Here is a 57,671-nt window from a genome sequence, read left to right as displayed (position 1 = left end):
GGCCAGCGGGTCACCGACCAGGCTCGTGCTGCTCGGCGGGCTGATCTGGTCGGCATTCCACCTGCCGATCATCGTGGCGCTGGGCGGCGCACCGGACGGCGTTCCGATTCCGGTCGCCGCCCTGTTCTTCACCGTCGGGCTCACCGCTCTGGGAGCGACGCTGGCGTGGCAGCGGCTGAGGTACGGGCTCTGGCCTGCCGTGGTCACGCATGCCGCCGTGAACGCGACGCTCTACTCGGTGATCGAGCCCGCGACGACCGAGCGCACGTCCACCGGCTGGTTCGGGTCGGAGACCGGCCTACTGCTCGCCCTGGCCTCGGTAGTGGCCGCCGTGTGCTGGGCTCGGCGCGCGCCGCTGAGGGCATCCGGCCACGGAGTCGTGGCCGAGCTCGCCGACGAGGTCCAGCCGGGCGGCGGCTCGACGGCGGACGGCCAGCCGATCGACACCTCGGACATGGTCGTCGTCCACTCGATGTTCCGGGACCAGTTCGAGCTGCTGCCGGACCTGGTCCGTAACGTGCGGCCCGGCGACCGCCAGCAGGCGGGTGCCGTCGCCGACCATCTCGACCTGGTACTCGCGCTCCTTGCCGAGCACCACACCAGCGAGGACCGGGTGCTGTGGCCGTTGCTGTCGGGCCGGACGCCCGAGTCGGCCGCCTCGTGTATCCGCGTTGCCGAGCGTCAGCACGGCGCCGTCGGGCAGGTCGCGGACTCGGTTCGGCAGTCAGCGGACGCCTGGCGTCGAGACCCTCGCGCGGCCGAACGGGACGGCCTCGCCGGGCTGTTGGAGGATCTCGGTGTCACGGTGGAGGAACACCTCGACACCGAGGAACGGGAAATCCTGCCGATCGCGGCCAGTCTGCTGACGGAGCGCGAGTGGTCGCGACTCGGGCGGGACGGTTCACTGAAGCTCTCGCCGCGTCAGACATTGCTCGCCCTTGGCATGATCGAGCGGAGCGCGGGACCGGAGGGGCTGGCCCGGCTCACTGAGGACCTGCCGGTGTTCGTCCGTGGGCCCGTCGCGCGGCTGGCGCGAGCCGTGGCCCGGCGCACCTTCCGTAACCTGGCCGGCCACGACCTCGCGAACGGAGGCTGATCGGAAACGTCGGACACTCCCCGTGACGCGGCCGCGGGGAGTGTCCGACGCCCGGGAAACGTGGCGAGTCGCCGGGCGCCAGCGGCCTGAGCGGTCTCGGGAGGCAGCGGTGTCGGGAGACTCAGAGGCCGGTGGCCGACAGGGCAGCCCGCAGGGCTCATGACACGAGCAGGGCCAGCGCGGCGTCGTCTCGTCGTCTCGTCGTCCAAGCGGGCCCGGGCAGCCGATCCCTGGCAGGCGGTCAACGCCCGACACGCTTTGGTGCGGCTACCACGCGACCGGGCCGTTGGCGTCGATGAACATTCCCGATTCCGCGTCCGCGGGCAGCGTCGCCGCTGTGACCACGACCTGCGCGCCCTGGTCTGCGGTCAGCGGTGCCTGCCTGTTTAGTGGAGTCAGATCTGTCTGGACGAATCCCGGGCATACCGTTGTAACCTTGATCGGGGTATTGCTCAGGCTCTTCGCCAATTCAACGGTGATGCTGTTCAATGCGGCCTTGGAGCTTCGGTAAGCTGGCAGGARTGAGGAATAGTATGGGGAAATCGGATTGTTTTGATYCGTGAGCGAGCCCATTGTTGAGGACACGTTGACGATCCGGCCGGCGTCGCTCTCGAGGAGTAGTGGAAGAAAGGCCTCTATTACGGTCACCGGGCCGAACACATTCGTCTCGTATGTGCGCCGGAAGATGTCTGGACCGCCGAACTCGTGCATCCCGACGGCCACGACCTCGGGTGAGATTCCCGCGTTGTTCACCAGTACGTCGAGTCGGCCGTACCGCTCCCGGACCATGGCGGCGGCGGTTTTCGCAGTCGCCGCATCGGCGACCTCAAGTTCCACCCAGTCGGCTRCAAAACCCTCGTCGCACAGCGCGCTGACGGCCTCGAGGGCGGCCGACTCGCGGCGTGCGCCGACGATGACTGTGACACCTTTCCGGGCCAGGGACCTGGCCGCCGCAAAACCCAGGCCACGGTTTCCTCCGGTGATGAGGGCGATGCTCGACATCATTGTCTCCAAGTCTTGTTACGGTGGTCTTTGTCGAAGATAAAGCAGCTGCTCCGGCGAATGCTGGCGGAAATTCGACGTCGTGTTCTGGAGGTCCGTCCGGGTGGCTGCGGCTCACGGTCTGTCGCCCGCCAGGCAGGCCGAAGCGGAAGCGGAAGCGGAAGCGGATCAGCGCGCGCCGGTCCGGGCAGAGCGCGAGCAGTTCGTCCCTGCGAACCGACCAGCGACGCGACGGACGCTGCTCCGAGGTTGTCGACCCGGGCTTCCTGTCACCCGCGCTGCCGGCTGACCGCTCGCCGACGTCCCTTCAGCCTGCGGCGCAGCGCCAGGCCGGTCAGGAGCAGGACAAGGACGGCGGGGCCGACGTGATCAGGCCCGCGGGCGCAGGCTCGCCGGCCGGCCATTTCAGCATCGCGGCAGTTCCGCCGACCGGGCGGCGACCTCTGACAGGCCGGGCTCGGAGGGCCGACGAGCCGCTCGGGCCTGCCGGTCTTCGGCCTGCGCTGATCGGGATGGTGCTGTACCAGCAGGTTGCGGAAGGAACGACCATTTCCGTGCCGCCTCGGCCGCGGACTCTGGCTCCGTCATTTGGCGGCTGGTGCACAACGCGGAGGTGGGTCGACCGATGAGCCCATCCGCGTCAACCCGGCCGGACGCCGTCATGGGACGGGGTCCGGCCGGGTTGACGCGGATGGGTCTCCCTGGTGGGATCCACCGCTGCCGCGGGAGCCGGGGACGGTCAGGCCTCGTAGAACAGGGTGACGTTCAGGATGTCGACGGGGGCGGCGTCCGGGGTGTCCGACTCGAAGCTGATCACGTTGATCGTCCCGAGGTGCCCGACCTCGGTGTGCAGCGTCGCGAAGTTGTTGCCGTCCGGCAGGGCGATCTTGCACTGCTCGCTGCCGTTGACCAGAATTCGGTAGACGTGGTTTCCCTTCCGCGTGTCGACCATGTAGAAGAGCATGCCGCTTCCCCGCTTCGGGACGTACGGCAGCCCGACGTTGAATGTCACGGAATTACCGAGCTGCGCCGGAACCGCGCCACTGATCGCCCTGTAGTCCATCGTCGCTCACCTTTTCACTGTTGGTTGACCGAAAGGCCGTCGAACTCTCCGCCATTTATGYCCCGGCGAGAAGGTCTCGGCTTACAGCCAGTCTGCCTGTCGAGCGATACGCGGACCTAGTACAGATTCTGGACTCGGTCATGTCTCTTTCTCGACAGCGTGCTTACGCGCTTTCGGCTTTCCGRTCGGAGCGAATCTCCGTCGGGCGAGCCGAACGTCTCATACGCGATCCTGATGTCTTTCRTGACGGTTTGCGCTCGCTGCTTGGTATCGCGGCTCAGGATCTGCACGCGGTTCGGTGCGACGGGCACCTGTGTCGACCTTGACCCTGAGAAAGAGGCCGTATCGCTGTTCTGGCGCGTGCACGACGTCCGTTCCGCGCAGCGCACTCGGCTATGACCGCTGACCAGGCCCGTTGCCGGGTGACGCTCGGCGTCAGATGTGGCCTCGCGTCCGTCGGGWTGTGGCGGCGCAGACCGCGGCCCTGGCCGCCAGCATCTCGAACGTAGCCGCAGCCCAGATCGGGTCCTGTCAGCACGGCGACGGAGCGATGACCGACGCCCCGTCGGCGTTGCTGATCGGGATGATGCTGGACCAACGGGATTCGGAAAGAACGAACAGTGGTGCCGAGCGGCCTCGCTACCAGCGATCGCGATGGAGTATCTGATCGCGAGGAACCCGCGGCGCGGGCCGGAACTCCGTGCCCAGGGTGAAAGCGAGCGGTATGAACGCGGCCAACATCACCTCGTCGTACGGGACTCCCAGGACCTGCGCCATCTCCCGTTCCAACGGTCCCTGGGCGGTGGTCCACACGGTCCCCAGCCCTCGGGCCCGCGCGGCGAGCATGAAGCTCCACACAGCCGGAAGAATGGATCCCCACGTCATCGACTGAGCCAACGCGGAGGCGCCGTCCGTCCGTCCTTCGACGCACGGCACGACGATGGCGGGTACGCGATGGATATTGTCGTACAGGTGTTGGAAGCCGCTCACCATCTGGGTCATCGAGCGGCTGTGCATGGTCATCCGCTGTACGTCGCGGTGACTCAGTCGGCTCACGCCGGGATCCACGACGGCGACGGCGCGACGGAAAACATCCGCCAGGGCGGCTCGACGCCTGGCATCGGTGACCACGACGAAGTGCCACCGCTGTCGGTTGCGCCCGGTCGGGGCCTGCACCGCGAGGTCGACGCATTCCTCGATCAGCCGCCACGGGACCGGCCGGGAGAAGTCCAGCCGGTGGCGCACCGCTCTGGTGGTGGACAGCAGCTCGTCAGCGCTGAGATCGAGCACAGGACGGCTCCTTTCGGACGTGGGTCTGGACTGACGTGGGTCTGGACTGCTGAGCCAGCCTGCCGCCCGAGGTACGCGCCAGCGAAACATCCGGTTTCACGGGGTGAAAGTCCCCGCCGCCTGCAGTGGGGAGGCCCGTGGTGGCTGTTGTCGGCAGAGCCCTGTCCGTGCTGGACGTGTACTCGGATGGGGCGCCGTCCCTGCGCCTCACGACGATCGCCGATCGCGCCGGCCTGCCGCTGCCCACGGCGTTGCGGCTGGTACGTGAGCTTGTCGCCTGGGGTGGTCTGGAACGGCAGGCGGATGGGTCCTATCGGCTGGGAAGCCGCCTGTGGATTCTCGGCAGGCAGGCCCCCTGCCCGCGACGCCTGGTTGAGGCGGGACGGCCCTATCTTCAGAGGCTGCACGCCACGACGGGGCTGCCCGTGCTGCTCACCACGCTGGACGGTCCACGAGTCGTCGTCGCGGATGCCGTCGGCACCCGCCCGCGGCTGGAGGAGGAACTCCCCCTGCACGCCACCGCCGCCGGCAAGGTCTTTCTAGCTCACCTGCCCGAGGCCCGCCGCCGGGAGGTTCTCGGCGACCTCGAGCGCCATACGCCCTACACCCTTACCGCGCCGGGAATCCTGAACCGGCAACTCGCCGCGATCCGGGCCGGAACCCCGGCAAGCGCACGGGAGGAATGGCAGCTGGGCGAGGTCGAAACAGCGGCACCTGTGGGTCCGTTCGGCGCCAACGGTCCGACGGCGGCGCTCACGGTGACGGCCCGGACGGCAGCCCATGCACGCCGTGCGGCTCCGCAGGTCGTGATAATCGCGACGGCGCTCGGCAGCCATCTCGAGACGGCGKCAGGGACGGTCGTCTGAGACGTGAGGTCCACCCGCCGACACCCCGCCAGGCTCGGCTACCGGGCGATCTGGCCAGTGGCGGCGGCCGCCGCAATCTTCCGTGCCCATATAGTTACAATTCGTAACTTTCGGGATTCGGTAAGGTCGGCGGGACCTAATAAAGCGAGGCTGCACCTGGCGCGGCGGCTTCCACGATCTCGTCCGCCATCCTCAGCGCTTCCCGGGTCTCATCCACGCTCGGCTCATGGCCGCCGTGGATAGCCCTGTTTCGTGGCTCAGCCAGCCAGCCAGCCAGCCAGCCAGCCAGCCAGCCAGTCGGTTGATGATCTTCCTGTCGTCGGCGAGTTCAGCCTCCGCTCGGAGATCCTCGGACCTGGTCTGGAGCGGGGTGAGCACGGTGTCCGCGACGGCACCGGGGGCGACACGACACGCTGACCACGAGTGCCGACCGCCGACGCGCCGTTCTGACCGTCGACGTTTCGCCRTGCCGTGTTGGCGGACTCAACCAGGTCGGCCAGCGGTGGGCGGCAGGYCCGTCAACGCCGTCGGCTGGCCGGTGCCGGTGCCGGTGCTGGTGCCGGTGCTGGTGCCGGTGGCGATGGCCGGCAGGTCCCGCAGCGTGGTCGACAGGCCAGGCGCGACCAGTAGCGCTGTCAGCATTCCGGCGCCGCCGGCCAGCAAAAAGGTGGTCCGCGGGCTGGTCGCGTCAAGCAGGAGGCCGCCTGCCAGGTACGACGCCGCGGCGGCGACCCCGATGGCACCGTAAAAGGTGCCGAAGACCCGTCCGAGTAGGCCGGCTGGGACGATGCGTTGGAGCAGGGTGTTGGCGGCGACGTCCATCGCCGCGATGCCCAGACCGCGCACGGCCTGAACGGTGAATGCCGCGCCGACCGCCCAGGCGAGACCGGTGAGGAAGTTGCCGACGCTGCTGACGAAGAATCCGCCGACGAGCAGCAGCGGCATCGACGCCCGTGTGCTCGCCCGGGCTAGCAGGGCGTAGCCCACGACCAACCCGATCCCGACCGCTGCGAGCAACAGGCCCACTGCCCAGTCGCCAGTGCCCAGTGTCTCCTTGGCGAGCAGGACCAGCGCGACGTCGTCGATGCCGTTGAAAGCGACCGTCGCACAGAAGCCAGCGAAGATCACGAGAAGCGCCCGGTTGGCCAGCAGGTAGCCGATCCCCAGGCGGGCCTGGCCGAGCAGGCCGCTCGGTTCGTCGTCCGTCCTCGGCTGTGCCGGGAGGGGTCCAAGACACAGCAGAAACAGCGCGGACAGCAGGAAGGACGCGGCATCGACCAGGAGCACGACGTGCACGCTGACCAGCGGCAGCAGCGCTGCCGCGGCCAGCGGGCCGGCGACCTCCGCGGCGTTGGTGCCGAACCCGATCGCGGAGTTCGCGACCGGCAGGTCCCGGTCGCCCACCAACGCGGGAACCGCCGCTCGGGAAGCGGGCATGAACACCTGTCCGGTGATCGCGCGTACCGCGACCAGTGCCAGCAGGATCGGTAGCGCGGGCAGCCACAGTGCGATCGCGAGCATGGTGACCGCCTGGCCGGTCTCGCAGAAGATCATGATGCGTCTACGGTCAAGACGGTCGCTGATGGCACCCGTGAACGTGCCGAGCAGGGACGGTGCGAAGTCCCCTGCGAGCAGGAGCAACGCGATCGCCACTCCCTGCCCGGTCGTGTCCGCGACATGGAGCATCAGCGCAACCAGGCTCAGGGAATCGCCGGTACGGGAGACGCACCGCGCCGCGAACAGTCCGCGCAGCGGGCGGTTCGTACGGAGCAGCCGAAGTGCTCCGTTGTGTTCCCTGCCGGTSCCGAGGGCCACCTGGCCCGGCCGCGGTGGTTGTTGCGCGGCCACACCTGCGTCTGTCATTTCATGTCACGGAACCCTGRCACGGATGCAATGTAGCCGGCGCGTGCTATTCAGCGCGACTGGATATTTCGGATCGACGAGGCGGACGAGCTCCTGCCGCGAGGAGCCCTTCACCGAGCTGATGGGACAGGTGATGGCCACTGCTGAGTGGTTCGGGCACCGCCAGCATGTCCACCTGACCTGGCTGGCCGTCCGCCGCTACGGCACAGCTGCGGCAGTGGGCCTGATCGGCGAGGGCATCCAGCGCACCGCCCGCTACGCAGGCGCCCCCCAGAAGTGCAACCCTTGATGTCCAGGACAGACCTGCCTCAGGAGGTACTCGGCTTCCTCGGCGCGCTCGAGACCGTGGCTGCCGACGCCCTGACAGCGTCCCCGACTCACAGCTTCCGTGGCGCCACTACCCGGATTGGTCGGGGATCGGAAATGCCGGTCCGCTGGGCGCGGCGGGTGGCCGCGGCGAGGCTATCCAGCGCGGTGCGGCCTTCTCGGAACAACACCTCGCCGGCGGTTGTCAGCCGGACTGTCCGGCTGGTCCGCTCGACCAGGGTCACGCCCATGCGGCGTTCGAGCTGGCGGATCGCCCGGGACAACGGGGGCTGCGCGATGCCCCGGGTCAGCCGGGCTGCGTCGGGGCTGCGGGTGCGCGGCCGGTGGTGTTGGCGAGGGTGCGGGCCAGGGGTTCAAGGAAGCCGAGGGCGCGGGCCAGGCTGATGTGGTCGATGTGGTCGCGGGATTCGACGATCTGCCCGTCACGGACGCGGACCACGAACACGCATGGCACGGCGAACTCGCCGTGGTCGGCCGTTCCGGCGTAGGTGAACTCCGCGACGACGACCTCGGGATCCGCCGTCTGGTGCACGACTATCCCCATCGGCGTGAACCGRCTGACGCCGGGTGCCGGCCCGATGCCGGCGAAATGCTGGCGTAACTCGGCGCGTGTGTGCAGCGGCTGGTCACCCAGCGGTGCGAACGGATGCCGGACATCCGTCTGCTCCCCGTACAGGCCGGCGAGGGCGTCGAGCTGGCGCTCCCGCTCGTCCGGCGTCAGATCACCGGAGACCAGCCGGCTCACGCCGACGGGGACCAGGCGAACGATGTCGGCCGGGGCAGGCGTCGGTAGCATCGAACCTCCAAAACGAAGTCGTGACTCCGTCACGGTAGCGAAGTCCAGACTTCGTTTACAAGGGGACGGGCTCGATGGGAGGCAGCCGTGCGGAGGAACGCCGTGGCCAACCGCGAGCGCATCCTGGCCGCCGCCGAGGCGGTGTTCGGCGAATACGGCGCGGCCGGCTCCACCGAGGACGTCGCGCGCCGCGCCGAGGTCGGCATCGCGACCGTGTTCCGTCACTTCCCGACCAAAGCCGCCCTGGTGGAGGCAGCCCTGGTACGCCACTTCGACCTGCTCAACGAGCGGGCCCGCACCCTGGCTGCCGGCGCCGACCCGGGACAGGCGTTCCAGGACCTGCTGCGAACCATGGTCGAGGACGGGTCGACGAAGCTGACCCTCATTTCCCAGCTGCCGGACGGACAGTTTCCACCGAGTGTCCACCAGGCGGCGGACCGGCTGCGCGCGACCGTCGAGGAGCTTCTGGACCGGGCGGCGCGGTCAGGCGCGATCCGCCGGGACGTCGGGGCCGACGAGGTCTATCTCCTGGTCCGTGGGATCGCCCAGGCATGCGCCACCATGCCGACGACACCGCATACCGTCAGCCGGGCCCTCGACGTGGTGCTCGCCGGGCTGAGCGCGTAGGGTTGCCCATTGCCAATTCCGCGCCCGGAGGTTGTCGTGGCGGTCTCGGCCCGCCGCCAGGAAAATCCCGGATTCGAGAGGACCGGGACGGTTTGCGCCCGCCGGCCTGGCCGTCGACTTCCACCTGGCCTTCGGGCTGCTGGCGGCTTTGGCCGCGCTCATGCTGGTGCCCATCGGACAACTGCACGAACCGCGATCGGCGAACCTGCCATGACTGCCCGCCGGCACTGCGCTGCCCGAAGGCATGGCTGCCGGGCCGCACAGGAAAGGGCCTCGGCGCCGCTCTCGCCGTAGACCTGCGGTCACCGGTTGGGTTCAGCAAAGATGATCGCCAAGCGATCATCTGACGGTGGTGTGACGGTCCACGCTGGACCGTCGGCTACGGTGATGGCGTGGGACTGCACCTGAGCCAGATCGACGAGGCCGACGAGCTGCTGACCAACGACCCGTTGGCGCTGTTGATCGGAATGGTGCTGGACCAGCAGATCCCGTTGGAGCGGGCGTTCGCGGCCCCGTTGGAGCTGACGCGGCGGCTGGGTCGCTCGTTGGATCCGGCTGATCTGGCGGGGATGGATCCGGAGGAGCTGGCCGCGGTCTTCTCCATCCAGCCCGCGTTGCATCGCTTCCCGGCGGCGATGGCGCAGCGGACCCAGAAGCTCTGCCAGATTGTGATCGACAGCTACGACGGCGACGCCGCGCGGGTGTGGACGGCTGCCGCGGATGGCAAGGATCTGCTGAAGCGGGTCGCCGCACTGCCCGGCTTCGGGATCCAGAAGGCGAAGATCTTCGTGGCGCTGCTCGGTAAGCAGCTCGGCGTCGAGGCGCCGGGCTGGCAGGAGGCCACCGCTCCGTTCGGTGATGCCGGAAGCTACCTCTCGGTGGCCGACATCGTCGATCAGCAGAGCCGCGACAAGGTCCGCGACTACAAGAAGCAGATGAAGGCCGCGGCCAAGGCACAGGCCGGCTGACCTGCGGTTTCGCGTTTCAGAGGGCTTCGCGGTCCGCAAACAGTCCGCAGGAGTCCGCGGCGGGTGCGGTCGCGTCCGATGCTGGCGCGGTGGCGGGTCGTCGCAGAGCGGAGTCGATGACGGTGCGGGCGCGGTCGTCGTCGCCGGGCCACAGGTGGGCGTAGATGTTGAGGGTGATCGCCGCTGACGAGTGGCCGAGCATGCGCTGAACCTGCTTCACGCTCGCCCCGCCGGAGATCAGCGCCGAGGCGTAGAAGTGCCTCAGATCGTGCGTTCCCGCTTGGACGCCGGCCGCCCGGCACGCCCGCTCCCAGGCCGACCGCCACCGCCGGTACAGCAGCGGTTCGCCGTCGTCGTCCGTGAAGAGGATGTCGGACGAGGGGTAAGCCGCCAGGTGCGCGGCGAGGGCATCGGTGACGAGYCGGCCGACCGGGACGGTGCGTACGCTCGCCGCCGTCTTCGGCGGGCCGAAGCTGCCGGACTGGAGCCGCTGCCGGTCGACCCGGATCATGCCGCGCAGGAAGTCCACCCGGTGCGGGTCGAGCCCGAGCAGCTCCCCGATGCGCAGCCCGCTGCCCGCCAGGGCCACGACCGCCGCCGCGAACCGCGGTTCGATCGCGTCGGCCAGGGCGTAGACCTGCTCGACGGTCAGCGGGGCGACCTCCTCCCGCCCGAGCTTGGGCAGCGCCACGCCGTCACACGGGTTCTTCACGATCAACTGATCTTCGATGGCCGAGTCGAGGATCAGCGAGAGCGTGGTCATGATGCTCCGGACCGTCTGCGCCGCGTAGCGCCCGTTCAGCTCCGCGACGAACCGGCGGACATCCGCCTTGCGGATGCTGCCCACCTGGCGGTTGCCGAAAGCCGGGAGGATCTGGTGCTTCAGCGCGTTGTCGCGGATCTCCAGGGTGCGCGGCCGGGAGACCTGCAGCGCCCGCCAGCGTTCGGCGACCTCCGCGAAGGGYGCGCGGCCCGCGTTCGGCGACACGTGGTCGCCGCGCAGCACTGCCGATTCCTGGGCGGTCAGCCAGCGGTCCGCGTCGGCCTTGCGCGCGAAGTGCTGGGAGTGTTCCTTTCCGTCCGCGTCCCGGTAGCGGGCACGCCATTTCCCGGTCGGTCGTTTGGCGACGTTCCCCATCTCACGCAGCTTTCTGGGTGTCGAGCCACTGCCGGATGTCGGCCGGGTCGTAACGCAACCACCGGCCGATCCGATAGCAGGGCGGTCCGATGTGCCGATGCCGCCACTGATAGAGCGTGGCAACGGGAATGCCGAGATACTCGGCTGTCTCTTCAGTAGACCACAATTTCTCGCCGTGATTCGGGGAATTCCGTGAACTGCTGGTGCCTTTGGCGAGTCGAGGCAAAGGTGGTGTCCCTTTCGTGGTCAGRCCGCGCGGGATTCTCCGTGTCCTTTCTGTGATCTGGGATCGGGAGGTTGCCGACCGGGCGCGGCGGCCCCTGCCGTCACTGCCGCCGCAAGCTGAGCTGCTTGCAGTTGCGAGCGCCAGGTGTGGCGTTCGGCGACCGCGCGCAGGATGAGGTGATCGCGCCGGGGCGTAGGAGCTGCCAGGCGTGCCGGCTCTGGTCGATCTTCTGGCCGGCCGCTTCGAGGAGAGCGGCGACGAACGCCCGCCGGTCGGCCTTGTGATCGGCCAGGGATTTGCCGGACCACTGCCGGGAGACCAGGACGCGGCGTCCGCCGAACCCAAGCGTCTCGCGGCGGTGCGCCTTGCCCTTGCACCGGCCGGGGGCGAGGCCGGGTCGGGCGTTGCGTGGCTGGACGCCGTAGGTCAGCCAGTTGGAGCAGAAGGGGGAGCAGGGTTCGTRCCGCAGCGCGTCCGCGAACCGGTCGACATGGGCGCGTTGCGCGTCGGAGTCGGCCGCGTGGCAGGTGTCCAGGCCCTTGGTCAGGTACTTCGTCAGATAGCCAATCAGCCTGCCTGCCGTCCGCGAGTCCGCGGTGACCCCGTCCACGCGGATCTGCGGGCCGAACCGGACCACGTGTGCGGGTTCGTCGTCCTCGCCRATCGCGTCGACCGCCTCATCCCAGGACGGCAGCAGCGTCCCGGCATTGGGATCGACGTAGCCGCCCTGGCCGTCGTCCCAGATTGGCGGTCGATCCGGGTCGAATGTCGGGCTGTCGCAGTTCGGCCACCAGACGTTCTGGTACGTGGCCGCCGCGACCTGGCGGATCACCGCCCGGGGAATCGTCCCGCGGATCGCGGCGTGTAGGTGCGGGGCGAGGCGTCGTTGGGGTTCCAGGGTGGCGAAGTACTGGACGTTCCAGCCGACCGCGCGGCGCAGGTTCTGAAGGAACCGGTCGACCAGCTTCGGGAAGTGCAGCGCGTCCCGCGCGGCGCGCCGGTAGTCGTAGGAGTCCGGGTCGACGGGGGTGCCGTCGGAGTGCACCCGCCCGTAGCTGTCGCAGGTCAACGTGAGGAACAGCGAGGGCCGCCACACGGTGCCGTCCGGTGCGGTGAACGTCCGCCCGACCGTGCGCCGATCGACCGGCAGCCGGGGCAGATCCGGCACATCCTGCCGGCGCTTCGTGGACCGCACCCGCCGCGGACGTTCCCTCTCCTCCGATGCCGCCTTGCCGCGCACGCCGAGGGCGGACAGTTCCGCGTCCACCTGGCCGATCAGTTCGTCGATCTCAGCCACGCCGGCCGGGTCGTTCTCCGCTTCCGCCTGCTCTCGGACGACTTCCAGATCGGCGCGGAAGGTCGCCAGCGTCTTCATGTCGTCGGTGGGCGGGTCCGGGTCGGGAAGCGGTTCGGTGTCGAGGTGCCAGCCGGACTTGCACTGCGCCATCCGCAGCTTGCGCGCCTGCTCCGCGCAGGGCGGGCATTTGCTGGCCAGGGTGGCGCCGCAGGGCACGGCGTGTACCGAGGTCTCCCCGGTGGCGGTGTCGACGCGGCGCATGGCCAGCGGGCGGATGCACACCCCGTTCTCCACCGCCACGGCCTCCACGACCTGGCGGGCAAGCGGCATCCGGGCACGGTCGACCCGCGACGAACCGGTCGAGGGAACAGGAACAGACGAGGGGGCAGAAGCAGACGAAGGCGGGGCGGAGGTGAACGAGGGCACGGGCGACCACTCCCACAAGGCAGGGCAGACCGAACGGGGGAAGGGGGCGGGAACGTCGGCCGCGGGGCACCACACCCCCCGCCCCGCCGATGGGACGTCTATGAGGGCCGCCCAGCCATGGCCGCGCCAGCTCCACCCACACGGAGCCCGCTCCGTCTCGTGGGCATAACGGACACTACGTGCGTGACCGTCCGTGTGCCAACAGTTATACCTTCAATGTATTGCGACTTGGTATAGCCAAGCCGCCCGACCATCCCTACTTTGTATGGCTTTCATGCACCGGCCGGACCTCCACCATGCCCGCCGGGTGGGGCAGGGAGAGCCGTGGTGGCTCGTGGTCGAGCAGGGCCGGGCGCCATGCCATCCCCGATGGCGATCACGGCCGCGTCCAGGCCGGCACGCTGGCCCGCGATGAACGCCGCCGCCTCCACCGGCGTGACCGTTCCCTCGACGAGCAGCAGCGGGGATGGGTCGAGTGCGAGCACGGCGACCAGAGCCCGCCGGTAGTCGGCGAGGAGCAGCGGGGGATCGCCGGCCGCGTGGTCGTCGAAGGCCATGTCCTGGTCGAGCAGGCCGAGCACGTAGGAGCGGTACGTGGTCGCCACCGTCTCCACCCCGCGACAAGGCATCACGCCACCGCCGCACAGGAACCGAAGACCCGCATCATCGCGGGGAAGCAGACCGGCCCCACGCTGTACTCCGACCAGCCGATCTCACGGGCGAACCGGTCAGCTGCCGCCGCGCTCTCGAACGCTACGACGATCTCCCGCACACGTTGGCTGTCACCGTCGAACCGGACCAGGCCGAACACCGTTTGCTCCACGTCCACGTGGTCACCTCCGGAAGGGCAGGGACCGGTTCCGGGCGGCTCGTGTGTGGCCCGTGGGGGTGGGCACCGCCCGGAACCGGCGGGGTGCGGCGCCGCACCGGGGACCGCTGTCAGCCCGGCCAGAACCGCGATCACCAGTGCACCGTGGACACCCCATGGCCCGGGACGCCGAGCACACGGGATACCCGTGGGATACCTCTGGGAGGATCAGCAGCCCACAGGGCGGAGCCATCATCCGGGCTGTCGAGCCGTGTCGGCACTTGTACGATCACGCTGTGAGACGGGCCGCGACGTCACCCAACGACCAGGTGCGCGCCGCACGCCTGCGCCACCCGTCGACCCTCACCCCAGGCGACCCGTTGACCCGCCAGGAGCTTGCCGAACGCGTCAACCGGTGGATCTACGAGCAGGACCAGACGATCACCGAGATCGACGCCAACTACATCGGCAAGCTGGAACGCGGGATGATCCGCTGGCCGCAGCACCGCTACCGCGAGGCCCTGCGTGCCATCCTGCGGGCGGAAACTGACCACGAACTTGGCTTTCGCCGCCCGGCGCGCCACCAGGAAGCGCCGAAAGATCGGGAAGAGATCGGTCTCCGCACGGAGGGAGTCGAGGAGGACCCAGTGCACAGACGAGGCTTCCTCCAACTCGGACCAGCACTGATCGTGACGCCGCATCAGGGCCACACGAGGCCGGAACCCGCCGTCACCCCGGCCACGGTGACCTTTCTGCCGAACGGCAACAGTCGATCAGAACCGATCTCGGTCGACGTGCTGAGGGCTCAGGTCTCCAGCATGAGGCACGCCTACCAGTCCTGCCGCTATGCGGAACTGGACGCGGCTCTACCCGCCTTGCTCGCCGCTCTCGACAGCGCCGAGGCCCCGGCGGGCGGGATTACCTCGATCGAATCCCTGCGTGCTCACGCCTACCAGGTCGCCGCGAGCGTCGAGCTGAAGCGAGGCAACGAGGGCCCGGCCTGGCTTGCGGCCGACCGGAGTATGAGAGCGGCCATCCGCTCCGGAAACCCACTCGATATCGCCTCCAGCGCCCGGGTCGTGACCCACGCTTTGATGCGTGCCCGGCAGTTCACCGAGGCTGCCACCGTCGCCAGCACCGAGGCAGCCCGGTTCTCCCGAAGCTGGGAGCGGCCCACTCCGGCCGCCTTTTCCGTCTACGGAGCATTGCTCCTGCGGGGTGCCGTCGCCGCCGCTCAGGCAGACAACCGCGCCGAGGCAGCCACGCTGCTCGACGAAGCCGCCGAGGCCGCCCGATGGGTCGACCGCGACGGCAACGAACAGTGGACCGCGTTCGGCCCCACCAACATCGCCCTTCATCGCGTGCACGTCGCGGTGGTGCTCGGCGATGCCGGGATGGCCCTGGAACATGCTCGGACGGTTAACCCCCAGGCGGTCCCGGTGACCGAACGGCGCGCCGCCCTCCACATCGATATTGCCCGCGCGCACAGCCAGCGTGGCAGCTACGGACAGGCCACCCAGGCCATCGTTGACGCCGAACGAATCGCTCCGGAGGAACTGGCCCGGCGCCCAGCCTCCCACCGCCTGATCCGCCACATCCTGACCAACGCGACTGGGTCGGCGCAGCGCACCGTCCATGACGTGGCCGTCCGCTCAGGCATCGCCGCATGACGGCACGTCAGAGCAGGGTCCTCTATGTCATCACCTGCGCCGCAGGAGCCGCACCTCACGTCGACCGTCTCGTAAACCTTGCTCAGGTACGAGGGTGGGACGTCTGCCTGATCGCGACCCCGGCCGCCGTGGCGTTCCTCGACGTCCCAGTGCTGGAAGAACAGACCGGTCATCCCGTGAAGAGCGTCTATCGCCAACCAGGCGAACCGCGGTCGAACTCGTTCCCCCAGGCAGACGCGATCGTCGTCGCTCCAGCGACCTACAACACGATCAACAAGTGGGCCGCGGGCGCCAGCGACAACTACGCCCTGGGCGTGCTGGCCGAGGCGTTCGGGCTGGGTATCCCGGTCGTCGTCCTGCCGTTCGTCAACTCAGCCCTGGCCGCCCACTTCGCCTTCCAACGCAGCGTCACTGACCTGAGGAAGGCCGGAGCCCACATCCTCATGGGACCGGGCACCTGGCAGCCGCACGAGCCCCACACCGGCGGCCAGCAGCTCGACACATTCCCGTGGGAACTCGCACTCGACGAAGCAGACCGGATGAGCGCACGCGGCTGACTGTCTCGCCGCTGCCGCAGGTGCTGCCGGAGGACTGCCGAATCTGCCTGTTTAGGATCAAGCCGCGGTACAGGCCGTGCCGCGCGACCGGCTGCGCGCGGCCGTGAACGGCCGTGCTCCCCGGGCGCGTCGCGTCCAGCGAGCCGCGTCGCAGGCTAAGCAGAGATTCATTAGATCTTGGTCGCGCCCGGCCCATAGCCGGTGCAGCACCGAGGCGGATCCGCCGCGTACAGCCCAGCCTCCGACCTGCTAGAACGAGCCACCGTCCGCCGTCCTCACACCTCCATGAAGCCAGCGCAACGCTGGAGTTGGCGACCCGTGAGATCAAGATCAAGAAGTGCGCGCTAAGATCTCACAAGATCTTCCGGGGGGTGGATGTGAGTGTCCTAGAGTTCTGYGCATCATTGGTTTCTTCCCTTGCCTGGCCTATGGCTGTAGTTGGAATTTTCATTATCCTTCGGGTTCCGCTCACCCGGATACTTGGGCGACTTTCCGCTCTCCGATTTGGCGATTTTGAGTTCGATTTTCAACAGCAGATTTCGGATATTGAACAGGCTGCACGTGAGGCCGAGGAAGGCGGTGGTAAGGATTCGCCCTCGTCTTCCGGGCCCAGTACCGTAGGGAACCTTGCAACTGAGGTCGCCGCCGTAGCCGAGGTATCCCCAAGAGCCGCGATACCATTGGCCTGGAGTGCCGTTGAACAGGCACTATTCGAGGCTACTGAAAGAATCGGAATAGTGTTCGGTCGGTCGCGAGTAACTGCCTTGGATGCCATCAACGCGCTCAAGTTCAACGAGCATATCGGGGCATCGACCGCGGAGGCGCTAAATCGTCTCCGCGTCCTAAGGAATGAAGTTATTCATGCTTCGAAGAGCGCATCAGATCTAGGGCAATCGGACGCAGAGGAGTATGCAAATCTCGCGCAGCGGATGATAGCTATCTTGGCGCRCATCGATTCTGCAGCGAGGATGGATTAGTCTTGCGTGGTTACGCACCACATATCTCCGTACAGGCTGGAATATGACAGGGAATCAGACTGAACACGCACTCGAACTGRCCGAAGAACTCGTGGACGACATCGAGCTCTCTAGGCTAGACGCAGGGAAAATACTACTGAAGGCCACTCGTTTGGCGCGCTTCACCGGTGCGGAAGAAACGCGTGAATGGTTGTCTTTCGAGTTGCGAGGGTACGATACATCCACTCTCTCGCATACGTACATGGACAAGACCGGGAGATGGATCGATAAGGATAGCAGTAGAGGGTACTACAACAGTCTTGCATCGATCGATGCACTAATAAATCAGTACCAGGCGGAGTTGTCGTCGGCACAGTTCGGCGGAATCTCGGGACAATCTGCCCTACTGGTTACAAACAATATCATGAAGCGGCGAAATTCGCTGTTGGAGAGTATTTTATCTTGCACGCGAGTCAGGTCAAAAGTTCTCGCCATGATTCACGATTTTTCCTCGTCTGCGTACTACGGGATGCGCTTCGGGGAGCGGCAGGAGAACCTTTTCTCCGATGTTCGAGTTCGCGTTGATGGAAAACTCGGAACAGTATCCGGCCGGGCTGTCGAAAAGATTGAAGCTATCTACGAGCGTCTGGAATCGGGGGACCCCGAGGCCATAAGTCATGCGATGACCTCATGTCGGCGCCTCGTCGACGACTTTATTGATGCTTTGTTCCCCGCCCTTGATGAATCGCGGGATATCGACGGRCATTCACTTAAGCTCGGGCAGCAAAATCGCCTAAATCGCCTAACCRCATACGTGGCGCAAAAAATTGACAGTGACGGGCGAAAAAATCGTATCCGTCGCGAGATGTCGGATGTCTACGAGAGAATTAACAAGGGAATTCATGGCGACGTGACTGCACGCGAAGCCCAATATCTGTTTATTCACACCTATCTTCTTCTTGGAGAAGTTCTTGATTTGCAAATGGACGAGCCGGGAAATAAATCGGCTGCGAGTATGCGGGAGGCGGATTAGTGTGGGCGATGTAGACGAATCGAGACCTCCTCCGGTCGCCGGAGAAGAGAATCTCTGGCAGGCTTTTTCTGCATTTTAGGTGTAGCGATCGGGTACACAGGGACGCCTTAAAAATCGGACACAGGTACCAGTCCCCGATTTTGGATCACATCTAGAATGGCGKAAACGACTCGCGTCCTTCAGGGAAATCAAGCTCGATCGACACATTCATTGTCGAACAAAGGAAAGACAGGAAATCGAACAGTCTAGCGGTGGGCTTTTTCGAAATCTTGTACTCTACACCATAACCGTCACCCGGCACGCGCATGAAATTTCCTTTACCGAGCTCCACTCGCAGCATATGCTCAGCAATCAACATAAACTTATTTGTCCGATCGCCGGGCGGAATCACCTCGTGGACGCTCGTCGAAAGATGTGAAATTGTCGACGACTGCCGCCGAATCTCCATACGAATTTCGGCAAGCATCTCAAGTTCGGTAAGTGCATCGCCGCCCGAACTTCTTTCCATTTCCGTTCGAACCGCACGCAAGTTCTCGTCAAACTCGGGCCAAAACGCGTCGAATCTTTTTGTAGAACGCCATCGTCAACATGTCGCGGCGAAGTTTGCTGATTCATCTCACGCACCAGCTTTAGCACGGCACCAGAATGCCTGCTGTCGATGGCCTGGAATTGCGCAAGCGGATTCTTTAGATCCGAAACGCCGAGGTCGACAAGAACTGGAACCACACGACTTTTGGCAACATGCTTAGCGAGGGCCCCTGCTTCAAAGTTGATCCAGGGCGACGATTGTGTAGCTCTTGTAGTTAGAATAAGACCGTAGGAAGTCGCCTCCAATTCATCCGCCAGAACGTCGAGCGCACGAGTACCCCCACCGATATCTTGAGACGAGACAAACACGTCGACGTCATGGATCAAAACGGGTAGCCATTCCCGGAAGATCTCCGCTACGCTWTTTGACGTGTCACCTGACCAGCTGACGAACACTTTCATCTACATCCCCCGAGTCCAGATGCCTATACTGCGATCCAGTAAACCGAAACGCCGCTACCCCGAAGGTCCATCATCTCAGGTACCAAGGTGCGTTGGACATCCAGGGGGATCGACGGCCCCTCCGCACCTCCGTCGGGGCTTCCCTACGGAGCAGCCCCGACAGTTGCCACGGAGAGCCGGGGCCACTCGCTGTGCTGCTGTCCGTAACTCGTCGRGCCAGACAACACGTAGACGTGATGGAAGGCGGTCCATGGGCGACCACTTCACCATCCGGCGTCGACGGCCAGGCTGACAGCCAAGGCGATGGACGAGGATGGACGCTAGCGGACACCTATTGAGCAAGTACCCGAAGTCCACGGCCTCACCAAACGTCCACGGACGCCAGCGGAAGATCCAGATCTAACTACCGATCAGAGGCACTGCGGCAGGCGCCACACTCGCCCCAGCCAGGACCTACCGTTGGGCCGCACTCTGTCCGTCACGGCGCGCACTCGGACCGACGAACGTCAGTAGACGGAAGCAGACGCAAGATATTCATGGCAGGGCAAGCGCGGAAGGATCTGGTGGGTGTGCGCTGAATTGACCCGGGGTTTGGCTGACGCCGCGCTTACCGGCGCCAGCCAAAGCACTACTCCTTAGTGACCAGCGTCAGCGCAGCTACACTTCCCCTGACACTGACCGTGGAGCCCGTTGATACACGCATTGCATCGCCCGTACCCGTTCCCCATAAGTTCCCTCCTCCGTAAGATTATCTAGATCAAGATTTCTACCCTAGCGGATCAATCCTGTCAAAAGTCCGCAGCTTCGTAGGAAATCTGGTAAAGGAGTTAGCCTCGACAGGCTCTCAAGCGGCTGACACACCGACAGTCAGCAAAAAGCGCAAAATCGGGACAAAAATGGCAGAGACCGCCGGTCGCGATCGACGATCCCCTGACGCTCTGTGACTGCGGCAGGGGAGGCTTCCGTACTGCAGTTGTACTGCAACGGGGACAGACGCCGATGGACGTCGGTGGACATGGCCGAGCCCGTAACCTGCGCCGATGGACGTCGGTAGACGCTCGTGAACGGTGCGCCGAGGGCTACGGATCAAAAGGTTGACCCCCCTGTGATCCGCTGCTGGCAAGGCCACCAGCGATGCCAGGCCGGTCCCGCCGCTCACGTCGGGTGCCCATTCCCCGGCTGGGCGCCAGATGGTCTGACGGGACACCGGCCGCGTCAAGGGCGCCCTTCGGGCGGTCCTTCGGACTGGCTACGCCACCCCTGACCCGACCGGCGTCCCGCGCAGGCGGAGGCGCTGGCCGGGGAACGGGACAAAGAAATGGGAGGCACGAGGAGGCACCGTGGCCCCTCGGGTCGGTCCGCAGCCAGTCCGCAGGACCGCGAGAAACCGCCGAAGACGACGGTAGATGCCGTAAGGAATCCGCACAGGTCACGCAGCATCTGGAGAGGTCAGCGAGGTTTCTGGAAGTCCTCGCAATCCCTTTGTCACCTTGATCAGCTGTGGGTGGCGACGAAGTTCAGAACCTGCCACGAGGGGAACCAGCCCTGGATCACCCACGTATCGTCGCTGGTTCGTCCTGCCGGGTGCTCACCGTGACAGGCTCCAGCTGTCGAGGCGTCGCCGGAGCCTGAGTAGCCGGCCGGTAGGTTGCACACATGACGTACGATGACGATCGATCTTTGCCTGCTGCGCTACGGGTCGTGGCTGAAATAGAGTTCGACTATGCAGATGGCGATGGCATCGAATTCAAGCCTTACCCAGAGTTCATGTCAGCACAGGACACCACGGATTGGTTTCGGGCCTGGACGGATGACTGCGGGGTTTCAGGTGAATTTTTCCGGCCCTTCGGACAGGATTGGACGGGTGGTATAGCGGCCTTCTGGCTGGTGCGCCCTGGTGCGGCTCTCGTAGATCAACCCATCGTCTTCCTAGGTTCCGAAGGTGAGGGTGGGGTCGTGGCGCGCGACCTGGCCGGGTTTCTCTGGCTGCTGGCGGATGGATTCGGACCCAGGGAGGCCACCGATCCGCGTGAACGCGACCGACCGTCTCGCCCGAACGCCGAGCTGCTCGACATCGCCGAGCGATTTGCGGCCGGTGCGCGTCAGACAGCGGCGGCCGTCATCGAGCAGGCTTCGCGGGAGTTCCCGGATTTCGAGCACACGGTCATGGCGCCCTCTCAATGAGGGCTACCCGAAGGCAGGAGCACACGGTCCCGTAGCGCCTGGGCGCCCTTCGGGCGGTCCTGCGGACTGGCTGCGCCACCCTTGACTCGACCGGCGTCCCGCACAGGCGGAGGTGCTGACCGGGGAACGGGCGGAAGAAGCGGGAGGCTCCGGCGGTCTCCGTGATCCTCACTCGACGCTCCGAGCTGCCGACGGCGCTGTGGCGGGCGGCGGTCGATTCCGGAGACGGTTACGCTCCGCCATCCTGTGATCGGCGGAGCCGTGGGTCTCCTCGCCCTGCAGTGGTCCGCAAACGGTCCGCAGGAGGTTGGAAAACGGCCCACACCAGTGGCAACTACTGAAAGCGAGAACCGCAGGTCAGACGGCGTGTCGACCGGATAGGTGCAGGTCGGAAGACTGCGCCGTGGCACGAAGCAGCTGAAGGCTGCGGCGAAGACCGCAGCCTCTTGACCTGCAGGTTTGTGGGCGAACTTTCCGCCCTGTCCGCACGGAGTCCGCTGGGCGGCCAGGGCCGTCCGAGTGTGTCGGGCGCCGTGTTGACTCGCTGTGGTCGCCGTCCAGTGATCCTTCCCGCGTGTGAGTAGATGTGTGACACTGTAAGTTGTGGTGGACGGCCTTTGGTGGGACCAGGAGGACGCGGAGTACATCCGGCGTCGGTCTGATCGCTATCCCGGTGCGACCGATATCGAGCCTGAGTGGACCCTGGAGGCTGTGAAGGATCCGCGGAGGATCGTTCGTGACCCGGACCCGAGGAGCAGGATGGGCGCGGCTCGCCTGATCGGGTACTCGCGCAGTGCCGGGTTCGTGCTGACCGTGATCGTCGACCCGATCGACGAGGCTGGGATCACCGCGTGGAAGACCCGCGGAAGCGATCTTCGAGACTACCTGGAGGGAGAGGGCGACGGTGACTGATGCRTCCAGGCGTGCCCGGCGTGACGCGATCCGCGCCGAGTACGCGACCGAGGAGGCCGAGGCTGCCGAGGCGGAGGCCGTGGAAGCTGAGCAGGCCGTCGTGTCTGTACGGGTTCCCGCATCGTTGGCGGAGGCGCTCAAGGCCCGTGCCGCCGCCGAGCAGCTGCCGACCTCGGCGTTGGTCCGGCGCATCCTTGCTCGGGCGGTTCAGAGCCCCGAGGCTCCTGTCGTGAGCGTGGAGCAGGTCGAAGAGATTGTGCGCAGGGTTCTCCGTGAATCAGCGTGATCTGCGGTCCGCAAACAGTCCGCAGAACGCCCGAAAACGGTCCACATCAGTGGCAACTGCTGAAAGCGAGAACGCAGGTCAGACGGCACGCCGACCGCATAGGAGCAGGTCGGAGGACTGCGCCGTGGCACGAAGCAGATGAAGGCCGCCGCCAAGGCGCAGGCTGGCTGACCGACGGATGTGGTTGGTCCACGGCGACGCGGCGGTTACGCGGGCAGCGAAGCTGACCAGGGCATACATCCGCCCTGATGTCGACCAGGACGCCAAGGGGTAAAGCGGCTAACCACTCAACGCGATGAACCGCTTGAGCTTCCCTGTCGAGGCATGCCGGGGGATCTGCTCAACGACGCCTACGCTGATGTCGGGATTCGATAGTCCATACGGCCGTAGCGAGAAGGCCAGTGCTGCGGCTACCGCGGCGGCGTTGGGTGACCCGACCACGAGCACGTCCGCCCCGCGCGCGGTCTGACGCACCTGATACTCCGAGATCAGCGGGTCGGTACCCAGCACGTTCCGGAATGCGCTCGCTGGGACTGTTCGCCGTCCGTAGCGGAAGTCGTCGTCACGCCGACCGACGATGTCGGCGACGCGCAGCATCGAACTGCCGCATGCGCAGCGGTCGGGCAGCAGCGTGATCTCGTCACCGAGGTCATAGCGAACAAATGGGAACGTGCGCCCCGCGAGTCCGGTAGCGAGCGTGCGCGCCGCCGGCTCATCGGGGGCGACCGGCCGCCCGGCCGCATCGACCCGCTCGAGGATCACCTCGTCCTCGCAGATGTGGAGGCCGTCGCCGTGGCCGCAGCCGACCGCTTGGACGCCGATCTCGGTCGAGCCCCACAGGTTGTGGACAGGGGCGCCCCAGGCGGTGTCGATCRCGTGGCGGTCCTGTGCGCTGAGCGGCTCGGAGTTGGTGCTCACACGAACTGGCCGGATATCGAGCTCTCCCACGATCGCAGCTCGGGCGAGGCGGCCGATCACCGAGGCGTAGCCCACGAGATGGGTCGGCCGCGCGTCCGCCACCGCGTGCAGCACCTGATCGAACGGCGCCGCCGCCGGGATCACGACGGTCTGCATCGACGGCCCGGTCGCGACGTCGAACAACGGCGTGCTGGCGTGTGGCGGCTCGCCGGCCTCCACCACGGCCAGTCGCACTGGGCGGCCGGCCGAGCGGGAAGCGCGCTCGGCACGCGCCTGCCATCGCCAGGCGAGACAGGCGAGCGTGACGAACTGCTCCCAGTCCCATACGTAGACGCCGCGCACACCGCTTGAGCCGCCCGAGCTGAATACCTGGAGTCCCGTGGGCGTGTAGGAGAACCAGCCCTGCTGGGCCAGCACCCGCTCGGCGCCTGCACGGTCGATATCGGAGGTGGTGACAATCCTGTCCCATTCATCCTGGAGATCCTGCTTGACCATGGCTGGCAGCCGTGCGAGGTCGTCGACCGTCGCCGTGGCCGGGTCGATGTCGGCCATCCGGGCCGCGTGGAACGGCGAACGCTCGCGCGCGAACCCCAGCAACGACCGGAGTCGTTCGGTGCGGTAGTACTCGATTCGCTGGCGCGGCCACGCCAGCCGCGCCACATGGTCCTCGATCGCGGCCTGCACAGCGCTCAGGTGCGCTGCGCGCAGACGCTGGTAGGCCGCCTTGGGGTCCTCCCGGGGCACGCGCACAGTGTCGACCACGGCGCAGCGGCACGCCAGCCGCGAGGCGGCGGCAGTGAGCCAGTGGCCGACACCGTCAGGRCAATGGCGACGGATCGCACAGTCCGTCATCCACAGCCCCAGTGCACGGCGCACGGCGCAGAGCGGCCTTCGTAGTCCTACGGCTCCCTTTCACACCCGGCGCGGTCGCTCAGGCGAACGCGGCCGGAGGGTTCGCCGTGGTGTTCGGTCCGAGCCCGCTTGCGGTGCGCGAAGCCGGTGAACGAGTTCCGCGTTCGGGTAGGCAGCGCGCATCCGCCGGATCGAGGTCTCCCTGTTGTGGAAGGAGCCGGTCCGCGAGGCGTTCCCCGGCAACAAACAGGACCGACGGGACGCTGTGGTCAGGCCGCGCAAATCGGACAAACAAGGAATGATGCTGGACGCCATGAAGTCGCTGCACGAGACGATCAGAACGAGTGGAACGGATATCGCATTCCTGCGCTGAGCGGTAAATGCGATCAGCCACCGGACTCCGAGGGGCGGAGTGTCGGACCGGCGGGGGGTCGAAGCCCGTCAAAGATCACAGTGAGGGTGCGACGTTGCAGGTCGTCGTCCCAACCGGCCTGAAACGCTCCCTGACAGGTACTGACCAGCAGAGCCAACACCTCGCCAATCTGCGCGTCCTCGCGGATGGCTCCGGAATGCTGGCCCGATGTCAACAGGTCGTCGATCCCGCCGCGTAGCGCTTGCAACGGCTGTGYGGGCTCGATCTTGATACCGGACCGGGAGAGCAGCTCGAYGACGCTCTTCTTCGCCGCGGCCTGCGCGACGAGGCGGGTGAAGAAGGTGAACAGCGCGGTGCGCGGATCACTCTCCCTGGCCAGGGCAGCCACGTCGGCGGTGAGCTGTTCCAGGAGATCCTTCATGATCGCGGTGAGAAGGTCGTCCTTCGTCGGGAAGTGGCGGAAGACCGTGCCGATCGCCACTCCCGCGCGACGGGCGACCTCCTCGGTCGTCGCCGACGCCCCCTGGGTGGCGAACACCTCGCTCGCGGCGGCGAGAATGCGGTCCCGATTGCGCCGGGCATCGGCCCGCAGCGGCGGCGTGCCGTCGGCCCGGCCGGCCCCCGGTGGCGACTGGTCTGTCTCCATGGCGTGACCTTCCCTGTTGACAAGATGAGTCGCCGCTCATATTTTAGCTAAGTCGAGTAGATACTCATGTTAGCTGAGTCGGGAGGAGCCCGTCATGAGCGACCAGCATGGGGCTGCGCCAGACCCGCGGACGCCGCGCGAGGTCTTCGCCTACATGCGGCAGCAGTGGCTCGCGAACGGCGCGGACGCGGGGAACACGCTGCTTGCCGAGGACGCCGTCGTCGAGACACCGTTCGCCGCACCCGGTCATCCACGTCGCTTCGATGGGCGAGAGGAGTTCCTGGCCTTCGCCGCGGCCGGCCGGTCATCGCTGCCGGTGCGGTTCGAGGAATGCCGGGAGCTGGCGATCCACGAGACCACCGACCCACAGGTGATCATCGTCGAGTACGAACTGGCCGGAACCGTCACCACTACCGGCCGCCACGCCTCGGCCCCGTTCATCGGTGTGCTCCGCGTCCGGGGTGGACTGATCACCGTTTGGCGCGAGTACCAGCACACCCTCGCCATCGCCCATGCTCTGGGACAGGTCCCGGCACTACTCGCCACGATGCCCACGGAATGAACCTGGACGAGTGCTGCGGACCGGCGGGTGACGCGGTCGGCTACGGTGGCGATGTGGGGCTGCACCTGAGCCAGATCGACGAGGCGGACGAGCTGCTGACGAACGACCCGTTGGCGTTGTTGATCGGGATGGTGCTGGACCAGCGGGTTTCGGAAAGAACGAGTGGGACTGGACTGTCTGCGCGCGATTAGCTGCGTTCTGTGACGGCATATGCGACGATATCGGCGTGGCAACGGGGGCGCTGTCGTCCAAGCAAGCCGGTCCGCCAGAGGGAGCCCGCTGGGACTTCTTCATCTCTTACACACAGGCTGACCATGTGTGGGCCGAGTGGATAGCGTGGCAACTGCACGACGCCGGCTACCAGGTGCTCATTCAAGCCTGGTATACGGTTGCCGGGTCCAACTGGGTCGTGCAGATGCAGGAAGGGATTCTGCGGTCGGAGCGCACGGTGGCGGCGCTCTCCGAGGACTACCTAAAATCCTCTCACGTTCAGAGCGGGTGGGAGGCCGCATATGTGACTGACCCACACGGTTTTGCTCGGAAACTCGTCCCGGTCCGGGTCACCGCCTGCCCTCGCCTCGGTTTGTTCAGTCGAATAGTCTCCGTCGACCTGTTCGGTCTGACCAGTGAAGCGGCCCGAGCCGAACTGCTCAGCCGCGTCAGCGCCACGGTCGCCGGTCACGCCCGGCCGAATAGGGAGCCTGTCTTCCCTGTGGGCAGTTCCGAACCAGCGCAAACGGCTGACTCCGGCCACGTGAACGACTGCCGAATCTCTCTGAATCAGGCGGTGTGGGGGAGGGGGATCGTGGGGTACATGGGGCGTCTCGCGGTAACTACACGTCGAAATCGGCATACACCGGCGCGTGGTCGCTCCAGCGTTGATCATACGTCGGTGCCCGATCCACAGCGGCGGCCAGGATCCGCCCGGCCAGGTGGTCGCTTGATATCAGATAGTCGATTCGCCAGCCGGCGTCAGTATCAAAGGCCCGACCTCGCCATGACCACCATGTATATGGACCCGGCTGTTCTCCCGCGAAATTCCGTACGAGATCCATGAAACCATCCTCGGTGAACAGCCGGTCAAGCCAGGCTCGTTCCGGAGGAAGGAATCCAGCCTTCCTCAGATTGCCCTTCCAGTTCTTCAGGTCGATCTCGCGGTGGCATATGTTGAGGTCGCCGCACACAAGTACGTTCCGGCCGTCGGCTGCCAGCTTTGCCATGCGTTCTCGGACGGTGGCCAGGAAGCGGTACTTCTCCTCCTGCAGGGGTGTGTCCGCCTCGCCGGTGTGTACGTACACGGACACCACTGTCAGCAGTCCGGGATCGCCCYCCAGAGCGAAGTCCGCCTCCACCCATCGGCCGGCACCGGTGAAGTCGCCGAGCCCCGCGCGGACGCTCACGGGTGCGATCCGGGACAGGATCGCGACCCCTGCCCTACCCTTCGTGGCCGACGCCTCATGGACGATGTGCCAGCCGGACCCGACCGAGTCCGCCAGCACCGCGTCGTCGGCGCGCACCTCCTGCACACACAGGATGTCCGGGCACCGGGCCTCCAGCCACGCACCCATCCCTCGCCGTCTGGCCGCGCGAATGCCGTTCACATTGACCGTCGCCACCCTGAGCACAGTGCCCCGGCCTCCTCGTCCGTCGTCCTGTCCACCATGGAAGCAGGCTGGCAACCACCGCCCTCGGGCAGTGCCCCGGACAAGTGGACCGGGGTCGGACGGTCCGTGACCCGGACCAGAGAAGCAGGATGGGTGYGGCTCGTCGTTCTCGCGTCGTTGGCAGACGCTCTCAAGGGCCGCGCGGCCCCCGGGGAATAAAGTGATCGCCCATCCTCGAACCTGACGTCGGCGACGAGTCTCGGAGCCGGAACAACCCAGCACTGGGAGTGGAACGTGGCTCAGATGCATTCAGCCGATGGCACGGGCAGCTCCGGCGATGGCCACGGTGGCGGCCTGCTCGACGTCGCGCAGCTCAGCGTTCCCGCAGCCGGCGCTTACCTGGTCGTCCTGCGCACCGCGACCGCGTCCTTGGCCGCGCGGGCGGACTTCACCCTTGACGACATCGAGGACCTGCGGATCGCCGTGGACGAGGCCTCCGCCCTGCTGCTGGTCTCCGCCGTCCCGGGATCGGCCCTGGAGTGCGTCTTCGCGCTGTCCCCAGGCTTCATGCGGGTGACCGTCTCGGTCGACAGCCTCGACGGTGAGTCGCCGTCGAAGGACACGTTCGCCTGGACCGTCCTGAGCGCGCTGGCCGGCGAGGTCGGCAGCTCCACCGGGCCGGGCCAGCGAGTCGCGATCGAACTGACGAAACGGCGCGGCGACCGTGGCGAGTAGCCGATCCCCACGTCTGCCCTACGCGCGAGTCGGGGCACCCGACTTCTCCGAATCGGTCTACGGGCGTCCTGGCGCGATCGGACGTCGAGCGCTTCCCCGGAGCTCGGACGGGCCGGACTGAACTGCTGCGCGTCGCCGGATGCCGGGTCCAGCACCCGGAGGACGCAGTCGACGCCGGTCGCGAAGTCCGTGCAACGGGCTGTCCATCCACGCCTCACCTGGTTCCTGGGCGAACGCAGATCCGACTACGGAACAGATACTCCCTGGTCGCGTTGAATCGCGCGTCGGACGATGGGTACGTCGAGGGTCGGTACGCCAAGTTCGACGCGGCCTGAAACTCCATGGCAGACCACGATTCTGAACAGGTCGGCCTTGATTGTGAACCCCTCGGCACCCTGGACATCGCGTACCTGCTCCACGTCGAGCCGAGACGGCAGACGTGTGGTTCGGTTTCCATGCCAGAGGAAAGGGCGCCAGGTCAGGCTAAGACCGTCGAGAATCAGAATCCCGTTACGCCAACGACGCGGGAAGGTGCCTGTGGCGCCGCGGAGGAAACATGTGACGGCCACGGGCTGCCCGATGAGTCGACCCGCGTCCATCTCGGCCAGGACCTTGGCGACGGCATCCGGGTCGGTTGGTCTCAACCACCCGCGGAGAACGTCGAGTGCGGTGCGACTGCCAGGTGATCGGCGCGCACGGGACACAACCGTCATTATGGCCCAGCAGGCGCGGAGGGTAACCGGTCGCGATCGTGACCCGGTTCCGGGCGTGGCTGCGGGGAGGGGTGTTCCGGTCGAGGAGGTGGAGATGGCGTCTGAACGCCCGCTCGCGCTGGTGACCGGCGCGAGTCGGGGCATCGGCCGGGAGACCGTCCGGCAGCTGGCCGCACGCGGGTGTGACGTTGTCGCCGGCCTGCGCCGACCGGATGCCGGTGAGCCGGCCGCAGGCGGGCAGACATCGGCCGGTGATGGGCGGACGTCCGCCGGCGACGGGCGGGTCTTCGTCTRCGAGCTCGACGTCGCGGACCCGGCCAGTGTCGCCGCCGCCGCGGTGCACATCACCGAACGCCACGGCCGGCTGGACATCCTCGTGAACAATGCCGCGATCATGTACGACAGTGGCGCGCGGGCGGTGAGCGCCGATCTCGACAGTGTGCATGCCGCGATGGAGACGAACCTGTTCGGCGCGTGGCGGCTCACGCAGGCCGTGCTTCCGCTGCTGCGGCGCAGCGCCCACCCGCGGATCGTGAACGTCAGCAGCGAGGGCGGTTCGATCAGCCAGATGGCTGGCGGAACCCCGGCGTACTCGGTGTCCAAGGCGGCGCTGAACGCGCTCACCCGCCTGCTCGCCGGCGAGCTGGGCCAGCAGAATGTGCTGGTCAACGCGGTCTGCCCGGGCTGGACCGCCACGGACATGGGCGCCGGCGGYGGCCGTCCCGTCGCGGACGGCGCCGCCGGCGTCGTGTGGGCCGCGCTGCTTCCYGACGACGGCCCCACCGGTGGCTTCTTCCGCGACGGACAGCCGCTGCCCTGGTGACGTCCGGCCGAGGTACCAGGCCTGGGTGTCAGACCGAGGTGTCAGGCCTGGGCGTCAGGCAGGCGTGAGGTCCGGTTGCTCTTCGGCCATGAGGCGGCGGGCGATGCGGCCGATCGCCGCGCGGACCCGGGCGTCCATGACCGCGCGTTCGCTGTCGGATTCGATGAGCTGCTCCGACAGCCAGGACGTCCACGCGTCGCCCAGCGTGATGACGGCCGTGCGGCCACGGTCGGTGAGGAGCAGGAGCTCGCCGTCCCGGCTGAGGTAGCCCTCGGCCACGAGGCTGTCGTAGAACGAGGTGAGTACGCCGTGGGGGATGCGCAGGTGGCGCTCGATGTCTCGTTGCCGCGGCGGGTGGTCGCGCAGCCGGGTGCGTAGCTGCACGCCGAGCAGGCCCCAGGCGGTGGGCAGGTCGACGCCCGCGCCGGAACTGACCACGACGCCGCCGATCGCGGCCCGGTCGCGGCGGACCAGGTGGCTGATCAGTGTCTCCAGCTCGGCGTCGGAGCTCTGGCTCGCGGGCATCGCGAAGCCCTTGCCGGGGCTGCGGACGGCTTCGCGCGCCGTCCCGCGCAGGGCGACCTGGGGCAGGAACAGGGCGACGAGCAGGCCGGCCACGGCGATCGGGACAGCCCACAGGAAGATCGTGTGGACGGCCTCGGCGTAGGCGCCGATGACGGGTGCCCGCGCGCTCGCCGGGAGGCTGTGCACGGCCGCGGGGTTGGCGACGGCGTCAGGTGACACCCTCGCTTCGGCCAGTGCGGACGGGAGTACGTCGCCGAGGCGGTTGGCGTAGACGGCTCCCATGATGGACGCGCCGAACGACCCGCCGAGGGTGCGGAAGAAGGTGACGCCGGAGGTGGCCGCGCCCAGGTCCCGGTAGTCGACGGTGCTCTGCACGATGATCGTCAGGATCTGCATGGACAGGCCGATGCCTGCCCCGAGCATCAGCATGTAGAGCGACTGGAGCAGGACGGGGGTGTCCGCGTTCATCCGGGACAGCAGAAAGAGCGCGAGTGCGGTCACGGCGGTACCCGCGATAGGGAACGGTTTGTACCTTCCTGTGGCCCCGACGATCTGACCGGAGACGATGGCGGTGGTCAGCAGCCCGAGCACCATCGGCAGTGTCCGGACGCCGGACATGGTCGCCGACGCCCCGCTGACGTACTGCAGGTAGGACGGCAGGAACGTGAGCGCGCCGAACATCGCGAACCCGACGATGAAGCTGAGGACGGACGCGGTGGCGAACACCCGGCTCCGGAACAGCCGCATCGGCAGGATCGGTTCGGCGGCGCGCAGCTCCACCAGGACGAAGAGTCCCAGGGCGAGCACCGAACCGGCGAACAGGCCGATGATCGTGGCTGATCCCCAGGCGTACTCGGTGCCGCCCCAGGYCGTGGCAAGCGTCAGCCCGCTGGCTCCGAGGGCCACGAAGAGGACACCCAGATAGTCGACCTTGGGACGTCCGACGCTCGTGCGACCGGGGATTGTGCGCGCTGCCAGCGCTATCACGACCACCGCGATGGGGATGTTGATGTAGAACGCCCAGCGCCACGACAGGTGGTCGGTGAACAGACCGCCGAGCAGGGGGCCGACGACGGTCGTGAGGCCGAACACCGCGCCGAGCGCGCCCTGGTAACGCCCCCGCTCGCGCAGCGGGATGACGTCACCGATCAGGGCGGTGGCGGTGACGAGGATGCCGCCGGCACCGATGCCCTGCACGGCGCGGGCCGCGATCAGCACGGGCATGGTGCTCGCGAGCCCGCAGAAGAACGACCCGACGACGAAGATGATGATGCTGAGCTGGAAGATCCGCTTGCGGCCGAACAGGTCGCCGAACTTGCCGGCGAGGACGGTCGCGATCGTCTCGGCCAACAGATAGGACGTGATGATCCAGCTCATGTGGCCGGCTCCGCCGAGATCGCCGACGATCGTCGGCAGCGCCGTCGAGACGATCGTCTGATCCAGCGCCGAGAGCAGCATGCCCAGCAGGATCGTGCCGAAGATCAGGTTGACCTGGGCGCGCGGCAGGGCGGGTGCGGCATCCTCCTCTGTCGGGCCCGCTGGGCCCCCCGCGCCCGCCGGCCGTTCGTGGAGGTCCGTGGCGCTCACGCCGCGACCACGGAGGCTGCCGGCGCCGGGTCGGTGCAGGCCGGGCGGCTGGTGCGCCCGCCAGGTCCGGTCCGGGCCGGCTGCCTCGGTGGCCTCGATGTGCGCATTCGCGTCGCCTCCTGTGCGGGTGCCGCCTGGGAGTTGTCCGCTGTGTGCGGCTCCGGGCCTCCCCTTCCTCTCCACGGCGCAGGAACTTAAACCGAGTTCAGATGTGTACGGAGCGTGGTCAGTGCAGCTGGCCAGGCTGCCGGAAGGGGTCGTGCTCGGCGAGGAGCCGTTCCAGCCGGGCCTGGTCGACCCGGCTGACGACGGCGGACGCCTCCTGATGGTCACGGACGCACTTGGAGAGCGTGAACGTCGACGTCACGACGTAGAGCATGCCGACAGTGAGGAAGCCGCGGATCCATCCGTCCCCGGGGAGGTGCGCGATCGCGTAGGCGACCGCCGACACCGAGATGGCGAAGGAGAGAGCGGCCTGCACCATGAACGCGGACGTCGTCTTCGGGGCGGGAGGCTTGGTGGTGGTCACATCTCCAGCCTGGGCCGGCCGGCGCCGTCTGACCTGAGTCGCCGTACTCAACTTTCCGCGGCGCTACGCGTTGTCGTAGGAATCGGGACTTTCTGCAACACTTGCCGGGTGCGCATGCCGCTGCGGATGCTGCGGGGTTCCGATCGTCTTCGCGGGCCGGAGGGTGTGCGCGGCGCGCTGTGGCGGTCACTTGCCGTGTTCCGGCTGGCGACGGCGCTCTACGCGTTCGTCACGGTCGGGCGCGATGTCGGGCAGACCGCGCATCCGGCGAACGGCATCGTCTGGTTCGGTGTGCTGGTGGTCTGGTCGGTCGTCATGTCGCTGTTCGTACCGGCGACCGACGGTCGACGGCCGCGGGTCCGCACGGCGCTGGTCGTCGCCGACGTCGCTGTCTGCGCAGTGATCATGATGACGACCGATGTCGTGAGCCCGGATGGATCGGCGGACGTTCTGCCCGCGCTGTGGACCGGGAGCGGTGTGTTCAGCGCTGCGCTCGCAGGTGGAACAGCCGGGGGCATCATCGGCGGTGTGACGCTGGCCGCGGCGTCCGTCGCCGCGCGCGGATCGGTGGACGACGTGTCGATCCGGCCGGCTGTCCTGTTCGTCCTGTCGGGAGCCATCGTCGGCTACCTGAGCCGGACGGCCATCCGCGCCGAGGCGGCGCTGGCGCAGGTGCTGGCGGTGCAGGCCGGGAACGCGGAGCGGGAACGCCTGGCCCGTAACGTCCACGACAGCGTCCTGCAGGTCCTTTCGCTGATCGCGCGCGAGGCACCGCACGGCCTGGCCGCGGCCGAGGTGGCCAGGCTCGCCGCCGATCAGGAGTCGGCACTGCGCGACCTGCTGCGCACCCCGGGCCCGCCCCGGGCGTCCGTCGCGCACCCTCCGCCGGGCGGTGGGCCGGGCAGCCGTGCGCACGATGGCGCCTCCGGGCTGACCGTGGCCGAGGTGGATCTCGGGCCGCTGCTCGCCGAGGCGGCACGAACATCATCATCACCGTCGCTGGCGCTGGCGCTGCCACCACCGTGGCCGCCTCTGCGGGGGGCGGTGACGGTCTCCACCCCGGGAGTGCCCGTGGAGCTGCGGGCGGATCATGCCGTCGAGGTTGTCGCCGCCGTCCGCGCGGTGCTGGACAATGTGGTCGCCCACGCCGGCCCCGGAGCCTCGGCGTGGCTGCTGCTCGAGGATGACGGCGACTCGGTGGCCGTGACGGTCCGCGACGACGGGGTCGGTATCGCACCGGGGCGGGTCGAACGGGCCGTGGCGGAGGGCAGGCTCGGGCTCGCGGTGTCCGTGTGCGGACGGATCCGGGAGCTCGGTGGCGACGTCGTGGTCACCGGCCGTCCGGGTGAGGGGACGGAGGTCGAGCTGCGTGTCCCGCGCTGACGGCACGGACGAGGTGGACCACACGGATGACACCGGCGGCGCGGCCGGCGGGACGACGAGAGTGGTCGTCGTCGACGATCATCCGCTGTGGCGGGAGGCGCTGAGCCGGGACCTCGGCGAGGCGGGGTTCGCGGTCGTCGGCACCGCGGGCTCGGTCGCGCAGGCGCTGCGGGTCCTGGCCGCGACCCGCCCCGACCTGGTCGTTCTCGACCTGGGGTTGCCGGACGGCTCGGGCGTCGAGGTGATCCGCGCCCTGGTCGGGTCGGCCGGGTCGCCGCACCCGCTTACCGGCGCCCCGGTGTCGATACTGATCGTGTCCGCCTCCGGGGAGCAGACCGATGTCCTGGATGCTGTCCGCGCCGGGGCCTCCGGGTATCTGCTCAAGTCGGCCAGGCCGGAGGAGCTCGTTGACGCCGTCCGGCGCACGGCGCGCGGGACGGCTGTCTTCACCGCGGGGCTGGCCGCGCTCGTTCTCGGGGACATGGCCCGGGCGGCGCGGGATCAGGGCCCGCGGTCGGAGGCCGGGTCGCCGCCGACGCCGCGGCTGACCCCGCGTGAGATCGAGGTGCTCAGACTGGTCGCGAAGGGTCTGTCCTCCCGGGACGCCGCCCGCCGGTTGGGCGTGTCGCACCGGACCGTCCAGAACCACGTGCACAACGTGCTCGCGAAGCTGCAGCTGCGCAACCGCGTCGAACTGACCCGCTTCGCCGTCCGCGAAGGCTACGACGACGCCTCCTGAGCCGCCGAAGCGGGCATGGGCGCCTGCCGATCCGGCGCGCCCGCAGCTCACCGACTTCCGTGCCGTCAGCCGTGGGACAAACCGTGGAGGGCGGCCCATCGACCGACGTCCTCCCGGCGCAGGGCTGTGGCGAGCAGGTCGGGGAAGCGGTCGGGGGTGCAGGCGAAGGCGGGCGCGCCGAGTTCCGCGCAGATGGCGGCGAGCTCGTGGTCATAGGCGGGCVCACCGTCGTCCGACAGTGCCAGCAGCACGACCACGGTGACGCCGGCGTCGACCAGGTTCCGCAGCCGGGCGATCAGTGAGGACTGGTCGCCGCCCTCGATGAGGTCGCTGATCAGGAAGAGGACGGTGTCGGTGGGCCGGCGCACCAGGCTCGCGCCGTAGCTGACCGCCCGGTCGATGTCGGTGCCGCCGCCGAGCTGGACGCCGAAGAGCACGTCCACCGGATCGTCCAGCGCGTCGGTGAGGTCGACGACGGAGGTGTCGAAGACGACCAGCCGGGTGCTCACAGCTTTCAGGCTCGCCAGCGACGCGCCGAGCACGCTCGCGTGGACCACCGACGAGGCCATGGAGCCGCTCTGGTCGATGAGCAGGACGACGTCGCGCAGCGCCGCGGCCTTCCGCGCCCGCTCGTGCCCGATCAGCCGGTCGACGATGACGGTGCGCTGTTCGGGCTGGTAGTTGCGCAGATTCGCGAGGATCGTGCGGTTCCAGTCGACGTCGGGCAGCCGGGGGGTGCGGGTGCGCTCGGCCCGGTTGAGCGCGCCCAGCACCGCCGAGTGCAGGGAGTGTTCGAGGCGGCGTTCGATGTCCTCGACGACCTTGCGGACCACTGCCCGCGCGGTCTGCCGGGTGCGTTCGGGTAGCGCGGACCGCAGTGAGAGCAGAGTGCCGACCAGGTGGATGTCGGGCTCGGCCGCGGCCAGCAGCTCCGGTTCCATCAGCAGCCGGGCGAGGCCGAGCCGGGTGACCGCGTCACGCTGCAGCACCTGCACGACCGACGACGGGAAGTAGCCACGGATGTCACCGAGCCAGCGGGTCACTGCGGGGGCGGAGCCGCCCAGGCCGGCCGACCGCCGCCGCGGGCCGCCACGACCGCCCGCTCCGCCGTCTCCGGACCCGTCATCGCCACTGTCGTAGAGCGCGCCCAGGGCCGCGTCGATGTCCGCGTCCCGTTTCGACAGGCCGCCCGCGGCGCCGAACGCCGGCGCGGCGGGCGCGCCGAGGACCAGCCGCCACCGGCGCGTCCGCTCGTCCTCGGCCCCCGGCAGGGGTGCGGATGACGGCATCGCAGTGGTCTGGTCAGCGGGCATCGGAGCCGTCCTTTCCTACGGTGGCGAGACCCAGCAGCGCGGTGAGGGCCGGCAGCACGGCTGTGACCCGGTCGATGTCCCAGGCCGGGCCCGTCCCGCTGTCCACCGGTGGGTCGCCGGCCAGCGGAGATGCCGCGCCAGCCGCGCCGACGGATGTCTGCACGGCAGCTGTGCCGCCGCCGGGTTCCGTCACGCCCGGTCCCGCGGTGGCGGACTGGGGCAGGCCGGCGCGGACCCGTTCGCCGATCATGCGGCGTTCGTGGCCGCCGAAGGCGGCGAAGGCGCGGCGCAGCGGAGCGAGTGCCAACACGAAGTCCTCCGCGTCGAGGCGGCACAGCCAGGTGTCGACGAGCGCGAGCAGCGCCGGGTCGCGGGCGAGCACCGAGCCGGCCCGGCCGAGGAAGCCGGCGAGCCAGCGCGCCGCGTCGGCGGGTGCGCCGCCGACGGTGGACAGCGCCCGCGCCAGTCGTGTCGACACGTCCGCCGCGGCCAGCTGGCCGGCATCGGCGAGGACCCGGGTGCACCGCCCGGTCACCAGTGGGTTTCCGCCGATCTGGACGGCCGCGACGCCCACGGCCGTGTGCCACCGGGCGATGTGCTCGGGGTCGGCGATGAGCCGGAACGCGGCGTCGGCCCCGTCAATGGCTGCCGTCATCGCGTCGGCGGCGTCGTCGTCGAGGCTGACGCAGGCCGGTGGAAGCCCGGCGCAGATGCGCGTCATCAGGCTGTTCGTCAGCCCGACGACCAGGGCGGTGTCGCTGCCGCGCACGTCGCCGTACCGGTGTACGCGGGCCAGCGGTGCGAGTGCCCGCATCAGGTGGGCGACGTCGCCGGTGGCGGCGGCACGGCGTTCGAGGCCGGCGGACACCGCCTCGAGTGCGGTGGGCAGGTCCGCGAGCACCACCTGCTCGAACAGTTCCGTGATCGCGGCGAGGTCGGCGGCGACATCGGTGCGGGCGGCGACGACGGTCGTCGCGGCGTCCGCGACGGTGGCACCGTGCCGGGCCGCGGCGATGAGGTCGAGGGCGAACGACGGTCGCCAGGCGAGCTGCCAGGCCTCGGCGAAGGTGCCGGTGCTGGCGGTCTGCGCGGGGACGCCCCAGTCGATGCCGAGCAGCCGGAGCCGGTGCAGCAGCGCGCTGCGGTCCCGGTCGAGGTCGCGCCGCAGATCCAGGCGCAGGGCCCGTTCGGTCGGGCTCGGCGCCAGCCGCAGTCGCTTCTGCGCCCGGGTGAGGTCTGCGGCCAGGGGAACGGCCGGGACGTCCGGCCCGACCTCGCCGACGACGTCCCCGACGACGAGCTGCTCGCGGACGACCCGCAGCGGAACCTGGTCTCCGGCGCACAGCCCGGCGAGGACCGCGTCGGTGAGCTCGGTGAGGCCGGGGGCGGCGCGGTCGCGGACCGCGGCGAGTGTCTCGGCGAGACGCACGGTCTCCACCGCCGAGGCCGTCGAGGCGGGCAGGTCAGCGGCGCGGAGCAGGGCGGCGACCCGGGCCACCCAACGGGCGGTGGTCTGGTCGGGTGTGGTCCACAGATGGTGGTACCAGCCCGGCGAGGCGATGCCGGCACCATAGCCGGAGTCGGCGGCCAGCAGCGCGTGCGTCCATGGCACCCAGGTTGTGGCGGTGCGTACCGGACGGATGCCGCGCAGCAGCTCGCGGTCGGCGGTGACGGTGGTCCGGCCGGTTCGCCCGGCGAGCGCCGGGACGTGCCAGGCGCCGCAGATCACGGCGATCCGGCGGGCGGCGTCCGCGCCGGTGCTGGCGGCACGGATCTCCAGCCGCATGTGCGCCTCACGGAGCAGCTCGCGATGCCGGCGCTCGTCGCCACCGTGCCGGGCGGCGGGCCCGCCGTTGCCGCCGTTGCCGCCGTTGCCGTTCCGTCCGTCGCGGTCGCCTCCGCTTCCGCGGGGGCGGTCGCCGCGGTCGCCCTTCCCGTCGCCGTCGCCGGGGCTGGTGTCGCCCTCGCTGTCACGCAGCGCTGCCATCGACTCGGCGACGGCGGCGAACAGGGTCACAGCGCCTGCTCCGTCGAGCCGGCGGTGCTCGACGAGGTCCTCCCAGAAACGCTCCGGGTCGTCGTGACCGGCGGCGAACGCCAGCCAGCCGAGCGGGTCGGCGGCCACGTCAGGCACTCCGGCCATGYCCGGCACCCCGGCTGTGTCGGGCGCTCCGGGCGCGGCTGGTGCTTCGGTCGGGTCCGACGGCCGGCCGAGGTCGGAGGCATGCCTGGTCGCTTCGGCGGCCAGGTTCTGGGTGGCTGCCAGGGCGGGCCCGGTTTCCGGGGCCCCGGCCGCGGCGCGGCGGCGCAGCGCCAGGTCGTGGCCGAACGGAAGGTCGATGAAGCGGGTGCGGACTCCGTTCGCCCGGCCGTGCAGCAGGGCCTGCCATTCCGGTGAGAAGTCGGCGAACGGCCAGAACCCGGCGTCGCGCGGCTCGTCGACGGCGTAGGCGGTCAGTGCCACGGGCGGGGTGAGCGTGCCGAGGTGGGTGAGCGCGCCGTCGCCGTCGGGTGGTCCTTCGACGAGGATCAGGTCGGGGTCGAGCTCGGCGAGTGCCGCGCGCACCGCCCGTGCCGAACCGGGGCCGTGGTGGCGCACGCCGAGGTAGGTGACTGTCATCAGGCGCCCCCGGGGGAGGCCAGCGCGCCGTCCTCCTCCAGATCCCGGCAGGCCCGGTAGAGGTCCGCCCAGCTCGCCCGGTCGCGGACCACCCCTTCGAGATACTCCCGCCAGACGACGGGGTCGGTCGACGGATCCTTGATCACCGCTCCGAGGAGGCCGGCGGCGATGTCCTCGGCGCCCAGCCGGCCGTCCCCGAAGTGCGTCGCCAGGGTCATCCCACCGGTGATCACACTGATCGCCTCGGCGGTGGAGAGCGTCGCGGTCGGCGACTTCAGCGTGGTGCGGCCGTCGCCGGTGACACCGGCCCGCAGCTCCCGGAAGATCCGAACGACGCGGCGGACCTCGTCGACGGGCGGCGGCTCGTCCGGCAGCGCCAGCGACCGGCCGATCTCGGCGACCCGCCGGGTGACGATCTCCACCTCGGCGTCCTCGCTGGCGGGCAGTGGCAGCACCACGGTGTTGAACCGGCGTCGCAGCGCCGAGGACATCTCGTTGACGCCGCGGTCACGGTCGTTGGCGGTGGCGATGACGGTGAACCCGGCGACCGCCTGCACCTCGCTCGACAGTTCGGGAATCGGCAGGGTCTTCTCGGACAGAACGGTGATGAGCGCGTCCTGCACCTCCGCGCCCATGCGGGTGAGTTCCTCGACCCGGGCGACCGACCCCGTGGTCATCGCGCGCATCACCGGCGAGGGCACCAGCGCCGCCGGTGACGGCCCTTCGGCGATGAGCCGCGCGTAGTTCCAGCCGTAGCGGACGGCATCCTCGGAGGTTCCGGCAGTGCCCTGCACGACGAGCGTCGAGTCGCCGCTGATCGCGGCCGCCAGGTGCTCCGAAAGCCAGGTCTTGGCGGTGCCGGGGCTGCCGAGCAGCAGCAGCGCCCGGTCGGTGGCGAGGGTGGCGACCGCCACCTCGACGAGCCGGCGGGAGCCGATGTACTTCGCCGAGACGACCGTCCCGTCGTCGAGCTCGCCGCCCAGCAGGTAGGTGACGACCGCCCACGGGGAGAGCCGCCAGGACGGCGGCCGCTGCCTGGTGTCGGCGGCGGCCAGCGCGGCGAGCTCGTCGGCATAGGCCTGCTCGGCGTGCGGGCGCAGCAGGTGCGGGCTGCCGGTGGGGCTGCTGTCAGCCGGGGCGGCGCGCAGGGGCGTGGCGGGCGCGGTCATCGGGGGCCTTCCTGGACGAGCCGGACCGGGCGGGCCGGTCCGGCGGCGGTGCCGGTGGGGGGCGGGGTCGCGAGCGTGGCGTGCAGCCGCCGCCGCGCTTCGAGGGCGGAGCACAGCGTGGCGTGCCCGTCGACGTAGGCCTTCGCGATCAGGTGCGGGTTGAGATGGGCGAGGTCGAGGCCGACCTCGGGGTCGATCCGCCAGGCGGTGGCGGTAAGCAGGTGCAGGACCCGCGACGTCACCCGGGTGTCTGTGGATGGGCTGGTCAGCAGCGCGGCCAGGGGGACGAGCGCGGCCCGGGAGAAGTCCGTCGACCAGCGTCCGGGTACGGAGGCGAGCAGTAGCGCGGCCCGTTCCGCCGGCTGCCGCGGGCGGACCCGCACCGCGACCGGCGCGCGCGGGTCGCCGGGCGGCTGGGACGCCGCCAGCGGATGGCCGCGCAACGCCAGTGTGAGTCCCTCCGCTCGGGCCGGCTCGGGCAGGCAGGTGATGAGACGGCCCTGCTCCTCGGGTTCGGAGTAGGGCAGCAGCGCGAGCACCCATTCGGGGCGGTGATGGCGTACGACGGCGGGGAGCAGCGCGCGTCGCAGCCAGGACGCCGGCTCCTGAGCCACTCCCGCGACGGTGACATCGGCGGCCAGGAACTGTTCGGCGGTCAGCCCGGTGCGCTCCGCCCAGACGGCCGGGTCGACGCGGGTGAGCTCGGCGCTGAGAAGCATGGCGCGTGCCTCGGCGGTGCTGATGTTCGGCCGAGGATCGCGGATACCGTCCCGACACATCTCGTCGGTGATCCCGGCGGGTGTATCGAGCTTGAGGCGGTGGCTGCGGCGGCCGGGCAGGCCGTGTCGCGTCACGGTGATCAGCCCTTCGGTGCGGGCGGCCGCACGCCCTTCCAGGCCGGAGCCGGGCAGCCGCAGCGCGGACGTGACCGCGGCGTCCCTGACGTCGGTACGCCGGTCGTCGAGCGCGTGCTCGAGCAGGTCGATGTCCCACGGCCCGGCGCCGACCCGCAGCGCCTCGCAGAAGGCGACCCGCTCGGCCCCGCTCGCCTGGTCGAACGGCACGAACGGCGGCCCGTCGGCGGGGCCGCGGAGCAGCACGACCGCCGCGGCCGGGTCATCGTGGCGAAGTTCCTGCAGCAGCATCCGCCGCTCGGCGGCGTCAGCGGTCGGCCACGTGTCGACAGTCCCGCGGCGCGCCCACCGGCCGTCCGGATGCAGGCCGGCGAGCCACCTGCCGCGCTCGCCGAGGACCCGGCTGATCGCGACGCGGATCTCCGTCTCCCGCCGGCCCAGGGCCAGCAGGTCACACAGCAGGCCAGCCGGCGCCTGCCAGCCGTGTTCGGCCATCAGTTCCAGGCATCGCAGTCGGGCTTCGGGCTGGCCCGCCAGCGCGCCCTCGACGATGAGGGAGACATCCGGAGCGAGGACCGGCGTGTGGTCGGGCGGCGCCGGGGACGGCGCGGGCTCACCGCCGGCGTCGGCGGGGAGCAGCCCGGCCCGGCGTGCGACGGCGGCGAGCGCCACGGCCCGCAACAGCCTGTCCACAGCGGTCAGCGGCTCGTCGTCGTCGCGGGCGCCGTCCTGCTCGGCGGCGAGATGACCGAGACCCGGGAGGGGCGGTACAGCGGCCCGCGCCGCGCCGACGACAGCGGCGTCGACCAGCTCCGACCAGCCCGGCGCAGGCCGCACGGACCTCGGCCTGACGCCTGGCCCGCCGCCGCTGAGGCCGGTGCCGTCGCCGCGGCCAGCGCCACCGCTGCCACATGCGGGCTGATCGGGGCGGTCTGCCGGTGGGTTCGGGCCATCGTCGAGGTGAGCCCGCGACGAGGCCGCTGACAGCGGGGTGATGTCGAAGCCGTCCCACTCGACGACCAGGTCGAGCGGATGACCACCACCCACGGCGAGCAGCCACCAGCCCCACCGGGCCGCCGCGTCGCCGGCCAGCGGGAGCGCCTGCCCGGCACTGTCTCGCAGCAGCCACCCGACACTCTCCGCGCCGGGCGACCTGCGCCCGCCGCCGGCGCCCGCCCGGGCCGCCGGCGCTGCGAGCCGGGCACCTGCGGCAGCCGGCAGGACCGTGATGCCGCGGACGACGAACGCGACCGGATCGGCCCACGGATCCGCGGTGAGGGTGGCGGCGTGCGCGGACAGCACCTCCCGCCAGGTCGCCGCGGYGGAACCGGAGCCTTCAGGCCCAGACCCAGACCCAGACCCGAGGCTGGGCCCGGCCAGCTCAGTGAGCGGTTCGGGGGCGCCGGTCGCCCCGGCGAGCGCGAGCCTGGCGGGCCGGCGGCCGGGATAGGCCGCCACCTCCGCCTGGACGCGGGTGAGGACCGGCAGGCCGGGAGGCGGTGGATTCCTCCCCACGCCGAAGCTCACCAGCGGCGCCAGCGGCCCGGTCGGGGACGACCGCAGCCACTGCCGGCGCCCCTGCAGCTTCCCGGCCTGGAACAGCCGTTCGCCGAGGACGTCCATCGGCCCGGCCAGCCTGTCGCCGGCGAGCACGTCGGCAGTCGCCCGGGAGAAGCCGACCCGGTCGCGCACCACGTCGACGAGCTCGGGCGGTAGCTGGGCCCGCCTCGACCAGCCCTGGCAGAGCAGATGCAGGCAGCCGAGTCGGTCGGTGAGTCGATCCGGCCAGTCCGCGCCGCCGCGCGCGGCGAGGCGGGCCATCTCACGGACGACGTCGGCGAGCCCGGGCGCCTGCGCGTCGACCATCCGCGCGGCGAGACCCTCCCACCAGGCGGCGGGCTGCGCCTGGGCGGCGCCCAGCCCGTCGCGGGCGATGTCGGAGAGCCACCGGTTCAGCTCGGCCACACCGGCGTCGACCCGGGCCTCGCGCCGAGCCAGGGCGCGCACCGATGACGCTGATCTGGTAGTGCCGGACCCGCCCGGGCCGCCTGCGGTACCCCCGGCCGCGGCGCGCTGGGTGGCCCGGGCGTTGGCCGCGTCCACGCGGGCGGCACGCCGGCCGAGCCAGCCCGACACCCACTCCGGCGGGTCGCCGCCGACCGCCAGCGCGCCGGGATTGCCGCTGACCAGGAACAGCAGGCCCAGCGCGTGCTTGCACGGGAACTTCCGGCTCGGACAGCTACAGGTGGAGGCGGCCTCGGCGCCGCACAGCACCACCACCCGGTAGGGCGTCGCTCCGCTGCCACGGCACGCCCCCCATGCCGCATCGCCGGACGTGCCGAGCCCTGACCAGTTGCTCGCCCCGCTGAGGCGTTCACCAGCCCGGGCGGCGGCCGCGTCGGGCGCCAGGGCGAGCACGGTCTCGCGGGTCACGGTCGAGACGGTTGACGACGACATGGGGCAATCCTGGCGCCCACCTCCGACAGTTTTCGCGCCGCGGTCGGCCGCCGCCCCGGAGCGTCCGTGCGCGATCTGAATAGCAACCGATGGTTGCGCGATGGCGAGAGTGTGGCTACCTTGATGTGCAACCAAAGATTGCAGGAGGTTGGCATGGAGTTCGGAACCCTCGAGCGCGAGATCTACATCGAGGCCTCGCCGGAGATCGTCTTCGACGTGGTGAGCAGTCCCGAGCACCTGAAGGGATGGTGGCCCGACGACGCCCGTTACGAGCCGACTCCCGGCTCGGCAGGGGAGATCGTCTTCGGAGACCGCGACGCCGACGGCAAGGTCGTGCCGTTCACCGTCGTCGACGCGCGACCACCGCGGACGTTCTCGTTCCGCTGGACRCATCCGAGCGACCAGGCCGCGGCCGAGGGCAACTCGCTGCTGGTCACCTTCGACCTGACGCCCTCGGGCGGCGGGACGCTGCTGCGGATGACCGAGACCGGCTTCCGGGAGATGGGCTGGGAGGTCGCCGTCCTCGAGGAGCAGTACCGGGACCACGTCTCCGGCTGGGACTTCTACCTGCCGCGGATCGCCTCGTATGTGGCGACGCTGCGGGTGCGGCCCTGAGTACCGCCATCGCCGGGGGCGTCGACGACGACCTCTGGTCCGCCATCGGTGACCCGACCCGGCGCCGGCTCCTCGACCTGCTGCTCGTCGACGGGGACGCAACCGCGACCTCGCTGAGCCGACAGCTGCCGGTCACCCGTCAGGCGGTGGCCAAGCATCTCGGCGTCCTCGACCGGGTCGGCCTGGTCCGGGCGACACCCGCGGGCCRGGAGAAGCGGTACCGGGTGGACGACGCCCAGCTCGCCCGCGCGGTGGCCCAGCTCGCATCGGTCGGGTCCGCGTGGGACGCCCGACTGCAGCGCATCAGACGGATYGCCGAGGCGATCCAGCGTGCCCAACAGGACTGACGTTCAGACCGGCGTGAGATGGCCGGCGAATCCAGGGAGAACCGAGATGGTGGACATTCTGCACAGGGTCGGAGTCAGGACCCCGAGCCCCGAAAAGGTGTACGAGGCGCTGACGACCGTCGAGGGCCTCACCGGCTGGTGGACGGACGACACGAGGTGGGCGGACGATCCGAAGGGCCGCGGCGACACCGGAGTTGGCGGCGTCCTCGAGTTCCGTTTCCCGGTCGGCGGGTTCGACATGGAGGTCGTCGAGTTGCGGCCGTCCGAGCGGGTCTGCTGGCGTGTGGTTGACGGCCCCGAGGAATGGAAGGGCACGACGATCGACTGGGATCTCCACCAGAACGGCGAGTACACGATCGTCCTGTTCCGGCACCAGGGCTGGAAGGAGCCCGTCGAGTTCATGCACCACTGCAGCACGAAGTGGGGCTCCTTCCTGATGAGCCTGAAATCCCTGGTGGAGACCGGCGCGGGCGCGCCGGCCCCGCGGGACGTGCCGATCAGCGACTGGCACTGAGCAGCCCGGCCACCGATCAGCCGTGGGTCAGGCGGTGACCGTTCCGCCGGCCCCGGCGTGGTCTCCGCCTCCGCGGCGGTCGTCGGCGGCCGGATCGGAGACCACAAGGAGGTAGTCGACGCTGGTGGCGAAGTCGAGGGAGCTGCCGCGGACGGAGAGGGTGTGCTGGCCAGGCGCCAGCGGTGGCAGCTGCACCCACAGGCCGCAGCCGTAGCCCTGGAAGGTCCCGGCGTCACCGGTGACGGGGTTGCCCGCCACCCCCCGGTAGGTGATCGATGTCGGCGGAAAGGCCTCGGCCTGTAAGGGGGAGCCGTCCAGCTCGGCGCCTCCGRCCGCGTCTGCCATCAGCGCGGTGCAGTCGGCGGGGTCCTGCGCGACCAGGTTGACGAGTGGGACGACCACCGGTCGCTCGGTGGGYAGCACGCACTGGCGAGCGGTGTAACCGCCGAACGTGCCGGCGAGGAACCAGACGTCCGTCGGCTGGCCGACCGCGCACGCGTGGCCGTCCGGATCCTCGACCGGATTGTCGGCACCGACGGCGGAGGCCGCCCAGGTCCACCACCGCGACTGCAGATCCGCCGGCGCGAGCGCCCGTTCTTCCACCGGGGACTCGACCAGGCGCTCTGTCGGAGACGTCGCCGGGGCGAGGGCCTCCGGGGCCGTCCCGGTGCTGAGGCCGTCGCCGCCGGCGGGGGCGCAACTGCCGGCGAGCGGTACCGCCGCGAGGACGGCTACAACAGCCGGCGGGGCCCATCGGCGGGCACTGACGGAAACGGCGCCGCGCCCGCTGCTGCGTCGTCGTACTGCCTGGGGCACAGTCACTCCTCGGAACAGACCGCCCGCCGGTACAGACGAGCCCGCCAGTATCCAGGTCCCGATTCGGCCAGGCGATGGCGGGCCGGTCAACCTCCACCCTGTCGGCGGGAGCGGACCGAGAGCGGACCGGGCAGCGGCCCGGCCGGCGTCAGAGGTTCTGGCCGCCGGAGAGCTCGATGCGGGTGCCGTTGGCCCAGGCGAAGCCGTCGGCGAGGATCAGCGGGACGGCGGCGCCGATGTCGTCCGGCTCGCCCGCCCGGCCGAGCGGGATCGCGCCGGCGACGGCCTCGTTGACCTGCTTGTTGTCGCGGACGAGGCCGCCGCCGAAGTCGGTGGCGATCGCGCCCGGCACCAGGACGTTGACCCGGATCCGGCGGTCGCCGAGCTCCGCGGCCTGGTAGCGGGTCAGCACCTCGACAGCGCCCTTGGCCGCCGCGTACGCGGCGTTGCCCGGATAGGTGAAACGGGCCAGGCCGGAGGACACGTTGAGGATGCGGCCGCCGTCGGCGAGCAGCGGCAGCAGCGCCTGGGTGAGGAAGAACGGTGCCTTGACGTGGACGTCGAAGAGCCCGTCGAACTGCTCCGGAGTGGTCGCCGTGAACGGCGCGTGCAGGCCGAAACCGGCGTTGTTCACGAGGTAGTCGAAATGATCCGTACCAAAACCGTCGAGGACCGAGCGGACGTCGGACGCGAACTGCGGGAAGCTTCCGCTGTCGCTGACGTCGAGCTGCAGGGCGGCGGCCGGCACCCCGTGCCCACCGACCTGCGCGACGAGCGCGTCCGCCTCCGCTCTGTTCTGGTTGTAGGTGCCGATGACGCCGACACCCGCCCTGGCGAGGTGGCTGGCCATGCTCCGGCCGAGGCCGCGGCTCGCGCCCGTGACCAGGGCGATCCTGGTGTTCGACATGATTCCTCCAGGGAGTGTGACGTTGTGTGACGGTGGTGGTCCTGGTCCTACCGTGTCACCGTCGCCGCGGAAGGTGGCCGTCCAACGCACCCCCGGATTGCCAGTACGGGGATAAGCCGTGGCTGGGCCGTCAGAATCGGAGCAGTGGAACGTGAGGAGCTCGGAGCCTTTCTGCGCCACCGTCGGGAGCAGCTGCGGCCGGCAGACGTCGGCCTGGTAGGTGGTGCCCGGCGCCGGGCGGTCGGCCTGCGCCGCGACGAGGTCGCGCTGCTCGCCGACATGTCGACGGACTACTACGAACGGATCGAGCAGGGCCGCGGGCCGCGGCCGTCCCCGTCCATGCTCGGCGCGATCGCGCGGGCGCTGCGGCTGACCCTGGACGAGCGGGACCACATCTACCTGCTGGCCGGCCAGCAGCCGCCGTCCCGGCACGAGTCGTTCGGCTATGCCGACGCCGGCCTCATGTACGTGCTGGACGCGGTGGCGCCGTCGGTGCCGGCGCACATCTGCGACGACCTGTCGACCGTCGTGGCGCAGAACCCGCTGAACGTCGCCCTGCTGGGGCCGATCGACCAGGCGCCGGGCCGCCGGCGCAACTTCCTGTGGTGCTGGTTCACCGACCCGCAGCTGCGGGCGCGCTACCTGCCCGAACAGCACGAGACGCTCAGCCGCGACTACGTCGCCGACCTGCGCGCCACGCTCGGCCAGCGCCACCTGGACGACGAGGTGCGCGCCCTGGTCGCCGAGCTCTCCGCGGCCAGCGCCGAGTTCCGGGACGTCTGGGCCCGTCAGGAGGTGGCCGTCCGGCGGGCCACCCGCAAGGTCATCCTGCACCCCGAGGTGGGCCGGCTCGACCTGGAGTGCGACGTCGTGATCAGCCCGCCGTCCGGCCAGCGGCTGGTTCTCTTCCGTCCCCAGCCAGGCTCCGGGACGGGCGAACGGCTGGAGATGCTCGCCGTGCTGGGGACCCAGACCTTCTCCAAGCACTGATCCCGGCGCCGTCGCCCCCGCGCCTGTGGCAGGAGTGATCAATGGTGGCGACCCGAGATCAGGGGCCGCTCCGGTGATTTTGGTGCCGGTCCGCCGAAAGCGTGAAAGTGTGCGTACCGCCTGGAARGGTTCATGCCGCTCCTGTCCGTTATTAGCGAGATCTAAGTATTTTTTAGCCGGATGGGCGGCGGGTGCCGTGCGGGCAGTGAAGAATTTTCTGGACCCTGGGGGCCGGAATCCGTGACGCAGCCGGCACGGTCGTGGGCGGCTCGTGTCGGGGCGCTCCCGGGCAGGTGAGTGCCCTGTCACGGTCATCACTCGCTGTCCGGAAATATCGGGTGTAGGTGCGGGACGGCGGACGAAAGAACGTCGGTATGCAAGCTTTTCCCGTCGATTGTGATGGCCGTCACAATCGCTTGGAGAATGTTTGCCGGTGGCGTGTAACGTCGTTGCCGTGCTTCCGACCTGGGGAGTACACGCCGGGTGGCACGCCGAATCCCGCCCCGCCCGGCGCACATCAGATCTGAGGGTGGGAGCGGGGGACCCAAGTGTTCCCGGGCGTTGTTTCTGGACGTCCTTGGGGTGAAGCCGTCAGCGCTTTGCGGCGCGGATATGTGTGCGGCCGGGCGATTCCCAGCCCGAACCCGACAGCTAACTTCGTAGGCGTGGGGAGGGACATTCATTTTGTCCGTTATGACTTCGGGTGCCCGTAAGAACCGTCGTTCGATCCGCCGTGGCCGCGCTCTGCTGGTCGCCCCGGTGCTGGCCGCGACGATCGGTGGCGGAATCGCGATGTCCCAGCCGGCCAGCGCTGCCGCGCGGCCGGATGCCCACCGTTTCCTCAGCGCGGTGGTCCCCTGTGAGTCGGGGGGCAACCCGGGTGTGGTGAACGAGATCGGTGCGGGCGGGCTGTTCCAGTTCCTGCCGAGCACCTGGCGTGGGGTCGGTGGGCAGGGCCTGCCGCAGCACGCCAGCGCGGCGGAGCAGTGGAAGCGCGCGCACATCCTCTACGCCCAGCAGGGCACCAGCCCGTGGTACGCCTCCAAGAGCTGCTGGGGTCACAAGATCTGAGTCCTGGCGCGGGCTCACCTGAACGACGTGAGCAAGCAGTGCCCAACGTGCGCGGCCGTTGAACCAACGGCCGGTGTCGGGGCCGCGGCCTGAACCACGGATTCGGGCCGTCCCGCCGGTGTGCCCGGACGTCCACAGACGTCCGGGCACACCGGCATGTGCAGGTGGGGACCTGTACGAGCTCGTTGCTGACTGCCTGCCCGGGCGATCGCCCCGGCCCGTTGTGCAGCGCCTCGCCTGGTTGACCGGCAGAACCTTTCACGGCATACGTCTGCTAGGTTCCGGTGAATCCTTCCGCCCCGGTATGGACTAACTTTTCGGGCCCCTGCATGCGGAGGATTCGACTTCGAATTGTCCGGTCGGCATGGCGAGGGGAACGATGGGCGTGGGTGTTCGGAACGCGGGGGGCCACGGCGGAGGAATGACTAGGCCGATCCGCGGATCCGTGGTTGCGGCGGGTGGGTTCCGGCGGCGGCGCGGTTCGGTTGCGCCCTGGCGAGGCGGGCTGGTCGCGGTTGCGACCGCCTTCGCGGTGTCCGCGTGTGGAGGCGACGAGGTCGCCGGCTCCGCGGCAGCGGGTACGGCGGGTCCCTCCGGCTCCGCGTCGCCCGCCGGGGAGACCGGCCTGTGGCCGGAGGACTTCGTGCTGACCGAGGGTCCCGCGACGGCCGGGTACACGGGCGCGCCGGAAGAGCCGTCCGGCGACGGCGAGAACGGCGAGGGCGGCGAGAACGCGGCGGCCGAATCGGTGTTGGGGGCGGATCTCGCCGAATGCCTGGGCATGTCGAACGACGATCTTGAGATCGAACCTGAGGCCTCGGCCGTCGGGCTCACCTTCACCGGTGCCGACGGGTTCTCGATGATCGACTCTTCCGCGGACATTCTGACCGAGAAGCAGGTGGTGCGGGACCGCGAGATGCTGGCGAATCCGCGGACGCCGAAGTGCCTGGAAGAGGCGTTTGCGGGCTTGCCCGACGAGCCTGCGGAGGATGACGACGTCACGACCATTTCGTTCGAGGCGTTCCCGCCGCCCGGCAGTGCCGCTGCCTACTATCGAATGACAATCAGGGGGTCCGACCCCGAGGACACGTTCGTGGGGGACATGCTCTTCTTCATCGAAGGTCGGGTGGAGGTGACGACCAGCTACGTGACCCTCGAGGCGGAGCACGAGCCGGAGCGGCTCCAGCAGATCGCCGACCAGATCTCGGACAAGCTGCGGAACCAGAAGCCGCGATCCATCGCCGGCCGGCCGACGGAGGCCGGGCCCGTGGTCCGGGCCCTTGCACCCCTGGCTTCCTGACCGGCCTGCTGGGCCCAGGTCAAAGAAATGGACAATAAGATCCCAACGTGTCTGATGGTTGTGTCAATGCCGGGCGTTGGATGTTGGGTCTGATCCACCGCTTCAGGCCGCACTGCCGGTGCGCCCGGACCGTCTACGGACGTCCGGGCGCACCGGCATGTCTGCAGGTGGGGGCCTGTATCTGACGGTTCCCGGATCCCCGTTCCCGAAGCCCCAGCTCCGGGAACGGGGACGCGAATGCGACGTGGCGTCACTCCTGGATTGCTATCCCTATTCAGGGCACTTGAATTCCTCCGCTCCCGTGGTGGGCGCGCTTTGAGACGAGTGTCTGATAGTTTCCGTTTAATCCTTCCGCCCTGGTATCGCATGAAAACGTCCGATACCTTGCCGTGCGGAAGATTCGTTTACGGAACAGTTCAGTCGGCATGGAGTGGTGGCCTGATGGGCGTGGGTGTTCGGACTGTGCATGGCCGGGGCAGGCAGGCAACTGGCCCGACGCGCGGGCGGGTGACACCGCCGCGGGCGTGGGGTCGGTGGCGCTGCTGGTCGGCGGCGTCGTGGCGCGGCGGGCTGGTCGCGGTGGCGACGGCCCTCGCCGTGTCCGCCTGCGGAGGTGACGACGCGACGTCGTCGGCCGACCCCGCCCCGAGGACGGCGGCGCCATCGTCGGCGCCGGCGTCGTCCTCGCCCGCGGAGAGCACCGACCGGTCGCCCGAGGACTTCGTGCTGACCGAGGGCCCCGCCACTGCCGGGTTCGCGGCCTCGGCCGAGGAGCCCGATCCCGAGGAGCAGACGGACCTGTACTCCCTCGTCGCCGAGTGCCTGGGCCTGCCGGCCCCGGCGCCCGACGACAGGCCGCAGGCCAGCGCCGTCGGACCCACCTTCAACAGCCCCGACGAGGTTTCGTCGATCGACTCCCTGGTGGAGATCGTCTCCGACGAACAGGTCGTGCGGGACCGGGAGCTCCTGAAGAACCCACGGCTCCTGGAGTGCCTCGGCAGCTTCTACGAGGAACCGGCCGAAGGTGAGTCCGCGGACAGCGGCATCGAGATCGTCTCGGTCGAGCAGCCGCCCGCACCTGCCGGGGCGCTCRCCTACATCCGGGCGGTCATGAAGCTCGGTGACACGGCGGATGCGCTCGTTCTCTCCATGGACAGCCTCTTCTTCATGGAGGGAAACATCGAGGTGACCGTCAACTACGTGAACACCGAGCAGGCGGCGCCGCAGGAACGCCTTGAGCAGATCGCGGCCCAGATCTCGGAGAAGCTGCGTAACCGGTAGCCGCGACCGCTCCCGCCGGGCGGCGGAAGGCGGTCCCGATCACCCGTGCCGCGGGCAGACTGGACGGGTGAACGATCCTGCCTCCTCGATCCGGTTCCAACGGCTGGCGGAATCCGATTTCCCACTGCTGCGCGGATGGCTGGCCCAGCCGCACGTCGCGCGGTGGTGGAACCACGAGACCACGATCGAAGCGGTACACCGTGACTTCGGGCCGGCGACGCGGGGCGAGGAGCCGTCGCAGGATTTCCTCGCCCTGCTCGACGAGACGCCGATCGGCCTGATCCAGCGATGCGCGTACGCCGACTACCCGGAATACGAGGCCGAGCTGYGGCCCGTTGTCGACGTCCCGTCCGGTGCCATGAGCGTCGACTACCTGATCGGCGATCCGGCCCGGACGAACCGCGGCATCGGGCCGCGGGTGATCGCTGCGATGGTCGCTCGAACGTGGTCGGATCATCCGGCGGCCACGTGCGTGCTGGTGCCTGTCGCGGCGGCGAACCGGGCGTCGTGGCGGGCCCTGGAGAAGGCGGGTTTCCGTCGGGTCGCCGAGGGCCCGCTCACACCGGACAACCCGATCGACGACCCTTTGCACTTCGTCTACCGGCTGGACCGGGCCCACGCCCCGGACTGAATTCGTACGCTCCGGCCTGGAGCCGCGCCCGGGCGTGGAACAGACCCCCGGGCGTCGCCTCGTCGTCCCGCTCCGTTCACGGCGGCCTGTGAGCATGGTTGATGGCCGTTGCCCGCCGCCACTGCCCGTCGCCGCCACTGCCCGTCGCCGGCACTGCCCGTCGCCGGCACTGCTCGTCAGCCGGGCCGTTCCGTGGGCATGGCCCGCCGGCAGTCGGCCGCCGGTGGCAGACGGGCTCATGGGCTCGTGACCCGGCATCGGGATCCTGCGGGAGGGCGTGTGGTGAGCTCGGCTGTGATCATCACCGGAGCGGCGTCCGGCATCGGACGGGCCTGCGCGGAGCTGTTCGCCGCGCGGGGGTTCGGGGTCGTCGCGGTCGATGCGGACGAGTCCGGCCTGGACGACCTGGCGGGCTCGGCCACTGCGCCCGGCGCTGCCGGGCCCGGTGCGGCTGGAGGTGAGGTGGTCCCGCTGGTGGCGGACGTCTCGCTCGAGGAGACCGGGACCCGGATGACGGAGCTGGCGCTGTCCCGCTTCAGGCGTCTGGACGTCGCGGTGCTCAACGCGGGCATCGGCGGGACACTGCCCTGGGAGGCCAGCGGCGCCATCGAACGCCTGGACGAGATCCTCGCCGTGAACGTGCGCGGGGTCGCGATCGGCATCCGCTCGGTCGCCCCCGCACTGCGGGACGGTGGCGGCGGCTCGATCGTCGTGACGGCGTCCAGCGGCGGGCTGCAGGCGGAGCCGGGGAACTGGGCCTACAACGCATCCAAGGGTGCGGTGGTCAACATGGTGCGGGCAGCCGCCCTCGACTACGCGGCGCAGAACATCCGCGTGAACGCGGTGGCACCCGGCCTCACGGAAACGCCGATGCTGGGCCAGCAGCGTGCCCGGCCGGCGGTCGTCGAGGCCACCAGCCGGCGCATTCCGCTGCAGCGCTGGAGCCGGGCCGAGGAGCAGGCCGCAGTGGTCTGGTTCCTGGCCTCGGCCGAGGCGTCCTACATCACCGGTACGACACTGGTCGCGGGCGGCGGGATGACCGCGCATCACGGTGCGGTACCGCTGCCGCCGCTCACGCCCTGACGGCCGACAGTCCCTGAAGGGCCGAACGGGTGGGCGTTGGGGGTGGGCTGGGGTTTCCGCTCCAGGCCACACTGCCGCGAAGCCCGCCATGCCGGCTGCCGGAACGCCTTAAGTCGGACGTCTGATATCTTTCGGCGAATCTCTCCGCCCGGTAATGCGTGAAGTCGGCGTCTTTGCCGTGCGGAAGATTCGGTCACGGATTGTTTCGGTCGGCCTGGGGTGGAGACTGATGGGCGTAGGCGTACGGAGCGCGCGCGGTCGCGGCGGGATGGCGACCGGCCCGGATCGCGGATCCGTCGCGTTGCCGGGTATGAGTGGGCGGCACTGCCGGTCGGTCGCGCCCTGGCGAGGCGGCCTGGTCGCCCTGGTGGCCGCATTCGCGATGGCCGCCTGCGGAGGTGACGAGGCATCGTCAACCGGTCCCGCGGGGGTGAACACGGCGAAGCCCTCCGGGTCGGCGTCGCCCGCCGCCGAGGAGACCGGCCTGTGGCCGGAGGATTTCGTGCTGACCGAGGGCACCGCGACGGCTGGCTTCACGGGCGCGCCGGAAGAACCGTCCGATGACAGCGAGGACACCGAGGAAGACGCGGTGTTGGATGCAGACTTCGCCGAATGCCTGGGTCTGTCGACTGAGGAGTTCGACGCCGAATCTGAGGCCTCGGCTGACGGACTCACCTTCACCGGTGCTGACGGGTTCTCGACGATCGAATCCTCCGCGGAAATCGTCACCGGGGAGCAGGCCGAGCGGGACCGGGGGCTGCTGACRCACCCACGGACGCGGGACTGTATGACCGAGCTGTTCGAGGCCCAGGCCGACAGGTCTGAGGAGGAAGGCGTGGTGGTCGAGGCCGCTCCGGTCGAGGCGCTCCCGCCGCCGGCCGGTGCCTCCGCGCATTACCGGCTGACCATGAGGGCCTCCGGTCCAGGGGGCACGGTAGAGGTAACAACGGACATGCTCTTCTTCATCGAAGGGCAGGTCGAGGTGCTCGTCAGTTACATGAACCTCGGTGAGGCGCCCCAGCAGGATCGTCTCCAGCAGATCGCCGACCAGATCGCGGAGAAGCTGCGGGACCAGCAGCCGCGGTCCATTGCCGGCCGGCCCAGGGAGGGTGGGCCCGTGATCCGGGCCCTCGGACCCCTGAATCTCTGAGTGGCCGGCATCGTCCGGCCGGCATTGTCTGACCAGCATTTTCTGGCCCGCATTGTCTGGTCAGCTTCGCCGATCATGAAAGGTGGACAACGTGGCGATGTCGGGGGTGGGACGGGTCATGGTGGGTGTCGATGGCCGCAGGCCAGCAGGAGCCGCTGTGAGCCAGCGGCCGGGAACGGTGTGGCGGCGCGGCGGGCTACTCGCCGTGGCAGCTGTCGTCACGTTGTCTGCCTGCGGGGGTGACACCTCGTCTGGGGTGCGCACCGCACCGACGGCCGCGGCATCGACGTCGGGAGCGACGCGGTCCGGAACCCCGTCGCCCGCCACGGAGGAGCTCGGCCTGTGGCCCGATGACTATGTGCTGACCGCAGGCCCCGCCACCGCTGGTTTCACGGGCGTGCCGGCCGAGGCGCCCGACATCGATCAGAGTGTCGCTGCCACGGCACTGGCGGAATGCCTCGGGGTACCACCCGGGGACGTCCGCAACGAATTCGACTCCGCAAGCCAGGGCATCACTTTCGTCAACGGCTCGGACCGGCTTGTGACGATCGGCTCGGGCGCGGCGGTCGTGTCCGAGGAACAAGTGTCGCGGGATCGGGCGCTGCTGGACAACCCGCGGTTCGCCGAATGCTCGGGCAAAGTGGAGACGCAGGTCGCCGACGATTATTTCGAAGGCCAGCTCGACTACGAGCTGGCCTCCGTCGAGGCACTCCCGCCCCCGGGCGGTGCGGACAGCCACCTGCGGATGACCTGGCGGATCAGCTCCGGGGGACGCATGGTCGAGATGTCGGCTGACGTGCTCCGCTTCCTGGTCGGACGGGTCGAAGTGGCCGTCACCTTCACCTACGCGCGGGAAGCCCCGTCCCAGGAGCGCCTCCAGCAGATCGCCGATCAGATCGCCGGGAAACTGCGGAACCAGCGGCCGCGGAGCCTCGAGGGCCGCCCTCGGGAAGGCGGTCCCGCGGTTCATGCCCTGGGACCACTGGACGGGTGAACGCCACCGCTCCATCGCCTCCACCACTCGCCTCCGGACGCATCTGAAGGCGGAATGTCTGGGATGGGCGTTCGATGCTCGCCGAGTCGGCTGCACGTTCTCGGGCCCGGCCAGACTGCTCGGGCGCCCGTTTTCTCTCCGTTTGATGATATCTCGGCGGATGGCACTCTATTGACGATTCCCATCCCTTGGCCCCGATTTCTGCCGGGAGTGCAGCCGCGTTCCCGAGCATCATCCGGAGTCCGCGCGGAAGAAAAGTCGCCGCGGAGCCGGAGCGGTTGTGCGCGTTGCGCAGTRCATCAGTCGTCCCACGGTGGCCGGGGAGTGACGCCAGCCGAATGGCCACGGCGCATACCGGACGTATCAGATTCGGCAACACCGTACACGGATTATTTCAACCCTCATCGATGGGATGTGGTGCCCGTCACAATCGCTTGGAGAATGTTTGCCGGTGGCGTGTAACGTCGTTGCCGTGCTTCCGACCTGGGATGCACACGCCGGGTGGCACGCCGAATCCCGCCCCGCCCGGCGCACATCAGATCTGAGGGCGGGAGCGGGGGACCCAGAGTTCCCGGGCGTTCTTTCTGGACGTCCTTGGGGTGAAGCCGCCAGCGCTTTGCGGCGCGGATATGTGTGCGGCCGGGCGATTCCCAGCCCGAACCCGACAGCTAACTTCGTAGGCGTGGGGAGGGACATTCATTTTGTCCGTTATGACTTCGGGTGCCCGTAAGAACCGTCGTTCGATCCGCCGTGGCCGCGCTCTGCTGGTCGCTCCGGTGCTCGCCGCGACGATCGGTGGCGGAATCGCGATGTCCCAGCCGGCCAGCGCTGCCGCCCGGCCGAACGCGCATCACTTCCTGAGCGCTGTAGTTCCCTGTGAGTCCGGGGGCAACCCCCGTGTGGTCAACTCGATCGGTGCGGGCGGGCTGTTCCAGTTCCTCCCGAGCACCTGGCACTCCGTCGGCGGGAAGGGCCTGCCGCAGAACGCGAGCGTCGCCGAGCAGTGGAAGCGCGCGCACATCCTCTACGCCCAGCAGGGCACCAGCCCCTGGTACAGCTCGCAGGGCTGCTGGGGCCACAAGGTCTGAGCCCACAGGTCCACGTAACACGCCGGTGTGCCCGGACGTCCTCGGACGTCCGGGCACACCGGCGTTTCGGCGGTTCTGACAGGCCCGGCGTCGCGGGGATGGGCGTGCCACACGTGTGCTGCGTGCCGGGCGCGGCTCCGGATGGGGCCCGCTCCCGCGCCGGGCCCAGCCCTCGCGGCCTGTGCGCACAATGATGCATATAGTCAGGGTTGGTCACGGCTTGGGCTGAATGACCGATGTCGGGGGCTGTCGCGCGAGCTGCCCGGGCATCTGCGCTGATCCCGACCCTGAGGGAGACGATGAGCGGGACGCCGGCTGGCACCCCTGGCACCCCTGGAGGCTCGAACCCGGCCCTGGAGGCCGTGTTCACCCCCCTTACTCCAGAGGATCCGCGCGAGATCAGCGGTTACCGGCTCCGGGCCCGGATCGGTGCGGGCGGTATGGGCGCGGTGTACCTGTCCTACACCCCGGGTGGGCGGCCGGTCGCGTTCAAGGTCGCCCGGCCGGAGTACGCCTCCGATCCCGAGTTCCGGCGTCGTTTCGAGAAGGAAGTGGCGATCGCGCAACGCGTCCAGGGCCTGTACACGGCCCCGGTCGTCGACTGTGACGCGCACGCCCCGCGCCCCTGGATGGCGACTGCCTACGTCGCCGCGCCCTCGCTGGCCGTGGCTGTCGCCCGGCAGGGCGCGCTACCGGCGGAGAGCGTCCTGGTGCTCGTGGCCGGAGTCGCGGAGGCGCTGGCGTCCATTCATGTCGTCGGCGTGATCCACCGGGACCTGAAGCCGGGGAACGTCATCCTGGCCGCCGACGGCCCCCGCGTCATCGACTTCGGCATCTCACGCGCTGTCGAGGCCTCCTCGGTGCCGCTCACCAGAACTGGTGAACCGGTCGGCACGCCCGCCTTCATGGCACCCGAGCAGATCCGCGGGAAGGCTGTGGACAGTGCAGGGGACGTCTTCTCGCTCGGTGCCACCGCCTACTACGCGGCCACCGGAGAGCTGCCGTTCGGCGCGGACGTCGCCGTCTTCCATCGCATCGTGCACGAGCAACCCGACTGGGATCGCTGCCCGGGGCAGATCCGCGGCATTCTGGAAGTCTGCCTGGAGAAGGATCCGGCGGCCCGGCCCACCCCCGCCGAGCTGATCAGACTGTGCCAGGAAGTCTCCACCGACGAAAGGCTCCGCATCGGCGAGGGCTGGCTACCCCCGACCATCCTCGCGGACCTGACCCGCTATGTCATTGCTTCGTCAGAGCCATCCGGAGCAGCTGAACCCGCCGACCAGGCCGCCTCAGCCGCCTCAGCCGCCTCAGCGTCGTCGGCCGGGTCGGCGGGGATGGCAGCGTCGGCCGGGCCGGTAGAGCGGGCTCAGGGCACGGATTCACCGACACCGACACCGACACCGACGCCGACGCCGACGCGGCCCGACCGTCGGGGCCGGCGCGGTGCGTCCCGTCTTCTCGGCCCCCTGGTGGCGGCGGGGTTTGCGGCTCTTGCCGCCGTTGCGGTCGCACTGGTCCTGGCTCTGAAGAACGGATCTGTCGATCGCCCGGCCGGAGGCGACGAAGAGCCCGGGGTGGTCCCGGCTGCCGTGGCGGAGGCGGCCCCGGGCGCCTCGCAGCCAGGCCCACCCGTGACCGGTTCTTTGCCCGGCGCCGTGCCGCCGGGCGCCGTGCCTCCCGGCGCCTCGGGGCTCCCCGGCCTCGAGCTGTCCACCGCGCTGCCGTCCGTCCAGGCGGCGGCGTCCGGCCCGCCGGCGCGGCAGCAGGCACGCACCACGGCCTCGCGCGGCAACGTGTACCGGCTGGCGTCCAACCAGACCGGCATCGAGATGTACTCGGGATCGGGTGCGGACTGGATTCCGATCGGTGGGCCTACCGGAAAGCTCTACGGCGGGGGCTACGGCCTGTTCGCGACCAGCCGGGAAAGCGGTGACATCTCGCGCTATCTCGGCGCGGCCGGAAGATGGGAGGTCATCGGCGGTCCGGGTGCGCAGTTCGTGGTGACGGCGGACCGTTTGTACTCCCTTACGCCGGACAGGCAGGGTGTGTACATGTATTCCGGGTCCGGGACGAACTGGGTTCAGATCGGTGGGCCTGGGGG

52 protein-coding genes, 4 pseudogenes and 2 riboswitches (1 of these 58 running past the window's edge) are annotated in these 57,671 nt (G+C 69.2%); of the genes and pseudogenes, 32 read left to right on the top strand and 24 right to left on the bottom strand.

Annotated elements, in window-relative coordinates; translation table 11 throughout:
• Nucleotides 1–1,096: the 3' portion of a hemerythrin domain-containing protein gene (locus tag CC117_RS03910; protein ID WP_241829815.1), read on the top strand. It extends 494 nt beyond the left edge of the window; 1,096 of the gene's 1,590 nt are visible here — the last part of the coding sequence; the start codon falls outside the window, past its left edge; the stop codon is at nt 1,094–1,096.
• Between the two features lie 267 nt (nt 1,097–1,363).
• Here the strand turns inward: CC117_RS03910 and CC117_RS03905 are convergent, their stop codons facing one another.
• The 3 genes from CC117_RS03905 to CC117_RS03895 form a co-directional block, all read right to left on the bottom strand.
• Nucleotides 1,364–2,098 carry an SDR family NAD(P)-dependent oxidoreductase gene (locus CC117_RS03905; RefSeq protein WP_071082410.1) on the bottom strand — a complete coding sequence of 245 codons (735 nt, stop codon included), beginning with the start codon at nt 2,096–2,098 and terminating at the stop codon, nt 1,364–1,366.
• A 739-nt stretch (nt 2,099–2,837) separates the two neighbouring features.
• On the bottom strand, nt 2,838–3,161 hold the full coding sequence (locus tag CC117_RS03900) for a hypothetical protein (RefSeq protein ID WP_018637589.1): 324 nt from the start codon (nt 3,159–3,161) through the stop codon (nt 2,838–2,840).
• Nucleotides 3,162–3,800: 639 nt separating this feature from the next.
• Nucleotides 3,801–4,451: a nitroreductase family protein gene (locus tag CC117_RS03895; protein WP_071082391.1), complete on the bottom strand. Its 651-nt coding sequence runs from the start codon at nt 4,449–4,451 to the stop codon at nt 3,801–3,803.
• Between the two features lie 140 nt (nt 4,452–4,591).
• Between CC117_RS03895 and CC117_RS03890 the strand changes: the two genes are divergently transcribed.
• A complete protein-coding gene (locus tag CC117_RS03890; protein ID WP_071082409.1) occupies nt 4,592–5,317 on the top strand; it encodes an IclR family transcriptional regulator in 726 nt (241 codons plus the stop codon).
• Between the two features lie 483 nt (nt 5,318–5,800).
• On the opposite strand, the gene CC117_RS03885 is transcribed toward CC117_RS03890, so the two are convergent.
• Nucleotides 5,801–7,180: an MFS transporter gene (locus tag CC117_RS03885; RefSeq protein ID WP_116287691.1), complete on the bottom strand. Its 1,380-nt coding sequence runs from the start codon at nt 7,178–7,180 to the stop codon at nt 5,801–5,803.
• 133 nt (nt 7,181–7,313) lie between these two features.
• Here CC117_RS03885 and CC117_RS37230 point away from each other — a divergent pair, with 133 nt between their 5' ends.
• Complete coding sequence (locus CC117_RS37230; protein ID WP_157905339.1) at nt 7,314–7,469, top strand: hypothetical protein; 156 nt, start codon at nt 7,314–7,316, stop codon at nt 7,467–7,469.
• 136 nt (nt 7,470–7,605) lie between these two features.
• On the opposite strand, the pseudogene CC117_RS34100 reads toward CC117_RS37230, so the two are convergent.
• Together CC117_RS34100 and CC117_RS03875 are read right to left on the bottom strand one after the other, a co-directional pair.
• Nucleotides 7,606–7,788 (bottom strand): annotated as a pseudogene (locus tag CC117_RS34100) (LysR family transcriptional regulator); the annotation flags it as partial.
• Nucleotides 7,789–7,793: 5 nt separating this feature from the next.
• Nucleotides 7,794–8,303, bottom strand: coding sequence for a nuclear transport factor 2 family protein (locus CC117_RS03875; protein WP_084131478.1), 510 nt, complete (start codon nt 8,301–8,303; stop codon nt 7,794–7,796).
• An 87-nt stretch (nt 8,304–8,390) separates the two neighbouring features.
• On the opposite strand from CC117_RS03875, the gene CC117_RS03870 reads away from it, so the two are divergent.
• Nucleotides 8,391–8,930, top strand: coding sequence for a TetR/AcrR family transcriptional regulator (locus tag CC117_RS03870; protein WP_071082389.1), 540 nt, complete (start codon nt 8,391–8,393; stop codon nt 8,928–8,930).
• A 392-nt stretch (nt 8,931–9,322) separates the two neighbouring features.
• Entirely contained in the window at nt 9,323–9,898 is a 576-nt protein-coding gene (locus CC117_RS03865) for an HhH-GPD-type base excision DNA repair protein (RefSeq protein WP_071082388.1), read from the top strand.
• 16 nt (nt 9,899–9,914) lie between these two features.
• On the opposite strand, the gene CC117_RS03860 is transcribed toward CC117_RS03865, so the two are convergent.
• The 5 genes and pseudogenes from CC117_RS03860 to CC117_RS03845 all read right to left on the bottom strand — a co-directional run bounded on the left by CC117_RS03860 (nt 9,915) and on the right by CC117_RS03845 (nt 13,814).
• Nucleotides 9,915–11,036 (bottom strand): tyrosine-type recombinase/integrase, encoded by a 1,122-nt coding sequence (locus tag CC117_RS03860; RefSeq protein ID WP_116287690.1) that lies wholly within the window; start codon nt 11,034–11,036, stop codon nt 9,915–9,917.
• Nucleotide 11,037: 1 nt separating this feature from the next.
• Entirely contained in the window at nt 11,038–11,202 is a 165-nt protein-coding gene (locus tag CC117_RS40270) for a helix-turn-helix domain-containing protein (protein WP_407673466.1), read from the bottom strand.
• A gap of 80 nt (nt 11,203–11,282) precedes the next feature.
• Nucleotides 11,283–12,985 (bottom strand): annotated as a pseudogene (locus CC117_RS03855) (replication initiator).
• A gap of 272 nt (nt 12,986–13,257) precedes the next feature.
• The gene (locus tag CC117_RS03850; protein ID WP_131803011.1) at nt 13,258–13,590 is read right to left on the bottom strand and encodes a hypothetical protein; all 333 of its coding nucleotides are present in this window, start codon (nt 13,588–13,590) and stop codon (nt 13,258–13,260) included.
• A 23-nt stretch (nt 13,591–13,613) separates the two neighbouring features.
• Complete coding sequence (locus CC117_RS03845; RefSeq protein WP_071082386.1) at nt 13,614–13,814, bottom strand: hypothetical protein; 201 nt, start codon at nt 13,812–13,814, stop codon at nt 13,614–13,616.
• 275 nt (nt 13,815–14,089) lie between these two features.
• On the opposite strand from CC117_RS03845, the gene CC117_RS03840 reads away from it, so the two are divergent.
• From CC117_RS03840 to CC117_RS36985, 4 genes are all read left to right on the top strand, one after another.
• Complete coding sequence (locus CC117_RS03840) at nt 14,090–15,463, top strand: XRE family transcriptional regulator (RefSeq protein WP_131803010.1); 1,374 nt, start codon at nt 14,090–14,092, stop codon at nt 15,461–15,463.
• On the top strand, nt 15,460–16,020 hold the full coding sequence (locus CC117_RS03835; RefSeq protein WP_071082384.1) for a flavoprotein: 561 nt from the start codon (nt 15,460–15,462) through the stop codon (nt 16,018–16,020). Before CC117_RS03840 ends, CC117_RS03835 begins: the two co-directional genes overlap by 4 nt.
• 428 nt (nt 16,021–16,448) lie before the next feature.
• The gene (locus CC117_RS40265) at nt 16,449–16,997 is read left to right on the top strand and encodes a DUF4145 domain-containing protein (protein WP_407673465.1); all 549 of its coding nucleotides are present in this window, start codon (nt 16,449–16,451) and stop codon (nt 16,995–16,997) included.
• Nucleotides 16,998–17,040: 43 nt separating this feature from the next.
• Nucleotides 17,041–18,009, top strand: a complete 969-nt coding sequence (locus CC117_RS36985; RefSeq protein WP_256385347.1) for an AbiTii domain-containing protein — start codon at nt 17,041–17,043, stop codon at nt 18,007–18,009.
• 151 nt (nt 18,010–18,160) lie between these two features.
• Here CC117_RS36985 and CC117_RS38615 read toward each other — a convergent pair whose 3' ends face one another.
• Together CC117_RS38615 and CC117_RS40260 are read right to left on the bottom strand one after the other, a co-directional pair.
• Complete coding sequence (locus CC117_RS38615) at nt 18,161–18,517, bottom strand: hypothetical protein (protein ID WP_241829814.1); 357 nt, start codon at nt 18,515–18,517, stop codon at nt 18,161–18,163.
• A gap of 149 nt (nt 18,518–18,666) precedes the next feature.
• Nucleotides 18,667–18,999: pseudogene (locus CC117_RS40260) on the bottom strand (TIR domain-containing protein); the annotation flags it as partial.
• A 1,656-nt stretch (nt 19,000–20,655) separates the two neighbouring features.
• On the opposite strand from CC117_RS40260, the gene CC117_RS34080 reads away from it, so the two are divergent.
• From CC117_RS34080 to CC117_RS03820, 3 genes are all read left to right on the top strand, one after another.
• The gene (locus CC117_RS34080) at nt 20,656–21,183 is read left to right on the top strand and encodes an SMI1/KNR4 family protein (RefSeq protein WP_084131469.1); all 528 of its coding nucleotides are present in this window, start codon (nt 20,656–20,658) and stop codon (nt 21,181–21,183) included.
• Nucleotides 21,184–21,942: 759 nt separating this feature from the next.
• Nucleotides 21,943–22,095, top strand: coding sequence for a hypothetical protein (locus tag CC117_RS38610; RefSeq protein ID WP_241829813.1), 153 nt, complete (start codon nt 21,943–21,945; stop codon nt 22,093–22,095).
• On the top strand, nt 22,088–22,381 hold the full coding sequence (locus CC117_RS03820) for a ribbon-helix-helix protein, CopG family (protein ID WP_071082381.1): 294 nt from the start codon (nt 22,088–22,090) through the stop codon (nt 22,379–22,381). The genes CC117_RS38610 and CC117_RS03820 overlap by 8 nt, the downstream gene beginning before the upstream one ends.
• A gap of 279 nt (nt 22,382–22,660) precedes the next feature.
• Here the strand turns inward: CC117_RS03820 and CC117_RS03815 are convergent, their stop codons facing one another.
• Nucleotides 22,661–24,061 (bottom strand): phenylacetate--CoA ligase family protein, encoded by a 1,401-nt coding sequence (locus tag CC117_RS03815; protein WP_071082407.1) that lies wholly within the window; start codon nt 24,059–24,061, stop codon nt 22,661–22,663.
• A 476-nt stretch (nt 24,062–24,537) separates the two neighbouring features.
• The gene (locus CC117_RS03810; protein WP_071082380.1) at nt 24,538–25,170 is read right to left on the bottom strand and encodes a TetR/AcrR family transcriptional regulator; all 633 of its coding nucleotides are present in this window, start codon (nt 25,168–25,170) and stop codon (nt 24,538–24,540) included.
• 94 nt (nt 25,171–25,264) lie between these two features.
• Between CC117_RS03810 and CC117_RS03805 the strand changes: the two genes are divergently transcribed.
• The 3 genes and pseudogenes from CC117_RS03805 to CC117_RS38605 form a co-directional block, all read left to right on the top strand.
• Nucleotides 25,265–25,732, top strand: a complete 468-nt coding sequence (locus CC117_RS03805) for a nuclear transport factor 2 family protein (protein WP_071082379.1) — start codon at nt 25,265–25,267, stop codon at nt 25,730–25,732.
• Nucleotides 25,729–25,923, top strand: coding sequence for a hypothetical protein (locus CC117_RS03800; RefSeq protein WP_071082378.1), 195 nt, complete (start codon nt 25,729–25,731; stop codon nt 25,921–25,923). The genes CC117_RS03805 and CC117_RS03800 overlap by 4 nt, the downstream gene beginning before the upstream one ends.
• A gap of 35 nt (nt 25,924–25,958) precedes the next feature.
• Nucleotides 25,959–26,369 (top strand): annotated as a pseudogene (locus CC117_RS38605) (toll/interleukin-1 receptor domain-containing protein); the annotation flags it as partial.
• Between the two features lie 196 nt (nt 26,370–26,565).
• On the opposite strand, the gene CC117_RS03795 reads toward CC117_RS38605, so the two are convergent.
• Nucleotides 26,566–27,357 (bottom strand): exodeoxyribonuclease III, encoded by a 792-nt coding sequence (locus CC117_RS03795; protein ID WP_071082377.1) that lies wholly within the window; start codon nt 27,355–27,357, stop codon nt 26,566–26,568.
• 282 nt (nt 27,358–27,639) lie between these two features.
• Here CC117_RS03795 and CC117_RS03790 point away from each other — a divergent pair, with 282 nt between their 5' ends.
• Complete coding sequence (locus CC117_RS03790; RefSeq protein ID WP_071082376.1) at nt 27,640–28,071, top strand: ATP-binding protein; 432 nt, start codon at nt 27,640–27,642, stop codon at nt 28,069–28,071.
• A gap of 807 nt (nt 28,072–28,878) precedes the next feature.
• On the top strand, nt 28,879–29,607 hold the full coding sequence (locus tag CC117_RS03785; RefSeq protein WP_071082375.1) for an SDR family NAD(P)-dependent oxidoreductase: 729 nt from the start codon (nt 28,879–28,881) through the stop codon (nt 29,605–29,607).
• Nucleotides 29,608–29,661: 54 nt separating this feature from the next.
• Here CC117_RS03785 and CC117_RS03780 read toward each other — a convergent pair whose 3' ends face one another.
• A complete protein-coding gene (locus CC117_RS03780; RefSeq protein WP_071082406.1) occupies nt 29,662–31,638 on the bottom strand; it encodes an MDR family MFS transporter in 1,977 nt (658 codons plus the stop codon).
• A gap of 307 nt (nt 31,639–31,945) precedes the next feature.
• Nucleotides 31,946–32,248: a YiaA/YiaB family inner membrane protein gene (locus tag CC117_RS03775; RefSeq protein ID WP_071082374.1), complete on the bottom strand. Its 303-nt coding sequence runs from the start codon at nt 32,246–32,248 to the stop codon at nt 31,946–31,948.
• 114 nt (nt 32,249–32,362) lie between these two features.
• Between CC117_RS03775 and macS the strand changes: the two genes are divergently transcribed.
• Together macS and CC117_RS03765 are read left to right on the top strand one after the other, a co-directional pair.
• Nucleotides 32,363–33,631, top strand: coding sequence for a MacS family sensor histidine kinase (gene macS, locus CC117_RS03770; protein ID WP_241829811.1), 1,269 nt, complete (start codon nt 32,363–32,365; stop codon nt 33,629–33,631).
• A complete protein-coding gene (locus tag CC117_RS03765) occupies nt 33,618–34,370 on the top strand; it encodes a response regulator (protein WP_084131464.1) in 753 nt (250 codons plus the stop codon). The genes macS and CC117_RS03765 overlap by 14 nt, the downstream gene beginning before the upstream one ends.
• 65 nt (nt 34,371–34,435) lie before the next feature.
• On the opposite strand, the gene CC117_RS03760 is transcribed toward CC117_RS03765, so the two are convergent.
• Genes CC117_RS03760 through CC117_RS03745 form a run of 4 tightly spaced genes read right to left on the bottom strand, consistent with a single transcriptional unit; the run spans nt 34,436 to nt 42,783 of the window.
• Entirely contained in the window at nt 34,436–35,683 is a 1,248-nt protein-coding gene (locus CC117_RS03760) for a VWA domain-containing protein (protein ID WP_071082373.1), read from the bottom strand.
• A complete protein-coding gene (locus CC117_RS03755; protein WP_071082372.1) occupies nt 35,673–38,303 on the bottom strand; it encodes a DUF5682 family protein in 2,631 nt (876 codons plus the stop codon). Before CC117_RS03755 ends, CC117_RS03760 begins: the two co-directional genes overlap by 11 nt.
• A complete protein-coding gene (locus CC117_RS03750; protein ID WP_241829810.1) occupies nt 38,303–39,472 on the bottom strand; it encodes an ATP-binding protein in 1,170 nt (389 codons plus the stop codon). The genes CC117_RS03755 and CC117_RS03750 overlap by 1 nt, the downstream gene beginning before the upstream one ends.
• On the bottom strand, nt 39,469–42,783 hold the full coding sequence (locus CC117_RS03745) for an SWIM zinc finger family protein (protein ID WP_071082371.1): 3,315 nt from the start codon (nt 42,781–42,783) through the stop codon (nt 39,469–39,471). Before CC117_RS03745 ends, CC117_RS03750 begins: the two co-directional genes overlap by 4 nt.
• Before the next feature lie 153 nt (nt 42,784–42,936).
• On the opposite strand from CC117_RS03745, the gene CC117_RS03740 reads away from it, so the two are divergent.
• The 3 genes from CC117_RS03740 to CC117_RS03730 are packed head-to-tail and all read left to right on the top strand — an operon-like array spanning nt 42,937 to nt 44,259.
• Nucleotides 42,937–43,398, top strand: coding sequence for an SRPBCC family protein (locus CC117_RS03740; RefSeq protein WP_071082370.1), 462 nt, complete (start codon nt 42,937–42,939; stop codon nt 43,396–43,398).
• 8 nt (nt 43,399–43,406) lie between these two features.
• A complete protein-coding gene (locus CC117_RS03735; protein ID WP_198541717.1) occupies nt 43,407–43,745 on the top strand; it encodes an ArsR/SmtB family transcription factor in 339 nt (112 codons plus the stop codon).
• A 46-nt stretch (nt 43,746–43,791) separates the two neighbouring features.
• Nucleotides 43,792–44,259 carry an SRPBCC family protein gene (locus CC117_RS03730; protein ID WP_071082369.1) on the top strand — a complete coding sequence of 156 codons (468 nt, stop codon included), beginning with the start codon at nt 43,792–43,794 and terminating at the stop codon, nt 44,257–44,259.
• 27 nt (nt 44,260–44,286) lie between these two features.
• On the opposite strand, the gene CC117_RS03725 is transcribed toward CC117_RS03730, so the two are convergent.
• Nucleotides 44,287–45,075 (bottom strand): signal protein, encoded by a 789-nt coding sequence (locus CC117_RS03725; RefSeq protein ID WP_198541715.1) that lies wholly within the window; start codon nt 45,073–45,075, stop codon nt 44,287–44,289.
• A gap of 148 nt (nt 45,076–45,223) precedes the next feature.
• Nucleotides 45,224–45,982 (bottom strand): SDR family NAD(P)-dependent oxidoreductase, encoded by a 759-nt coding sequence (locus CC117_RS03720; RefSeq protein ID WP_071082367.1) that lies wholly within the window; start codon nt 45,980–45,982, stop codon nt 45,224–45,226.
• A gap of 144 nt (nt 45,983–46,126) precedes the next feature.
• Between CC117_RS03720 and CC117_RS03715 the strand changes: the two genes are divergently transcribed.
• From CC117_RS03715 to CC117_RS03665, 10 genes are all read left to right on the top strand, one after another.
• Nucleotides 46,127–46,972 carry a helix-turn-helix transcriptional regulator gene (locus tag CC117_RS03715; protein ID WP_071082366.1) on the top strand — a complete coding sequence of 282 codons (846 nt, stop codon included), beginning with the start codon at nt 46,127–46,129 and terminating at the stop codon, nt 46,970–46,972.
• 479 nt (nt 46,973–47,451) lie between these two features.
• Nucleotides 47,452–47,652: riboswitch (cyclic di-AMP (ydaO/yuaA leader) on the top strand.
• A gap of 13 nt (nt 47,653–47,665) precedes the next feature.
• Nucleotides 47,666–48,043: a transglycosylase family protein gene (locus CC117_RS03710; protein WP_071082365.1), complete on the top strand. Its 378-nt coding sequence runs from the start codon at nt 47,666–47,668 to the stop codon at nt 48,041–48,043.
• A 421-nt stretch (nt 48,044–48,464) separates the two neighbouring features.
• Nucleotides 48,465–49,343: a hypothetical protein gene (locus CC117_RS03705; protein ID WP_131803008.1), complete on the top strand. Its 879-nt coding sequence runs from the start codon at nt 48,465–48,467 to the stop codon at nt 49,341–49,343.
• Nucleotides 49,344–49,850: 507 nt separating this feature from the next.
• Entirely contained in the window at nt 49,851–50,624 is a 774-nt protein-coding gene (locus CC117_RS03695) for a hypothetical protein (RefSeq protein WP_084131462.1), read from the top strand.
• 67 nt (nt 50,625–50,691) lie between these two features.
• Nucleotides 50,692–51,255, top strand: coding sequence for a GNAT family N-acetyltransferase (locus CC117_RS03690; protein ID WP_071082361.1), 564 nt, complete (start codon nt 50,692–50,694; stop codon nt 51,253–51,255).
• A gap of 279 nt (nt 51,256–51,534) precedes the next feature.
• Entirely contained in the window at nt 51,535–52,338 is an 804-nt protein-coding gene (locus CC117_RS03685) for an SDR family NAD(P)-dependent oxidoreductase (protein WP_071082360.1), read from the top strand.
• A gap of 310 nt (nt 52,339–52,648) precedes the next feature.
• Nucleotides 52,649–53,488 (top strand): hypothetical protein, encoded by an 840-nt coding sequence (locus CC117_RS03680; protein ID WP_131803007.1) that lies wholly within the window; start codon nt 52,649–52,651, stop codon nt 53,486–53,488.
• Between the two features lie 157 nt (nt 53,489–53,645).
• Complete coding sequence (locus tag CC117_RS03675; RefSeq protein ID WP_131803006.1) at nt 53,646–54,482, top strand: hypothetical protein; 837 nt, start codon at nt 53,646–53,648, stop codon at nt 54,480–54,482.
• A gap of 497 nt (nt 54,483–54,979) precedes the next feature.
• Nucleotides 54,980–55,179: riboswitch (cyclic di-AMP (ydaO/yuaA leader) on the top strand.
• 13 nt (nt 55,180–55,192) lie between these two features.
• Entirely contained in the window at nt 55,193–55,570 is a 378-nt protein-coding gene (locus CC117_RS03670) for a transglycosylase family protein (RefSeq protein ID WP_018639014.1), read from the top strand.
• A gap of 299 nt (nt 55,571–55,869) precedes the next feature.
• Nucleotides 55,870–57,671: serine/threonine-protein kinase (locus CC117_RS03665; protein ID WP_131803005.1), on the top strand; the 1,802-nt coding region annotated here is incomplete at its 3' end.

Origin of the sequence: Parafrankia colletiae, from assembly GCF_001854655.1 — a bacterium.
GTDB classification, from domain to species: domain Bacteria; phylum Actinomycetota; class Actinomycetes; order Frankiales; family Frankiaceae; genus Parafrankia; species Parafrankia colletiae.
This window is presented reverse-complemented; position numbering and strand designations above follow the sequence as displayed.

Bases quoted from the DNA above. Each gene is read 5' to 3' on its own strand.
- CC117_RS03900 (WP_018637589.1), bottom strand. From the start codon at position 3,161: ATGGACTACAGGGCGATCAGTGGCGCGGTTCCGGCGCAGCTCGGTAAT.
- CC117_RS37230 (WP_157905339.1), top strand. From the start codon at position 7,314: ATGGCCACTGCTGAGTGGTTCGGGCACCGCCAGCATGTCCACCTGACC.
- CC117_RS03835 (WP_071082384.1), top strand. From the start codon at position 15,460: ATGACGGCACGTCAGAGCAGGGTCCTCTATGTCATCACCTGCGCCGCA.
- CC117_RS34080 (WP_084131469.1), top strand. From the start codon at position 20,656: ATGACGTACGATGACGATCGATCTTTGCCTGCTGCGCTACGGGTCGTG.
- CC117_RS38610 (WP_241829813.1), top strand. From the start codon at position 21,943: ATGGGCGCGGCTCGCCTGATCGGGTACTCGCGCAGTGCCGGGTTCGTG.
- CC117_RS03805 (WP_071082379.1), top strand. From the start codon at position 25,265: ATGAGCGACCAGCATGGGGCTGCGCCAGACCCGCGGACGCCGCGCGAG.
- CC117_RS03800 (WP_071082378.1), top strand. From the start codon at position 25,729: ATGAACCTGGACGAGTGCTGCGGACCGGCGGGTGACGCGGTCGGCTAC.
- CC117_RS03790 (WP_071082376.1), top strand. From the start codon at position 27,640: ATGCATTCAGCCGATGGCACGGGCAGCTCCGGCGATGGCCACGGTGGC.
- macS (WP_241829811.1), top strand. From the start codon at position 32,363: ATGCCGCTGCGGATGCTGCGGGGTTCCGATCGTCTTCGCGGGCCGGAG.
- CC117_RS03750 (WP_241829810.1), bottom strand. From the start codon at position 39,472: ATGACCGCGCCCGCCACGCCCCTGCGCGCCGCCCCGGCTGACAGCAGC.
- CC117_RS03730 (WP_071082369.1), top strand. From the start codon at position 43,792: ATGGTGGACATTCTGCACAGGGTCGGAGTCAGGACCCCGAGCCCCGAA.
- CC117_RS03720 (WP_071082367.1), bottom strand. From the start codon at position 45,982: ATGTCGAACACCAGGATCGCCCTGGTCACGGGCGCGAGCCGCGGCCTC.
- CC117_RS03710 (WP_071082365.1), top strand. From the start codon at position 47,666: ATGACTTCGGGTGCCCGTAAGAACCGTCGTTCGATCCGCCGTGGCCGC.
- CC117_RS03705 (WP_131803008.1), top strand. From the start codon at position 48,465: ATGACTAGGCCGATCCGCGGATCCGTGGTTGCGGCGGGTGGGTTCCGG.
- CC117_RS03670 (WP_018639014.1), top strand. From the start codon at position 55,193: ATGACTTCGGGTGCCCGTAAGAACCGTCGTTCGATCCGCCGTGGCCGC.